Genomic DNA, 41,233 nt, shown 5'->3' on the forward strand with positions numbered 1-41,233 from the left:
GAGTGTGTGGGGGGGGTTCGTCTCACCCCGGGGGGGGGGTTGGCCGCTGCTGGGGGTGGGGTGTTGGGGCCCCCCCCCCCTCTCTCCCTGGACAGGGCGCAGGGGCCGTCCGGCGATCGAGGACGAACCGGCTATCGGACGGACCCGGGACACGTCTGCCGCCACAGCACCAAGGCCTCGCCGGTCATTGAGGTTCGGCATGGCGGCCACCATGGCCGAGCGATATGAGGATTCTGTCAGGCTGCCATCAAAAACCTGTCTGAATCACAGCGCCCCGCCCTATGGTCGGCAGCATGTGCGCACATGTCCTGGTGGCCGAGGACGACGTCAGACAGGCCACGGTGATCCGGCGCTATCTGGAACGCGAGGGCCACACCGCCCTGGTGGTGCACGACGGACGTGCCGCGATCGACGAGGCCCGCCGCCGACCGCCCGATCTGCTCGTCCTCGACGTGATGATGCCGGTGGTCGACGGCCTGGACGTCTGCCGCATTCTGCGGGGGGAGTCGTCCGGCCTCCCGGTGCTGATGCTGACCGCCCGCGCCACCGAGGAGGACCTGCTGCTCGGCCTCGACCTCGGCGCCGACGACTACATGACCAAGCCCTACAGCCCCCGTGAGCTGATGGCCCGTATCCGCACCCTGCTGAGGCGCAGCCGGCGTACCGGCGGTGGCGCCACCGGCCCGGACGACCGCCGGCCGCCCGACCCGGTCCTGCGGGCCGGTGCTCTCTCGGTGGATCCGGTCCGGCACACCGTGCACCTCGGCGGGCGGCAGGTGGAATGCACCCCCGGGGAGTTCGAGGTCCTGGCGGTCATGGCCGCCGAGCCCGAACGGGTCTTCACCCGGCGGCAGTTGCTGACCCGGACCCGCGGGTTCGATCGCTTCATCACCGAGCGCTCCATCGACGTGCACATCCTGAACCTGCGCAAGAAGCTCGAAGCCGACCCGAAGCAGCCGGTCCTCCTGCTGACCGTCTTCGGGGTCGGCTACAAGATGGCCGACGGCCCCGAGAGCCACCGTGCGCACTGAGCCCGCGGTGCACGCCGAGACCCCCGAGACCAGGGTGCCGCTGCACAGGAGTCTGCTGGTCAGGCTGCTGGCTTCCTCGCTTCTCGTCGCCCTCTGCGCGATCACCGCCACCGCCTGGCTCGCGGTACGGACCACCACCAGCGCGATCCGCCAGGAGCAGGGGCAGGTCCTCTCCGACGACACGGACATCTACAAGCTGCTCACCGACTACGCCGCCGTCCACCCGAGCTGGGACGGAGTCGCCGGGACGATCCGTCACCTCGCCGACCGGACCAACCGGCGTATCACCCTCACCGCCCAGGACCACGGCCGCCGGACGATCGCGGACTCCGCGCCCGGCACGTCGCCGCTGCCCGACCACGCGTTCGCGGTCATCGACCCGCTCCAGGTCGACCCCGCGCTGTTCCCCGACGCCGGAGCCGACCGTATCGACCCGCGTGCTCTCGGCCCGTTCCGGCTTTCGGCCGCACAGCGCCAGGATCTCCTCAGGAGCGCGAACACGCTCAGGGACTGTATCCACAAGATCGGCTTCCCCGCCAAGGTCTCCGTCTCGCGCAGCGGTCACCCCAGCATCGAGACCTACGACGGCACCAAGGAGGCCAGCGTCCTGGTCAAGTGCGAATCCATGCTCCAGCTCGCACTCACGACACCGGGCGAGCTGAAGGCTCTCGACAGCCTCAACAAGCTGATCAAGAACTGCCTGGCACATCAGGGCCGGCCCGCCGTGGTACTCGACCTCACGCTCTCCTACAAGCCGGGCGACGCCGACACCCCGGCCGCGCAGAACTGTGTCAACTCCAGCCGCCGCGAACAGCTCGCCGCCTACGTCGCCCCGGCGGCACAGCTGTTCGTCAGTGAACCGGCCGGATCGGCGGTCCCGGGCTTCGACCTGTCGCAGGCCAACACCATCCGCATCATCGGGGTCGTCGCCCTCGTCCTCGCGCTCACCATGACCGTGACCGTGGTGATAGGTGTCCGCCTGGTCAGACCGCTGCGCGCGCTCACCAGCGCCGTACGGAACCCGGGCCACCCGCAGCTCCGCGTCCCGGTGACCACCGGCGACGAGATCGGCCGCCTCACCGCCGCCTTCAACGACCTCTCCGAGCACCGGGAACGCACCGAAGCGCAGCGCAAGGCCATGGTCAGCGACATCGCCCACGAACTGCGGACACCGCTCAGCACCATCCGCAGCTGGCTGGAAGCCACCCAGGACGGTGTGCTCACCTCGGACGACGACGTGACCTCGGTGCTGCTGGAGGAGACCCTGCTGCTCCAGCACATCATCGACGACCTCCGGGACCTGGCGGCGGCCGAGGCGGGCACGCTCCAGCTGCACCGTGAGCTCCTGGACGCGGGCGACCTCCTGCACCACGTCGCCACCGCCCACGGCGGTCAGGCCCAGAGCGCGCGCATCACCCTGGACGTCCGCACCGACGGTGACACCGAGCTGTACGCGGACCCCATGCGGCTGCGTCAGGCCGTCGGCAACCTGGTCTCCAACGCCGTACGCCACACTCCCCCCGGCGGCAGTGTCACCGTGCGGTCCCGCCGGACCGGAAACACCGTCCTGATCCAGGTCAGCGACACCGGTTCCGGCATCGGCCCGGAGGACCTCCCGCATGTCTTCGACCGGTTCTGGCGCGCCGAGAAGTCCCGCAACCGGCACACCGGCGGCAGCGGCCTCGGCCTCTCCATCGCCCGCCGGTTCACCGAGGCCCACGGCGGCAGCCTCAGCGTCACCAGCTCCCCCGGAACCGAGACGGTCTTCACTCTCCAACTGCCCGGCTGACCACGGCGGTTCAGGGCATCAGTACGGTGCGTACGCCCGGTATCTCGGGCCCGGTCCACGCGGTCCCGACGTCGGCCAGGGGCATCGTCCTGGCGGTGACCGCGATGCCTCCGCCGTCGATCTCCTCGATGAGGGACGGCAGTTCGGCCAGATACGCCCTGGTGGACACGGCGCCCTGGCCGTTGCCCCGCAACCGGAAGGTCGCCGAACGCAGTGCCACGGAGGGCAGTTCGATGGTCGGGCCGGCCATGGAGCCGATCTGGATCCAGCTCAGCGCGCTGCTCCGGTCGGCGCGGGCCCGCAGCAGCGCCATGATCGCGTCACCGGCGGGCCTGCCCCAGAGCCGGTCCACGACCAGGTCGACCTCGGCGGCCGTCTCGGCCTGCGCCGCCGCGGTGGCCTCGGCGTAGTCGGTAAGGGCGACGGTCGCGTCGGCGCCGATCCCCGGCAGGGTCGCCAGCCGGGCCTGGTCACGGCCCGCGCCGACAATCCGCCCCGCGCCGAGCTGCTTGGGGACCTGGACGGCCATCTGCCCCAGCACCGCTCACAGCATGCTCAACGACCACTCCCGCAACGGGGTACGGCAGATCTCAAACACGGTCTGAGACCGGCAGGTTCACCGTCGTCGTACTTATGGTTCCCCTGCGCTGAAATAATTTCCCATGCAAGAGCCGGAGAGGTTTCGGGACTCCGGCTTGAATTCGAGGTGTGCGTACCCGGATGGCGGGCACCCGCACCTCTGGCGGTCGAAGAGGCCGCTGTGTACGTCGTACGGAAAAAGGAGGATCGGCGGGAGTCTCCGTCGTCCTCTGTTTACCGGAGGAGTTGTTTTCGCGTGACTGAGAATGTGTGGAGTTACAAGTCGACCGCGGGCCGTCTTGCGGACGCCGACCTCACTGGATACAAGGTCGAGGCGACGGACGGCAGTATCGGAAGTCGACAAGCACTCCGACGAGGTCGGTGACGCCTACCTGGTGGTCGACACCGGTGTGTGGATCTTCGGCAAGGAGGTCATGCTGCCGGCGAGTACGGTCGTGAGCATCGACCCGAACGAGAAGAAGGTCTTCCTCGGCCTCACCAAGCAACAGATCAAGGACTCCCCGGAGTTCGACCGCGAGAAGCACCTCGGCGACCCGGGCTACCGCGACGAGCTGGGCACCTATTACGGTACTGGGGGCGCCCCGTTCGGTGGCCCGCAGGCCTGACCGAAAGCAATCCGAGCGGCATGGCCCCGGGACTCGTCACAGAGTCCCGGGGCCATGCCGCTCTTGGGGCTCTTGCGCGGCGCCGAGAGCGCGCCGGTGTGTTCCCGGCTGGGCCGAGAGGAAGCGGAGGGCAGAACTCGAAACGTCGACGGCGGACGGGTGGACAGGCAGCGAAGCCTCTGGTGGAGACGGTTCTCTTGGCCGAGAACTCATCCACCAGGGGCTTCATCCTTCTGTCAGACCAACAGCCCAGCCCGCGAAAGAAGTCGGAAAAGGTTCATCCCTTCAGCCGTTGTCAGAGGAATGCTGCTCGGTGTTTTCCGATGCGGAATTCTTGTTTTCCTCGTCTTCCTGCGTCGGGGGACGTACCGCTTCCTCCGCCTCGTCCCGGGCCTCCTGATCTCCGCCTTCTCCGGGAGCCTGGGACGGAGGGGTGGGCTTCGGGTGCTTCCGCTCGCTCATAGGTGCTCCTGGTGTTGTGTGAGGGTTTTCCGAGCCGAATCCGGCTTGTGTCGGGGCTGACTGCTTTACCACCGATACCAACGTCCGCGATTTCCGCTCGCGCTCGTGCCACGCACCAGGAATCCCAGGATCCAGAGAACGAGTACGACCAGAGCGATCCACCAGAGAATCTGGACCGCGAAACCGGCGCCGAAGAGGATCAGCACCAGGAGCAATACCAACAGGATGGGAACCATGACGTGTACCTCCTGACCGGCGAGTGCCCTGAATCGATCCGGTCAGACGTCGTGACGGCAGTTGATCCCGGCAGGCTCCGGCGACAGGTAGGTCGCGGATATGTGGGCACTCGGCCATCAGCCGTTGCCCATCCCCCGGGGGAATGTGATGGTCAGGCTCTTCCGGTCCGGACCGTGTGCCGGGAGAGCCGCCCCGACGATCGCGAGGTCAGTCCTCGATGCCGCCGCTTTCGCACACCTGCTGGGCGATCGTCCGGAGCTTGACGTTGCGCTTCTGGGAGAGATCCCGGAGTACGGCGAACGCCCTGTCCTCGTCGAGGTGATAGCGCCCCATGAGGATGCCCATGGCCTCCCCGATGACGTGGCGGGTGGTGAGCGCGCTGTGCAGCTGTGTGGCTGTGCGCGCGCCGGAGAGCGCGACAGCGGCGTGGGAGGCCAGCACCAGTCCGGAGGTCTCACTGTCCTCGGTGAAGGCTCCGGGCCGGCGCGCGTACATGTTCAGCGCGCCGAACTCCTCGGCGTCGGCGAACAGCAGGAAGGTCATCATGCTTCCGACCCCCAACTCGCGTGCCGCGGGAGCGTAGCGCGGCCACCGTCGCTGGAGTTCGGTGAGGTTCCCGATGCGGAACACGTGCGCACAGCCCTCTTCGCGGGCGACGGCGATGTCGAAGCAGGGGCCCTCGCCGAGTCGTTCCTGAAGGCGGTCGGACTCCGCCGCGAGACTGTCCGTCGAGGCAAGCGTCTCCACCTTGTCCCCGTCCCGGACCAGGATGCCCGCCGAGTCGCAGCCTTCGACGATCTCCACCGTCGACGACACGATCCGCTGGAGCATCGCGTCGTGCGACTTCTCCCGCAGCAGATCGCGGGCCATCGAGGCCATCCGGTGCGCAAAGTCCTGCCAGTCCATCGCCAAGTGCTCTCCAGCCGGGGCGCCGCCCGGAGGGTCCGGGGTCGCGTGCTTTCAGTTACCTCATAAGGCGCAAAATACACGGCCCCAGGAGGTACGGCCGCAGCTCGGCACCGGGGTCGCCAGTGCGCGGAGCGCGAGGCCCCGCCGTACGGCCGGGCGAGGCATCGAGCAGGCCGGGTGGGCGAGATTCTCCTGGTCGCCCCGGGGTACCCGGCGGTGATGAACACATTGAGCATGGATGTGGCCGCGTCGAGTGGAGCGGCCCTCGGGGTCTTTCCGGTGGTGGTCGGCTTGGTCCTCGTCGTCGGGCTGGTCTGGGCCGTGCGGCTGGGGATGAAGGCCCGTCGGCGGGAGTCGGCGCCGCCGCGTCCGGAGGAGCAGCCCCGGCTGCCGGAGTCCGGGCCGGCCGGCGAGATTCAGGAGATGCGCGAGCCGGAGGAGGTGCCGCGCGCGAAGGACGGGAGTGACCGGCTCACCCCGCATCAGCTGTCCGGTGGCGGGATGTCGGGCAGCAGGCGCAGTGAGGACCAGAAGCGCAGGCGTTGGGGCTCGGGTTCCGCCTGATCACGGGTTCCGTCCGCGACGGCGAGGGCGTCATGCGCGCACTGGGCCACCGCCACCGTCATGAGCGGTGTCACTCCGCCCGGCGGTGGTCCTCCTTGCTCCAGGTGCGGGTGTCCCGGGGCGGGAGATACGGCTCTTCGCCCGTCGGGAGCCCTCCGGCGATGGCCCGCTGGCGGGACAGTTCCGCGTCGAATTCGAGGCCGAGCAGGACCGCGATGTTGCTGATCCACAGCCAGATCAGGAAGACGATCACGCCGGCGAGCGTGCCGTAGGTCTTGTTGTACGAGGCGAAGCGGGCCACGTAGAACGCGAAGCCCGCGGAGGCGATCATCCAGACCAGCAGGGCCAGCACGCTGCCCGGGGTGACCCAGCGGAAGCCGCGGCCCTTCACGTTGGGCGCCGCCCAGTACAGGATCGCGATCATCGCCATGACCAGGACGACCAGCCCCGGCCACTTGGCGATCGACCACACCATCAGAGTGGCGTGCCCGATGCCCAGTGCCGAACCGGCCGCGCGGGCCAGACCGCCGGTGAACACCACGATCAGCGCGCTGATCACCGCCAGGACCAGCAGCACCACCGTGACGCCGACCCGGATCGGCAGCACCTTCCACATGGGCCGTCCCTCGGGCATGTCGTAGACGACGTTGGCGCTGCGGATGAACGCCGCGATGTAGCCGGAGGCCGACCAGACAGCGACGACGATGCCGACCACGGCCACGACGGAGCCGAGTCCGCCGGTGGTCTGGAGTTGTCGTACGGCGTCGCCGATGATGTTCCGGGCCGAACTCGGCGCGAGTTTCTCGATGTTGTCCAGGACCTGCTGGGTCACCGACTTGCCGGCGATGCCGAGCAGTGAGACCAGGACCAGCAGCGCGGGGAAGAGCGAGAGAACTCCGTAGTACGTCAACGCGGCGGCCCGGTCGGCGAGTTCGTCGTTCTGGAACTCCTTGACGGTGCCTTTGAGCACCGCCCACCAGGACCGTTTCGGCAGTTTGCCGGGCCGGTCCGGCACCTGGCGCTCGACCTGCTCTGCTGGTCCCGGTGTCTGTGCCATACCCCTTGGGGTTACCCGGCTCGGCCGGACCATGCGTCGAAGACGCCCTCGCCCCGTGAAGGGTGGCAGAGGCGCCCGGGGCGGGGCTCAGGCCGCGTCGTGCATCACCTGGTCGCGCAGTCGGTCGCAGCAGAGGGCGATCAGACGGGAGACGTGCATCTGTGAGATGCCGAGCCGTTCGGCGATGGCGGCCTGGGTCATGCCGCGGAAGAAGCGCAGGTAGAGGATGGCCTGATCACGCTCCGGAAGTGCGTGGATACCGGGCTTGACGGCCTCGCGGTCCACGACGGTGTCGAGCGCCGGGTCGGGCGCCCCGAGGGTGTCGCTGAGGGAGTAGCCGCCCTCTCCGGTTGCCAGTTCCGCGTCCAGGGAGAGGGAGGTGAAGCTCTCCAGGGCGCCCAGCCCGACCAGGACGTCCTCCTCGCTGAGGCCGGCCTTCACGGCGATCTCGGCGTTGGTGGGGCGGCGGCCGTGGACGGTCTGGGACAGATCCTGGATCGCGAAGCGCACCCGGTTGCGGAGTTCCTGCACCCGGCGCGGCACGTGCACGGTCCACATGTAGTCGCGGAAGTGCCGCTTGATCTCGCCGGTGATGGTCGGCACGGCATAGCTCTCGAAGGCGTTGCCGCGCCCCGGGTCGTAGCGGTCGACGGCCTTGACCAGGCCGAGGGCCGCGACCTGACGCAGATCCTCGGAGCTCTCGCCCCGGTTGCGGAACTGTCTGGCGAGCCGGTCGGCCATGGGCAGCCACGCCACCACGATCTGGTCCCGCACGGTGTCGTGCTGCGGGCCGGGGGCGAGCAGGACGAGCTGCCGGAAGGACTCGGCGGTGTCGGGGGCGTCGTCGTGCGGATGGTGTTTCGTGCTCATTCGGGTCGGCATGGCGCCTCACCGCTTCCCCTGCTCTGGGGGACGGACGATCACCGTGGGGAGCGCGCTCGCCATAAGGACAGGCACGCCGGTGCGACGGTTCGTCGCTCCCACGGACGTGCCTGCTTGTCCGAAGCACTACTGGCCACATACCCCCCTCGCTCCACGGCAAACACCCCCGGTCGGACCTGCGGCAGGCCGGTGCCGAGGAGCCGCGGCGAGCCGTACGCGATCAACGGCCCTGATCCACGCCCTGATGATGACCGAGGTCGGCGTTCCCATCGCGCTGACGCTGCGGGACGAGCACGGTGATGCGGTGCGCCTTCTTGCAAGGTGTCCCAGGAGTCGCCGCGCCTGTTCCGCTGTTAGCGGGAGACGGGCGGCGAGCCCGCCTCGGTGCCCTCGTGTGCGGCGGGGACGGTACCCAACTCGTGGCCGACGGTGGCGCTCAGTTCGGCCCAGCTCTTTTCGAACTTGGCCAACCCCTCGCGTTCCAGGGCGTCGGTGACGTCGGCGAAGTCCACGCCGACGCGCTCCAGCGCCGCGAACTGGTCCAGTGCCGCCGCGCGCTTGTCGGCCGCCGGTGCGTCGTGGGGGAGTGCGCCGTGGTCGGCGTACGCGGCCAGCGTGCTGCCGGGCATGGTGTTCACGGTGCCGGGTATGGCCAGCTCGCTGACGTACATCGTGTCGGGGTAGGCCGGGTCCTTGACGCCGGTGGACGCCCACAGCGGGCGCTGCGGTCGGGCTCCGGCGTCGGCCAGGCGCTGCCGGAGCGGCTCCGTGGCCGCCGACTCGTAAGCCTCGTACGCCAGGCGGGCGTTGGCGACCGCGGTCCTGCCCTTGAGTGCGAGGGCCTCGGGTGTACCGATGGCGTCGAGGCGGCGGTCCACCTCGGTGTCCACGCGGGAGACGAAGAACGAGGCGACCGAGTGGATGCCGCTCAGATCACGGCCGGCCTGTCGGGCCCGCTCCAGGCCTGCCGCATGGGCGTCCATCACCGCGCGGTAGCGGTCCAGTGAGAAGATCAATGTGACGTTGACGCTGATCCCCAGCGCCACGACCTCGGTGATGGCCGTGAGTCCCTCGCGGGTGGCCGGGATCTTGACGAACAGATTCGGCTCCCGCACGGCGTCCCACAGTTTCACCGCCTGCTCGACGGTGGCATCGGAATCCTTGGCCAGCCGGGGGTCGACCTCGATCGACACCCGCCCGTCCAGGCCGTCGGTCTTCTCGTGTATCGGTGCGAAGACGCGGCAGGCGGCTCGTACGTCGTCGGTGGTGAGGGCGAAGACGGCGTCATCGACGCTCGTACCTTCGGCGGCCAGGCTGCGGAGCTGCTCGGTGTAGCGATCTCCACGGGACAGCGCGGAGGCGAAGATCGTGGGGTTCGTCGTGACCCCGACGACATGCCGGTCGGCGATCAGTTTCTCCAGCTCACCGCCGGCCAGCAGCTCGCGGGACAGGTCGTCGAGCCAGATCGACACCCCGGCGGCGGCCAGGTCGGCGAGCGGGTCGGACGCGGTGGAACTGGACATGCTGAATCTCCAAGCAGAGGGAGGGGTGGCCACTGTGCGGGGCCCGGGCCGGATTCCAGGTGGGCGGCGCCCGGCGCCTCGTGGCGCCGGTACCACCGGACGGACGGGGCGGGAGGTGGGCTCGGGTCCGTGTCGCGGTCCCGCGCAGGTCATTCGTGCGCGCTGGGCACCCGGAGAGGATCGTGCGGCGCGTCGGTCTTGGCGGCGCTGAGCTGTTCGCCCAGTTCACCCAGCCGGTTGCGGCCGAGAGCGGACCGGACCTGGGGGAACCACTCCTTCTCCTCCTCCTCGACGTGGTGCCGGACGTTCTCCATGAGAACGGTCATCTTGGCGTCGAAGCGCTCGTCCTCGGGGTCCAGGCCGGCCAGCTCGGACAGCATCCACAGCACGACGTGGTGCTCCTCGACGCTCTCCAGCACGTGGTCGGTGGTGGCCGGCACGGCGGCACGCGCGGCGGGGTAGAAGATCTTCTCCTCGATCCAGGTGTGGACCGTCAGCTCCTCGATCACCTTGTCGGCGATCTTCCGCTTGGTCTTGTAGGCACGGTCTCCGGCCTGCTCGAACTCCTTGAACAGCTTCTCGACCGTCTGGTGGTCGTCCTTCAGCAGCACGATCGCATCCATGGGCACTCCTTCGTCCTGTCCCGTACGCCCTGCGCAGATCGGGGGGCGCTTCTGTTGGAGGAACACCGAACGAAGCTCGGCTCCCACGCTCCGGCTACCCCTGGCAGCGCGACCGACCCACCTGAAGCGCACCTTTCTCCTGGAAGGGATCCGAGGCGGCGCGGTATCCGGCGCGTCACCGTGGGACGCAGCGTCCGAAGTGGGAGCCCTCACGCCTGCGGCGGGCCCTTACTCGCGTCGGATACGGAATCCCGGGCGATCGGTGCCCGGCGCACACCGTCGTATACGCCGACGGCTCCCGTCCTGTGAACCAGGAGGGAGCCGTCCGGGCAGTGCGGGCGCATGCCCTCGCTCGGTCAGGCGTGCCGGTGCGAGTGACGGTTGCCGGTGACGACGCGGTAGAGCAGGAGCAGGACGAGGGAGCCCACGATCGCGGCGATCCACGTGGAGAGGTCGAAGAATCCGTCGATGGAGTCGACGCCGAAGATCACCTTGCCGAGCCAGCCGCCGAGCAGGCCGCCGGCGATGCCGATGAGCATGGTGACGACGATGCCGCCGGGGTCCTTGCCCGGCATCAGGATCTTGGCGATGGCGCCGGCGAGCAGGCCGATGACGATCCACGCGATGATTCCCATGATGTGTCTCCGCTTCCGTTTCCTCGGACAAAGGCTGTGTCAGCTCTTCGTGTGCGCCGAACGGGCCGGAACAAACGTCACAACCGGCAGTCAGAGCAAGCCACTTGAAGTCCCGGCACCGATCTCTGCAGCGCGTCCCGGGGGACCGACTCGTTCCGGTTGCGCGAGGCGACGCGTCGGCGTGGCGCCGGCTTGACCCACATCGGGAAGCGCACGCCCTCCGGTGGCCGCGGGTCGGCCGCGCCGAGATCCACCCGGCCGAACCCGCGAGACGATCAGGCACACGGCGAACGCCTCACGTGAGAGCTTCTGGATCACGGGTACCCGGAGTGCATGAACGTCACATCGCCGGAACCGGCCCTGCCCTCCGCTCGTGGTCCGATCTCGTCGGCGATCATCGAATACCTGCGGAGTACGGGACCACTGCCGAACAGCCGGGAGATTTCCGCCGCCGCCCCGCTCGGAGACGATCTCCAGCTCGCCCTGTACCTCTGCTACGAGCTGCACTACCGGGGATTCGCCGGCGTCGACGCCGACCGCGAGTGGGATCCCGACCTGCTCAGGGTCCGGGCAGACCTGGAACAGCCGTTTCTCCAGGTTCTCCGCGACGCGGCGACCGTGCACAAGCTCGCCGGCGAGGCACTGGACCAACTCCTCGTCGAACCCGCCGACGGCTCGGGCGTCAGCCACTTCCTGCGGGACGAGGGAGAGCTGTGGCAGATACGCGAGTACGCCGCCCAGCGCTCGCTCTACCACCTCAAAGAGGCCGACCCGCACGCCTGGGTGCTGCCCCGACTGTGGGGCCGGGCGAAGGCGGGCATGGCGGCCGTGGAGTTCGACGAGTTCGGCGGGGGCCGCGCGGATCGCGTGCACGCCCGTCTGTTCGCCGACCTCATGGCCGACCTCGAACTGGACACCGCCTACGGCCACTACCTCGACGCGGTCGGCCCCGAGGCCCTTGCCACCGTGAACCTGATGTCCCTCTTCGGCCTGCACCGCGCCCTGCGTGGCGCCTTGGTCGGTCATTTCGCCACGGTCGAGATCACCTCGTCCCCGGGTTCACGGCGTCTGGCCGCGGCCATGCGGCGCACCGGCGCCGGACCGGCCGCCGAGCACTTCTACGACGAGCACGTCGAGGCGGACGCGGTGCACGAGCAGGTCGTCCGACGGGAGGTCGTAGCGGGGCTGCTCGAAGAGGAGCCGTACCTCGACGGGGATGTCGCCTTCGGCGTGGACGCCACCGTGTATCTCGAAGACCGCCTCGCCGAGCACCTCCTCGGCACGTGGGAAGCGGGGGAGTCGTCGCTGCGGATGCCGGTCCGACGGCCGTTCCGACCACGAACAGGTTCTGCGGCATCCGCGAGAACGGGAGGGGACACCCCATGACCACGGTCACGCTGCCCGGTGTCTACACACCGCAGGACGACACCGGACTGCTCATCCGGTTCCTGCGCGACGAAAACCTTCCCCCGCACGCCGAAGTCCTCGACGTGGGCACGGGAACAGGCGCCGTCGCCATGGCCGCGGCACGCCTCGGCGCCCGCGTCACGGCGATCGACATCTCCTGGCGAGCCGCTCTCAACGCCAAGGTCAACGCGCTGCTGGCGCGTCTCGCGATCCGGGTCAGACGCGGCGACCTGCTGTCTCCCGTCACGGGGAGGTCCTTCGACCTCATCCTCTCCAACCCGCCGTACGTGCCGGCCCCGACTGCCGCGTGCCCTCGGCGGGGTGCGGCGCGGGCCTGGGACGCGGGACATGACGGCCGACTCGTACTGGACCGGATCTGCCAGGACGCCCCCGGACTCCTGAAGCCCGGCGGAGTGCTGCTCGTGGTCCAGTCGTCGCTGAGCGACCCGGAAGAGACGCTCCGCCGGTTGCGGGCGGCGGGCCTGGACGCCCGAGTCGTGGAACACCACCACGTTTCCTTCGGCCCCGTCCTGCGGTCCCGAAGCGGCTGGCTGCGGGACCGCAGCCTGATCGAGGACGATGCCGAGAAGGAAGAGCTGGTGATCATTCGTGCCGTACGACTCTGAGAAGCGACGTTGCCGCATAGTGGCCCGGCGCGCGGGGCCACTGCTGGTCGAAGGGCCGGTGGACGTCACGCTGGAGGACGGCACCACCGTGTCGTCCGACCGGTTCTGTGTCGCCCTGTGCACCTGCCGACGCAGCCGCACCTATCCGTGGTGCGACACCAGTCACCGCCGGTCCGAGCCGCCCGTTCCGCACAAATCCTGATCAGCCGGGTTTGTTCGCGGCTCAGACGTGTACGCGCAGTAGATGACCGAGTCGAAGCAGGAAACAGAACGGAAGTACGACGCCCCGTCGGCCGACGGGACGACATGGCTGCCCGACCTCGCCGGTGTGGGCGGGATCGTGTCGGTCCTGGACCAGGGCACCCAGGACCTTGACGCCGTGTACTACGACACCGACGACCTGCGTCTGGCAGGCACGTCCGCCACGCTCCGGCGAAGGACGGGCGGTACCGATGCGGGCTGGCATCTCAAACTGCCGCTGTCCGGGGACACCCGGGAGGAGATCCAGGCCCCGCTGTCCGACACCGTTCCGGACGCCCTGCGCGACCTGGCCCTCTCCCGCACCCGGGGTGCGGAGCTGCGGCCGGTCGTGCGCATCCGTTCCACCCGAGGTGTACGCCAACTCGTAGGTTCCGGCGGCACGGCTCTCGCCGAACTCAGTATCGACGCGGTCCGCGCCAAGCCATTGCGCGGCACCGGTACCCGGGCCACCTGGACCGAGCTGGAGGTCGAGCTCGCGACGGACACCGGCCCGGAACTCCTGGACGCGGTGGAGAAGACGCTCACGGAGAGCGGTGTCGAGCGCGCGCACTCCCCGTCCAAGCTGGCCAGGGCCCTGGCGGAGACGGAGGTGGGAGCACCCCGGCTGCCGGAAGAACGCGTCGCCGAGACCGTGGTGGCCGGCTCCGCCGGCGAGCAGGTCCTCCGGTATGTGGCGTATCAGGTGCAGGCCCTGGTGAAGTTGGACCCCGCGGTGCGGCGTGACCTGCCCGACTCGGTGCACAGGATGCGCGTCGCCTGTCGCCGACTGCGCAGTGTGCTGCGTTCCTACCGGTCGGTCGTGGACCGGGAGGCCGCCGATCCGGTCCGCGAGGACCTCAAGTGGCTGGGGAACGAACTTGCCGCAGAACGCGACCAGGAGGTTCTCCTGGAACGCCTGAACTCCAGGATCGAGGCCCTGCCTTCGGAACTGCTCTTCGGCCCCGTCTCCGCACGGCTCCAGGTGTGGGACGTCGGCAACAGCGCCGAGGCCCACCTGCGCACGCTCGACGCCCTGAACTCGGACCGCTACCTGGCCCTCCTCGACTCCCTCGCCACACTCACGGAACGGCCGCCGCTGCGCGCCAAGGCCGCCCGAAAGCCGTCGGGCCTCCTGGCCAAGGCCATCCTCAAGGAGTACGGCCGGCTCGCCGACCGTGTGGCGCACGCGTTGGGCCTCCCGCCGGGAACGGAACGCGACGCGGCCCTCCACGAGGCCCGCAAGGCGGCCAAGAGGGTGCGGTACGCCACGGAGCCCGCGGGCGACGCCCTCGGCAAACCCGCCGAACGCCTGGGCAAGCGCGTGAAAGCCGTCCAGAAGGTGCTGGGCGACCACCAGGACAGTGCCGTGGCACGGGACGCCCTGCGAGAACTGGCGCTCGCGGCGCTCGCGGCCGGTGAGAACGGTTTCGTCTGGGGCCTGCTGTACGGACAGGAGCAGGCGGCGGCCGACGCGCGCGAACGGGAACTCCCGGCGGTGTGGGCGCACGCGTCGCGGAGCGAGCTGCGCGAGGCGCTCTCCCGTTGAGAACCGGTGGCCCGGCGGGCGCGGCTCAGTCTGAGGCGATCAGGGCGACGTCCGGTGCCGTGCACGCCAGGCGAGTACCTGACGCCGGCTCAGCCGTTCACCCAGGAGCAGCAGGGCGAGGAGGACGGGGACTGCGGGGTAGAGGGACGACAACACGCTGGCCACGTAGGTGACGGCCATCACCTACGCCGCCTCGCAGTCGATGTCCAACTCCTCGACGATCTCGGCGGCGTGGCGGAGATGGTCGTGGACGAGCGGGTGCAGGACGGGCAGCTTGGCCGTCGTGTGGCCCCGTGGCGTGGGGATATCCGGGGCGCGTCAGGAGCCGTTGGCGGTTCGGTTGCTGGCGAACCTTCCAACACGGCGGCTTCGGGTGACTCCGGGCCTGAACTGCCGGGCGAGGGCGTCGAGTTCGCGGCTACGGCCCGGCGTGGTCCGCGTTGGCCGGACGGCGGGGCAGCCGGAAGGCCAGCAGGAGGGCGACGGGCCACAGCGCGGCGAAGCAGCACAGTACGGCGAGGTTGGTGGTGAGGATGCCCGTGACGAGGAGAAGCAGCGAGGTACACGTCAGGGCAGCCACCGACAGGGACAGCCACGGCCGGGCGTCCGGGTGGCGCATACGACGGGCGAGTTGTCGGTCCTGGCTGAGTTCCGCCTCGATGAGCAACAGGGCGAGGCGTTCGTACGACGACAGCGCGACGCCCTCGGGATCATTGCGGTCTTCCACGGTGGGCGCCTCATTCGACCTGGGTGCTGATGACCGGACGGGTTCCCCGCAAAAGCCGACCGACGCCTCCCCACGGCCGAGACGTGAGTGTTCGGGCCGCATTCCGGATATTCGCTGCTGAGTCGACGTGTCGGGGGTATCCGAAGCAGGTCCGGGCGGGGCGCCTCGATCCGCCCCGTCGTGTCAGACGCGACGGGGCGGATCGAACAGCGTGCCGGAGCCTCCGGGGCGGCTGGACAGGAGTGTCGAGCCGCTGCCGATCCGCGTCACGGGCCCAAGTCCGGCGTTCGGCGGAAGGCTTTGCGGCTGTCGCCGGCCGGACTCGTCTCCATGAGAAAGGACCGCCATGGAAGGTTCGTCGCTCCGGGCAGTGGGCTGGGCGCGTTCGTTGCCCCTGAACAGTGACGTGAGGATCGCCCGTGAGTGGGCGCGGGAGCACTTGGCGGCGCGGGGCTGGACCAGAGCCGCTCCGCAGACGGTGGACGCGGTACTGCTCACCGTCTCCGAGCTGGTGACCAACGCGTACCGGCATGCCCACAGCAGCGCCCAGTTGGTGATGCTGTGCGACGACCACTGCCTGCATGTCTCCGTGCACGACAAGTCCGGCGACCTGCCGGTCCCTCGCGCGGCCGGCACGGAGAGCCTCGGCGGGCGCGGCATGCTCCTCGTGGACGCCATGGCCGACACCTGGGAGGCGCACCCGTGTCCCCATGGGAAGTCGGTCAGCGCGTGTTTCCGCGCGCCCGACGCCAGGACACACGAAGGGGATGCCCCGGCACCACGCCACTGGATCTTCGGTGCTGCTCGGGACGCAGCGCTGACGAGCCGAGGTCCTGGGGGAGTCGGAGCACCTTCAGTGCAGGATGCTGACCGCGCGGGCGATCACGAGGAGCGAGGTGAGGAGAGCGGTGACGCTCTCCACGCTCATCAGGAACTTGGCGCGTGAGGAGAGCGGCATGGTGTCCGTGGGGCTGAAGGCGGTGGAGTTGGTCACCGACACGTAGAGGTAGTCCATCAGCGTGGGCACCCAGTCGGCGGCTTTGCTGGAGCCGTCGGAGACCTCCTGAACGGCGCCGGCGTTCTCGTCCTGCGAGAAGCGGAAGTCCGCCAACGGCAGTGATTCACGCGGCACTTGGGTCCGGCTGACCGGGCCGCCCCGGTCCAGCTCCCAGTAGGCCAGGCCGAAGACGATGATGTTGGTGAGCCAGATCTGCAACGAGGCCACCAACAGCTCCTGGCCGTCCTTCACCCCGGCGGACACCAGCTCATGGATCAGGATGCCCAGCGCGACGAGGTTGCTGGCCCCGATCAAGGCCACCAGCATCAGCGACAGTACGCGGAACGCCCGCGTCTGCCGGGTCAGCCGGCGGGGGTTGATCGCGACGAGGGGTACGAGCAGCACGCACTCCAGGGCGGGCAGGACATAGCGCGGGGCGATCAGGAGCCGCTGGGGCAGGAAGAGATAGAGCGCGATGGCGACGAGCGTCGCCGCCACGGCCGGTAGCCGGGGCTCTCCGCGGCGCTCGTGCCGGGGGTGTCTGAAACGGGCTTCCTCACGCGATCGCGGCATGACTCGTCCTCCACCTCGTGCTCACCCGGGGCATGAAAATCGGCGCACCGCTTTCCAACTCGGGCAGACGATGCGCATCGGTGTTCTCAGTGATGTCCGTGTGCGCTGTCTGAGGCGCCGCCGAAGAGCCGGGCGACGGCGCGGAAGGGCAGCGTGACGACGGTGGCGATCGCGCTGCCGATCGAGCGCAGCACGTCGGCGATGGCTTTGAGCATGGCGGAGTCCAATCGGTCGGATCGGTGGTTCAGGACCCGATGAGGGCCTTGCTGATCGCGTCGACGAAGGCGTCGAGGTCCTTGGGCGTGCGGGAGGTGACCAGGGTGTAGCCGCCCTCGGTGTCGCTGACCACGGGCTCGTCGACCCAGGACGCGGCGCCCGCGTTGCGGATGTCGGTGCGTAGTGAGGCGTAGGACGTCAGCGTCTTGCCCCGGACGACGTCCGCTTCGACCAGGGCCCAGGGGCCGTGGCAGATGGCGGCGATGGGGCGGCCCGAGGAGGCGAACGCCTTGACGATGGCGATCGCCTTGTCGTCGAGGCGGAGCTGGTCGGCGTTGAGCGTGCCGCCGGGGAGCAGCAGGAGCTGGTGGTCCCCGGGGTCCACCACGTCGAAGGTGGCGTCGGGCTCCACGGTTTCGCCGGGGTCCTCGTCGCCGACCAGGGTGCGGACGGGGTCGGCCGTCGCCGCGGCGACGGTGATGTCCGCGCCGTCCTCGCGCAGCCGCGCGAGCGGCACCAGCAGCTCGTCCTGTTCGACCCCGTAGTTGGTGACGAGCGCCAGTACGCGGTGGCCGTTCAGGGGCTTGTCAGGCATGGGAATGTGCCTTTCCTCGTGACGAGGTCGCGAGACCCACGGGTCCGCGACGTATGCGAAGGGTCAGTGGCCGAGTGCTTCGGCCAGCTGCTGCTTGTTCATGGAGGAGCGGCCGTGGATGTTGCGCTTCCTGGCCTCCTCGTACAACTGGTCCCTGGTGGGACTCACCGGGCCGCGGTGCGAGCGCTCGCCCCCGCGCTGCGAGGCGGACTTCCTGTCCTGGGTGGAGGTCCTGCTGGCCTGGCGCGCTTCGCCGGAGCGGGCCCGTTCCTTGTTGACGGTCCGCGCGGCGATCTCCTTCGCGCGCCCGGCGGATGCTCCCCGCTTCTCCGCACTGTCCTTGATGTGCTCGTACTGCCGTTCCCGCTTGGGGCTGGAACCTGCCGGCATGACCGCTCTCCTCACCTCGGGATCAACACGGGGGTGTGCCCCACCCTCCGGGTGCTCAGTACGGGACAAGTCACACTCACTCCCGCCTCTTCCAATGCACGCCGTCCCGCTGAGCCACCAGGTGCCGGCGATGAGGACGCCGAGGTTGGCCATGTGCAGCAGTACCAGGTCACGAAGGGTCGAAGTCCTCGCGCAGATGGCCCGTGGCCCTGGCGGTGGGGAAGGTCATGGTCAGGACGCCGGTCAAGCCGTTGTCGGCGGCCTTCATCGCGCAGGCGGCCTAGACGTAACCGGTGAAACCGTGCCAGGAGTCGGGGTCTTCGAGAGCGGTGACCACCGCGTCGGCGTAGGCGTCCATGCGGTCGGAGAAGACGATCGCGACCAGCGCTTCCCTTGTGGGGAAGTGACGGAAGACGATGGCGATCCCGACACCCGTCTCACGGGCCACGGAAGCCATGGAGGCGCCCAGGCCGTCGCGTCCGAACACGGCGCGCGCGGCGGCGAGGATCCGCCCCCGGTTGCGCTCGACGTCACTGCGCACGGGCTGGGCGGCGGGGGCGTCGGAGGGGAAAGGGTTGTCCGGATCTCGAAACGGGGTGTCACCCGCACCGTCGGCCTGGCGGCCGACACCGCCGGCCACCAGCACACCCTGGCGCCGCCGCGTCCGGCCCCTCCCACGGATTGCGACTGACCGCGCTAACCCTGGGTACCCACCGGCTCATGCGGATGAGCGTGGTGGACGTGGGGTCGAACACGGTTCGGCTCGTGGTGGCGGATGTGGGGGACGGTGTGCCGTTGCCGGTGCACACGGCCAAGTGGAAGCTGCGGCTCTCCGAGCGCGTCGGGCCGCAGGGGGAGATCCCCGAGGAAGCCGTACGCCATCTTGTGAAGGCGGTGTCGGCCGCCGAGGAGACCGCCCGGCGCTGGGGCGCGGCCGGGCCGCTCGCCTTCGCGACTTCGGTCGTGCGCGGCGCGCCCAACCGGCTCGACGTGCTGCGCTCGGTGCATGCGGAGACCGGGACGCGACTGTGCACGCTGCCGGGGGAACTGGAGGGCGAGCTCACGTTTCTCGGCGCGCGGCGCTGGATGGGCTGGCGGGCCGGGCCGCTCGCCCTGTTCGACATCGGGGGCGGGTCCTTCGAGGTCGCGTTCGGGCGCGGCCGGCTGCCGGACTTCGTGGCGTCCCTCCCGCTCGGCGCGGGCCGGCTGACCCGGGACTTCCTCCCCGGCCAGGACCGGCCGCCCGAGCAGACGGTGAAGGCGATGCGGCGCGAGGTACGGCACCAACTGCGGGACGTGGCCGCGCGGATCCGCTGGGAAGGGCCACGGACCACGGTGGTGACATCACGTACGTTCCAGCAGCTGGCCCGACTCTGCGGTGCCGCGCCCGGCCGCCAAGGTCCTTTCGTGGAGCGGAGGCTGGTGCGGTCGGAGCTGCGCGTGGGCCTCGACCGGCTGGCTGCCCTCGCGGCGTCCGAACGGGCCCTGCTTCCCGGTGTCTCGGCGCCCCGGGCCGCGCAGAGCCTGGCCGGAGCGGTCGTCGGGCACACGGTGATGAAGCTGACGGGCATCAAGACCGTCACCGTCTGCCCCTGGGGCATTCGCGAGGGAATCCTGCTGCGGTACGTCGAGGACGGCGGTTCGTGGTGGACGGAGCTGACCCGCCGCAGCGCCGGCGTGGAGCCTGTGGCACGGGCGGCCCTGCGCATCGCACCGGGACCGGAACCGGAACCGGAACCGGAACCGACGACCGTCGGCGGCTGACGGTCGGCGGCCCGAGCTCTGTTCGACCGACTGCGAAGTGGCGCCGATCTATGTACGGTACGGCGACGAACGAGGCGGTTCCGCGCAGACTCCCAGTGGCCCGTCGTACCCTCAACAACCCTGGGCGCGGGGCGCGTTGGACGGTCCAGGTCCCGGCCCCGCCGGCCGCGTACGGGACGTCCCGGCGTACGGGTATGCTCTCGACTGTTGTCAGACGGCAACTAATCTCGCGGAGCCGGCGCGGTGGGGAGGGAAGGACCATGGTGGTGCCACAGCCGCGGGCCGACGACCTGCTGTCGGTGGGTGGCGAAGGGGTCGGTCCGGAGACCTGGGTGACCTGGCAGCCCTCCGTCCTGCTGGTCGAGGACGACGCGGGTGACGCGCTGCTGGTGGAGGAGCTGGTCGCCGACAGCGCGCTGAAGATACGGCTGCAGTGGGTGCGGTCCATGGCCGAGGCCGCCGAGGTGCTCGCGGCCGACGTACCCGACTGCGTCCTGCTCGATCTGCATCTGCCGGACGCCCAGGGGCTGGAGGCGCTCTCCCGGGTACGGGCGGGCGCCGAACGGGCCGCTGTCGTGGTCCTCACCGGTCTCGCCGAAGAGGAGACGGGGCTCGCAGCCGTCGCCGCCGGGGCGCAGGACTACCTGGTCAAGGGTCGGGTCGAACCGGGCCTGTTCGGACGCGCGGTGCGCTACGCGATCCAGCGCAAGCAGGCCGAGCGGGCGGCCGTCGCCCTCCAGTCCAGCCGGATGCAGGCCCAGGAGAACGCCCGCCTGGAACGCGGACTGCTGCCCAGGCCCCTGCTGCGCGGCGAGGGCGTGGAAGCGGTGGCCCGCTACCGTCCCGGGCGCGCGCAGGCGCTGCTGGGCGGTGACTTCTACGACATCGTGCAGAGCGTCGACGGCACGGTCCACGCGGTGGTCGGTGACGTCTCCGGGCACGGACCCGACGAGGCCGCCCTCGGTGTCGCGCTGCGGATCGCCTGGCGCACGCTGGTGCTCAGCGGTGTCACGGGCGCCGAACAGGTGGCCCGGCTGGAGGAACTCCTCGTCGCCGAGCGCATCCGCAGCGAGGTCTTCGCCACCCTCGTCTGTCTCACCGCCGCACCCGGCGAGCGCACGGCCCGCGTGGTGCGGGCCGGGCACCACGGACTGCTGATGCGGGACGGCGGCGGTGTGGAGTGGGTGGAGGTGCCCGGCGGTCCGGCACTGGGCGTGGTTCCCGGCCTCGCGGACTGGCCGGTCGTGGAGCTCTCCGTCCCGGCGGGCGCGGCCGTGGTCCTCTTCACCGACGGGCTCTTCGAGGGGCACGTCGGCCGGGGTTCGGAGCGCCTCGGGGAGGACGGGCTGCTACGGCTCGCCCGGGAGCGGGCCGCACTGGCCCCGGAGCCGTTCGTCGACGAAATGATCGCCCGCGCCGAGGCCCTGGCCGAGACCCGGGGCGGCCTGGCGGACGACGTGGCCGTGCTGCATCTGCACTGGACATGAGACAACTGCCCGGGACGTGATTCACCGCGCCGGAAACGAGCAGGTGGGACGACAGGATGCCGCAACGAGACGAACGGTGAGGGACATGGCGGGCGGAACAGGGATCGGACGCCGGCTGACGGTGCAGGGATGGTTCTTCCTCGCGCTGTCGCTCATGGTGCTGCTGGTGGTGATCGGCACCGCGGTCGGCGCGAACCTGCTGAGCCGCACGGCCGACGTCACCGACGACCTGCTCCAGCGGGTGCAGCCCGCCCAGACCGAGGCGTACCGGCTGCAGGCCGCACTGGTCAACCAGGAGACCGGCATCCGCGGCTACGCGATCGCCGCCGACAAGCAGTTCCTCGCCCCGTACACCACCGGCAAGCAGGACGAGGCCCACTCGGCGGCGAGACTGCGCGAACGGCTTCGCGACCGGCCCGGGCTGCTCGCCGATCTGCGGGCGGTGGAGCGCGGGGCGGCCGACTGGCGGCGGACCTACGCCGAACCCCTGGCCGCCGCCGTCACCCCCGGCCGGCCGCGCACCGTCGACCAGACCACCGCCGACAGCGGCAAGCACGACTTCGACCGGCTGCGCACCCTCTGGGCGACCCAGAACGCCGATCTCGCGCAGGCCGTGAAGGAGGGCCGCGCCCACCTCGCCCACCAGCGGACGGTGCGCGACACGGTGCTGAGCGGCATGGTCGCCGCCTTCCTGCTCACCGGCGTCGCCCTCGCCGTCCTCGTACGACTCCTGGTGACCCGGCCGCTGGAGGCGCTGAACAAGGCGTCCGAACAGGTCGCGGCGGGCGACTTCGCGCACCGCATCACCGGGGACGGACCCGCCGACCTCACCGCGGTGGCCGGAGCCGTCGAGGGCATGCGCAGACGGATCGTCGCCGAACTCGACGCCTCCCGCGAGAAGGAGGAGGTACTCGTCCGCCAGGCCGAGGAGTTGGACGCCCAGGCCGTCGAACTGCGCCGGTCGAACGCCGAGTTGGAGCAGTTCGCCTATGTCGCCTCGCACGATCTGCAGGAGCCGCTGCGCAAGGTCGCCTCGTTCTGCCAGCTGCTGGAGAAGCGGTACGGGGACAAGCTGGACGAACGCGGGCTGCAGTACATCGACTTCGCCGTCGACGGCGCCAAACGCATGCAGGTGCTCATCAACGACCTGCTCACCTTCTCCCGTGTCGGACGCCTCGACGACACCCGGGAGAAGGTCGGTCTCCACCCGGCGCTGGACAAGGCGCTGCGGAACCTCGAGGCGGCCGTCGAGGAGTCGGAGGCCCGGATCGAGCGGCCCGAGACCCTGCCCGAGACCGTAGGCGACCCGACACTGCTGACCATGCTCTGGCAGAACCTCGTGGGCAACGCCCTCAAGTTCCGCCACCCCGACCGCGCCCCGCACGTGACCGTCACCTGCGAAGCCGATCCGGAGACCCCCGGCATGTGGCGCCTGTGCGTCACCGACAACGGCATCGGCATCCCTGACGAGTTCACCGACAAGGTCTTCGTCATCTTCCAGCGGCTGCACAGCCGCGACGCCTACGGCGGCACCGGCATCGGACTCGCCCTGTGCAAGAAGATCGTCGAACACCACGGCGGCCGGATCTGGATCGACAGCACGGTCGGTGAGGGCACCCGCTTCTGCTTCACACTCCCGTCCGCCGAGGAAGCCACCTCCGCGGACACCTCCACCGACACCTCCACCGACGACGAGAAGGCCCTGACATGACCCTCCCCGACGCGACCCCGATCGACGTCCTCCTCGTCGAGGACGATCCGGGCGACGAGCTGATGACCCGGGAAGCCTTCGCGGACAACAAGATCGGCAACACCCTCCACGTCGTCCGGGACGGCGAGGAGGCCCTCGACTTCCTCTACAAGCGCGGCGCGCACACGGGCGCCCCGCAGCCCGACCTCATCCTGCTCGACCTCAACCTGCCGAAGTACGACGGCCGTCAGGTCCTGGAGAAGATCAAGTCCGATCCGGAACTGGCGCACATCCCCGTCGTCGTCCTGACCACCTCCTCCGCCGAGGAGGACATCATCCGCAGCTACAAACTGCACGCCAACGCCTATGTCACCAAGCCGGTCGACCTGGACCAGTTCATCGCCGCGGTCCGGCAGATCGACGACTTCTTCGTGCAGGTGGTCCGCCTGCCCCACCGCCCCGGCTGAGATGCCGGGATCCGCGTCACCACACCCGACTTCCTTGAGGTGTCGAACTCGTGGCAACGCACCAGAAGACGGACGGCACGGCCCCCGTCGCCGAGGCCGTGGACGGCCTGACCGAGCTGTGGACCACGGCGGCAGCGGACGCGTCGGTACGTCTGTCGCCGTATCAACTGCGCGCTCTGCACGCCTTGGAGGCCGCACCGGGCGCGAACCTGACCATGCTGGCGGACCGGCTCGACGCCGGGCTGCCCACGGTGAGCAGACTCTGCGACCGGCTCGAGGCGGCCGGACTGCTGCTCAGGGACGCGGCGCCCCACAACCGCCGGGAAGTACGGCTGAGTCTCACCGCGCACGGGCGGGACGTCCTCGAGGAGGTCGCCGCACTGAGGTCCCGGGCGCTGGCAGCGGTCGTGGACGCCATGGAGCCGGACGACCGCGCGGAGCTGGAGCGCGGCCTGCGGGCGTTCGCCGCCACACAACGGAATCGGCCGGCCGGAGACGGCGGCTGATCACGGCGCCGCGGGCTCGCGTCCGTGCCAGTCGAGGCAGACCACGGCCGCGTCGGCGGTCAGGTCAGTGCTGCCGAAGTGGTCGACCAGACTCGCCGCCACCGAGCGCGCGGCCTCCTGCGGAGCCTGCGCCGGCACTGTGTCGAGTGCCCGGCGCAGCGCCTGCTCGCCGAACGGGATGCCCTGCGGTGAACGGGTCCCATGGACGCCGGTGCTCACCACCACGAGCCGGTCTCCCGGTCGTACGGAGAAGATCTGCTCCTCGTAGGCCGTCTCCTCGAACATGCCGAGGGGGAGCTGTGCCTCCATCTCGATCTGCCGCACGGAGTGGCCGCGTCGGCGGTACAGGCGGGGCGAGCCGGCGTCGACCGCCTGGACCGTGCCGGTCGCGAGGTCGAAGCGGAGCAGCAGGGTGGAGGCGTAGACCTTGCCGCCGAACTGGGCGTAGACAGCCTGGTCGGCCAGCCGGGCCTGGTCGGCGAGGCCGAGGCCGGCACGGCGGGCGTTGCGCAGGGCGCCGACCGCGACGCAGGTCAGCAGGGAGGCGTCGATGCCGCGGCCCATGCCGTCGGTCACCGTCAGGGTGAGGTGACTGCCGTCGCTGCTCCAGTCGAAGTTGTCGCCGCCGACGGTGTACGCGGGCTCGAGATGGGCGCCGATATCGAACTCCGGGCGTCCGCAGCCCCGTCCCGGCAGGAGCTGCCACTGCATCTCGGCGGCCAGCGTGAGGCGGCGGGTGCGGCGGGCCAGGAGGTAGAGGTCGGTGTCGCGTTCCGCCGCGGCGATCTCGTGGCCCAGGGCGATGGCGAACTCGGCGAGTCCGCGCACCCCGTCCGGACCGGCGCCGGGGGAGGGGAGGCGGGCGGAGAGGACGCCGAGACGGTCGCCGCGCACGGAGACGGGCACATGTACGGCGGCGGTCCCGTCGGCGGCCGGTTCGACGACCGGCATCTGCTCCGTGAACGCCCGCCCGGCCGGGCCGTCGTAGGCAGACAGCGGTTCGCCGGAGCCGGGCAGCGGGTCGACCGGGCGCAGCATCCGCAGGCCGTAGTCGGCGAGGAGAAGGGTGACCTCGCGGGCTCCGGCGCGGTCGCCGAGCAGACGGCGGGCCGCCCCCACCAGAGCGTCGGACGGAGCCGACCGCAATTCGCTCTCGTAGGAGGGGAGCGGCTCAGAGGTGCTCACGATGTTCACCCTTCCGGCTCAGTGTCTTCACACTAGTGCCGCGCCGGTGAGAGCGGGACACGGCGGAGACACCTCACCGCCCCCGCCAGTCCAGGCACACGACCAGGGCGTCGTCGTCGGGGGTCGGCGTGCCGCGGTGGCCGGTCAGTTCGCTCAGTACGGCCCTGGGCACGTCGGCCGCGGGCAGCAGCCTCGTGCGCTGGATCGCCCGCGCCAGCGCCGCGTCCCCGTACACCTCACCCTTGGGCGAGGCGACGGCGTACACCCCGTCGCTGACGAAGAGGATCCGGTCGCCGGGCTCGATCCCGAAGTCCTGCTCGACGTAGTCGGTCTCCTCGAACATGCCCAGCGGCAACTGCGCGTCGAAGGCGATCCGTTCCACCACCCCGTCGCGCAGCCGCAACGTCTGCGGCGATCCGGCGTCCACCACCCGGGCCCGCCCGGTGGTGAGTTCGAAGTCGAACATCAACACGGACATATGGCTACGGCCCCGGTAGTGGGCGTACACCGCCTGGTCCGCGAGGGCCGCCTGGTCGGCGAGGGGGACGCCCGCCCGGCGCGCGTTGCGCAGGGCGTTGACCGCCAGGTTCGTGAGCAGCGAGGCCTCTATGCCCTCGCCCATGCCGTTCGAGACGTAGAGCGTGAGGCGGTCGGCGGTGGCGGACCAGTCGAAGTTGTCGCCGTGGATCGCGTAGGCGGGCTCCAGTTGAGCGCCGCGTTCGAACTCGGCGCGGGAGCACGAGCGGCCGGGCAGCAACTGCCACTGCATCTCCGCCGCCAGCGTGAGCCGGTCCTTGCGCCGGGCCCGCAGATACAGGTCCGTGTCGCGCTCGGCCACCAGCACCTCGTGCCCCAACACCTCGGCCAGGTCGGCCAGTTCGGGCAGACACTCGCGTACGTGGTCGCCGCCCGGCAGCGTCACCGAGAGCACGCCGAGGCGGTCCCCGCGCACACTGACCGGAAGGTGGACGCACACGCTGCCGTCCCCGAAGTTCCCCTCCACGAAGGGCTCTTGGGCTCCGAAGGCGCGGCCCGCGGGGGTGTTGTGCACGGAGACCGGCGGCAGGGTGTTCGGTAGATCGGTGACGCGCTGCAGCACGGTCAGGCCGTAGTCGGCCACCAGCAGGTCCACGGAGTCCGCCGCGTACCGCCGGACCAGTTCCCGGCCGACCACGTCGGGGAGCTCATGGGGAGCCGCCGTACGCAGCGCCCGCTCGACAGCCATGAATCTGTTCACGATCGCAGATATACCAATCTCTCCCTCGGAGAAGCCGTTGTGCGTGCCTAGTACGCTGGAGTCCGTCCCTGTGCCTGCGAGAGTGTGACCGTGACGTCCATCCACCCCCGCCCCGAACCCGCCGAGGTCGCACGCGTCACCTCTACGGCCGCGGAACTGCTGGAAGTCCTGTGGGGGCGCGCCTCGACCGCGCCCGCGTCCGCCTCGCAGCTACGAGTCCTGTTCATCCTGGAACACCACGAGGGCATCAACCTGCGCACCCTCGCCGACCACCTCGCCTCGACCCCGCCGTCGACCAGCCGCCTCTGCGACCGGTTGCAGGCCGCAGGGTTCGTCGAGCGCGAGGTGAGCCCCACGGACCGGCGCGAGGTGCGCCTGTACCTCAGCGGTCCGGGGCGGACCTTCCTGTCGGACCTGCGGGCCCGCCGGGAGCAGGCGCTGGGCGCGGTCCTGGCACAGATGCCGGCCGCCGGGCGCAACGCGCTGCTCACCGGTCTGGAGGCGTTCTGCGCGGTGGCGTCGACGCAGATCCACGACGACGAGGAGTCCACGGACAGCCGCACCGCGTGAGCGGGCCGCCCGGCGGCGGAGCGGCCCCGATCCCCCTTCGCGGTCAGCTCAGTTCGGCGCCCTTGGCGGCGGCCTCCGTCTCGGAGCGCGCCTCGCCGGTGGCGAGCGTGCCGCCCGAGCTCTCCAGATGCGCCCGCACGAACCACTGGAACTGCTCCAGGTCGCGCAACTGCCCGATCAGCAAATCCTCGGTGGCCGGGTCGATCTCGCCCGCCTCCTTGATCGCGGCGCGGACGTCCTCGATCAACCCCGTGTAGACGAGGTCGAGTGCGCCCAGGTGGGCGATGGCGTCGGCGCGGCCGATGGAGTAGTCGTCCCAGGTGCGCTCGGTCACCAGTGCGCCGGGCGTGCCCGGCGCCACCCCGCCGAGTGCGGCGATGCGCTCGGCCACGTCGTCCGCCATGTCCCGTACCCGGTCGACCTGCGGGTCGATCATTTCGTGCACGGCGATGAAGTGCGGCCCGACGACGTTCCAGTGGACGTGCTTGAGAGTCAGGTGGAGATCGTTCAGCGAGTGGAGCCGCAGTCGAAGCACGCCGATCAGCCGGCCCGCGGCCTCGCGCCGGATGCCGGGAACGGTGTACTTCGGGGTCAGATCGTTGATCTCCTCGGTCATGGTTCACCTCAGGTCATTGGGTGGAGCGTGCGGTTCCTTACCTGCTCACGGGTGCCCGCGTCCGGCCCGGTCAGACATTCCGTCCCTGGGTGATAGGTCACGTTCCGCGACGGCGACGCGATCAGCCGCAGGCGAAGGAGAGGAGATCCGGGACCTGTCACAGCAGCGAGTTGTGCCGGTCCCCTCCACTCCCCTCCGCTCGGGAATTCGTTGGACAACCCGGCCGCCGGAGGCGAGCGTTGGCCGCATGCAGCAGGAGAAGATCTGGGACGCCGACACCGCACAGCGGTACGACACCCCCGGCACCGGCATGTTCGCCCCCGAGACGTTGGGGCCGGCCGTGGACCGGCTCGCGCGACTCGCGGGGGACGGTGCGGCACTCGAGTTCGCCATCGGGACCGGCCGGGTCGCCGTGCCGCTCGCCGAGCGCGGAGTCCCCGTCACCGGCATCGAGTTGTCACGGCCGATGGTGGAGCGGCTGCGGACCAAGGCGGACGAGGCGACGATCCCCGTGACCATCGGCGACATGGCGACCACGGTCGTCCCCGGGACGTACAGCCTGGTCTACCTCGTCTACAACACCATCTCGAACCTGCTCACCCAGGCCGAGCAGGTCGAGTGTTTCCGCAACGCCGCCCGCCACCTCGCACCGGGCGGCCGGTTCGTGATCGAGCTCTGGGTGCCCGAGCTGCGCAAGCTGCCGCCGGGCCAGCGCGCCACCGTCTGGCGGACCGACCCCGACTACATCGCCCTGGACACCTACGACGTCCTCAACCAGCGCGCCGTGTCGCACCACTTCCGGATCGACGGGGCCGGGCAGGCGCGGCTCGCACTCAGCCCGCACCGCTACATCTGGCCTGCCGAACTCGACCTCATGGCGCAGCTGGCCGGCTTCGAACTGGAGTCGAGACACGCGGACTGGGACGGATCCGAGTTCACCGCCGAGTCGACGTCCCATGTCTCCGTCTACCGGGTTCCGGCCACCCAGTGACCACCCCGACTCACGTACGGAGCGGGCCGCCGCCGGTGACGTCCGGGCCGGGGTCCTCCGTCAGCGCGATGCGCGCGGTGATGCGCTTTCCCACCGGTTCGCGCTGTGCCTCGAAGCCGTCCGCGACGGCCCGTACGATTTCCAGACCGTGCCGGCCCACCCGTTGGGCGTCGGCGGCACTCGCGACCGGCAGCACAGGGTCGGAGTCCCACACCTCCACCTCGACCAGGGCACCGACGATCCGCAGGTCCATCAGCACCGGGCCGGGCGCGTACTTGCCGGCGTTGGTGACCAGTTCGCTGACCACCAACTGCGTGAGATCCATGGCACGGGCCGACACCGGGAGCCCGTATTCGGTCCGTGCCCGGACGAGGAACATCGCGGCCAGCCGCCGGGCCTCGGCGATGCAGGAGCTGTCGCCGTCCAGTGCCACGGTGGACCGTATGGGCCGAGTCCGGGCCCTGGCCTGCGGCGCTGTGTCGTCGTCCTCCGAAGAGTCTGGTTCCATCCGGATCGTTTCACCGCCTTCTGCGTGCCCCGCGCATACCCCGTGAGGCACCACCCACTCCGTGAATTTCCGTCGGCCCCACCGGAGGCGGGCATCAACCGTACGATGCGGGGCAGCACTTCGGATGAAATCCTGATCCGCAGCGCTCGCCGACTCGTGTATGAGGACAGATGGTGGACACCGAACAGCCTGGCCAGCCAGGGCAGTTGACGGTCAGGACCGACTTCGTCGACGGCACCGTCGTCGTGGCCCTGGCCGGAGAGATCGACCACCAGACGGCCGGTCCGCTGAGGGAGGCGCTGGATCTGCCGGCCGGGGGCGCATCGCACGTCGTCCTCGACCTGCGGGAGGTCTCCTTCATGGACTCCAGCGGCATCAACATCATTCTCGCCGTCCATCAGACGCTCGCCCAGGCGGACGGCTGGCTGCGCCTGGCCGGGACCACCCCCGCCGTGCAGCGCGTCATCCAACTCGTCGGCATCGACGGAGTCATCGACTGCTACCCGACGGTCCAACAGGCCATCGCGGACTGAGAGTCGGGGCAGCGCCGCAGGCTTTCCGCAGGTCGGGCCGGGAAAATCGCTGTCGTGTCGGCGCAGTGCGGTGATAGACATCCGGCGTGACGAAAACTCTTGAATTCCCGGACCTGCTGCGACTGATCGACGAACGGTCGACGGCGTTCCGGGCCGCGGTCGCCGCCGCGCCCAGCCTCGACGCGCAGGTGCCGACCTGCCCCGAGTGGACACTGCTCGACCTGGTGCACCACTTGGGCACCGTGCATCGCCGCTGGGCCGCGATCGTCGCCGTGGGACCCGCCGACAGCCGAGCGACCCCCGCCCCCTCGGAAGCCCCCCGGGAGCGGGAGGCCCTGCTCGCCTGGTCGGCCGAGTCCACGCAGCAACTGCTGGGCGCACTGCGGGAGTTCGGCCCGGATCGTGGCTGCTGGACATGGTGGGCCGACTCGCAGTCCCCGCAGACATCCGGCGCCGTCGCCCGGCACCAGGTCCAGGAGGCCATGGTGCACACCTACGACGCCCAGCTCACCGCCGGCGACCCGCAGCCGCTGCCCGAGGAAGCGGCGGTGGACGGTGTCGAGGAGTTCGTGTTCACCTGCAACGCGACGACGAGCGCCTGGCCGCACGACCCCGCCACCGTCGACTACCACGCCACCGAGGGCCGGTCCTGGCGCCTCGCGCTCTCCGCCGCCGGCGCGACGGCCACGCCCATTCCCGCGTCCGCGCCGATTCCCGCCGACACCGCCTACGCCTCCGCGCGGGCCACGGCCGGTGAACTGGTCCTCTTCATGTACGGCCGTACCTACGTCGAACCCCTGAAGATCGACGGCGAGCAACGACTCTTCGACCAGCTCATCGCCTGGGACCCGTCGGCGTAGGGGGACACCGGCTGCTCTCCCGATGACCGGACCCGCTCGGCTAGGGTGACCCCGGAGGTGGTCAAGTGGCCGACAGTGCACGGGAGTTGACCGAGTCGCCGGATGCCACGGCCGTGGTGGTGATCGGCGCGGGCCCGGCCGGTATGACCGTCGCGAACCTGTTGCAGCGCAGCGGCGTCGACTGCGTCGTCCTCGAACGCCGGACCCGCGAGTACGTGGCACAGCGCCAGCGGGCCGGCATCGTCGAGACCCGCGCCGTGCGCATGTTCGACTCCTGGGGGCTGGCCGACCGCGTCCTGGGCGGTGTCCCGCACGAAGGCATCCTGGAACTCCGCGTCGACGGCGAACCCCATCTCGTCTCGGACTACGACGGCTCCGAAGGCCCGACCGCCCGCCTCTGCCCCCAGCAGATGCTGGTCCAGAAACTCACCACCGAGTACCTCGCGAACGGCGGCGACCTGCGCTTCGAGGCAGCGGACGTCTCCCTGCACGACCTGACCGGCGACCACCCGACCGTCCGCTACCGCACCCCGGACGGTGAACTCCACACCCTCACCTGCGACTTCGTCGCGGGCTGCGACGGCGACCACGGCGTCAGCCGCACCTCCGTCCCCGACGGGGCCCTCACGCCGTACGCCTTCGACCACGGCATCGGCTGGCTGACGGTCCTGGCCGACGCCCCGCCGCCGGCCCACCCGCTGCTGGCCGTCAGCCCGCAGGGCTTCGCCGCGCACTTCCCGCGCGGCCCGTACACCAGCCGCTACTACCTCCAGTGCCCGCCCGACGACCATCCCGACGCCTGGCCCGACGACCGGGTCTGGGACGCCCTTCGCACCCGGCTCGGCGACCCGGCCCTCGTCTCCGGTCCGATCACCGACCGCGAGATCTTCCGCCTCCGCAGCCTGGTCCACGACCCGATGCAGTACGGCCGTCTCTTCCTCGTCGGCGACGCGGCACACATCGTCTCGCCGATGGGCGGCAAGGGCATGAACCTCGCGCTCTACGACGCCGACCTCTTCGCCCGGGCCGTACGGGACTCCGTCCACGACCACGACGACACGGCCCTGCGCACCTACTCGGAGCGCTGTCTGCGCCGCGTCTGGAACGACCAGGAGTTCTCCCACTGGATGACCGGCATGCTCCACGACGCCGGCGACGCCACCGACTCCGGCCCCTTCCGCCGCGGCCTGGCCCGCGCCCGGCTCGACCGGCTCTTCACGGCCCCCGGCGCGGCCCGCGCCTTCGCCGAACTCATGACGGGGCTGGAATTCGGAGAGAGCGCGGAGCCGCCGCGCTGAAGTACGGAGCCGCTCGCCCGCACCGCCGTATGCGCGTACATCTAATGTTCTTGACATCTTCCGGGACCGACGACGTAGGTTGAGACGATCGCTCCCGGACGGGTGGAGGCCCCATGCGCGCATGTGACGCCGCACCTCGCGGTGCCGTCCCGGGCGCGCGGCTGATCATCCGGCGGCACGTCGACTACTGCCGTACCGCCTCCGCCGTCTGTCCTTCCGTACGCCCCTGACCCACGTCGGCCCCACGGGCCGTCCGTCTCGACGCGTTCTCGGAAGGAACCCCCATGTCCGGCTCCGCTCTGCGGCTCGCCCTCGAAATCGACGGCGACGGCGCCCATCCCGTGGCCTGGCGCCGCGCCGCCCACTCGCCCGACCACCTGCTGAGCCCGCGCCGTGTGGCCCGTGTCGCCGCCGACGCGGAGAACGCCGGGTTCACCCTGCTCACCCTGGAGGACGGCGCGCTCCCGCCCGGCACCGGCCCGGACGTGGTCGGCCGGATCGGCGCGGTGGAGCGGGCCGCGTTCATCGCCGCGTCGACGAGTGTCGTCGGCATCGCGCCGGTCGTGCCGCTCACCTACGCCGAACCGTTCCATGTCTCCAGCCAGTTGGCGTCCCTGGACCACATCTCGGCCGGGCGCGCCGGGTGGGTGGTGAGCGAGGACACGCGGGCCGAGGCCGCCACGGTGTGGGGGCGCCCGCTCGTCGACGGGGCCGCGGCCCGCGCCCGCGAGTCCCGTGACGGCGTGGAGGTCGTCCGCGCGCTGTGGGACTCCTGGGAGGACGACGCGGTCATCCGCTCCGTCGCCACCAGCCGGTATCTCGACCGCGAGCGGCTGCACTACGTCGACTTCACCGGCGACACCTACACGGTCAAGGGCCCGGCGATCGTGCCGCGTCCACCGCAGGGCCAACTCGTCGTGCTCGGCCACCCCGACCGCGTGCCAGCCGGGCAACTCGACATCGCCCTCGTCGAGGGCCGTGATCTCGTAGGGGTCACCTCGGGCGCGGCCACCGCCGGAACCCCGCGGACCTTCGCCGAGATCGAGGTCGCCCTCGACACCGCCCACGCCACGGCCGAGGAACGCGTCGCCGACCTCGAACGCCACGCGCCCTGGCCCGACCGCGGACGGCTGCGCCACATCGGCTCGGCCGCCGGACTCGCCCTGCTGCTGGGGGAGTTGAGGGGCGTGGTGGACGGAGTACGGCTGCACCCGCTGGTGCTCGACGAGGACCTCCCGGAACTCTCCCGGCTCGTCCTGCCCCACCTCTTCGAACGACGGCACGCCCTACGGCCCCTGCCCGCCGCGACCCTGCGCACTCACCTGGGCCTCGACCGGCCCGCGAACCGGTACGCCGCCGCGGCCGTCCAGGAGGAAGCCCGATGACCCGCACCGACCCTCTCGACGTCCCCCGCCCGGACGCCCGACTCCACTTCGGCGTCTTCTTCCAGGGTGTCAACCACTGGACCATCTGGTCCGACCCGGCCAGCGGTTCCCAGATCGACCCCGCCAACTTCCGGCGCGTCGCGCAGACCGCCGAACGAGGCCTGTTCGACGCGTTCTTCCTGGGGGAGGGGCTGCGGCTGCGCGAGGTCGACGGACAGATCCACGACCTCGACGTCGCCGGGCGGCCCGACGCCATCACCCAACTCGCCGCGCTGGCCGCCGTGACCGACCGGATCGGCCTGGTCAGCACCTCCAACACCACCTTCAACGAACCCGCCGACCTCGCCCGCCGCCTCTCCGGCCTCGACCTGCTCTCCGAGGGCCGCGCCGGCTGGAACGTGGTGACCACCGACAACGCCTGGACCGGCGCCAACTTCCGCCGCGGCGGCTACCTCGACCACGCCGACCGCTACCGGCGCGCCGAGGAGTTCCTCACCGTCGCCCGCGCGCTCTGGGACGGCTGGGCGGACGCGGCCATCTCCGGCTCGGCCGACGCACCCGCCTGGTCGGCACCCGGCGCCGTACGCCAAGTCCGCCACCAGGGGCCGCAGTTCGACGTCGACCTCGCACCCACCCTGCCGCGCAGCGCCCAGGGACACCCGGTGATCTTCCAGGCCGGGGACTCCGGCGAGGGCCGCGACTTCGCCGCCCGCAACGCCGACGTCATCTTCTCCGCGCACGGCAACGACTTCGACGACGCGCTCGCCTTCGCCGACGACCTGCGGATCCGGCTGCGGGCCGTCGGCCGCCCCGAGGACGACCTGCGGATCCTCCCGGGCACCGAGATCATCATCGGTGCCACGGAGGAGGAGGCCCTGGAGAAGAAACGCTGGATCCGTCTCCAACAGGTCACCCCGGCAACGGCGTTGGGTATCGCCGGACTCATCTGGGGCATCGACCTCTCCGGCCGCGACGCCGACGGGCCGCTGCCCAAGGAGGACCCGGTCGTCGCCGAGAACGACGGCTCCTTCGGCGCACGGCGCATCGCCGATCCGCGCCAAGTCGTCGCCGAATGGCGGGAGAAGGCCGACGCGAACCGCTGGTCGCTGCGCGAGACCGTGATCGCGCTCGGCCCCCAGCGCGGCCATGTCGGCACTCCGGAGGGCCTGGCGGACAAGTTCGCCCACTACGTCCGCCACGGCGCCGTCGACGGCTTCAACGTCACGCCGTACCTGATCCCCGACGGTCTGGACGACATCGTCGACCTGCTCGTCCCCGCACTCCAGGAACGCGGCGTCTACCGCACCGAATACACCGGCACGACCCTGCGCGAACACCTCGGCCTGCGCGAACCGCTCACCCACCGCACCGCCACGGACCGTCGGCAGGCGGTCTGACCCACGGGCGCGGCGGCCACCGTTCCCCTGCGCACGGTGGCCACCGCGCCCGCTCCCGGCAGTCGCTGGTCAGCGGTCCAGCAGGCGCAGTCCCAGGGGCGTCGCCGAGTGCCGTACGAACTGGCCGTCCCGGTGGCTGGCGATCAGACCTCCGTCGCGCAGCACGCCGAGCTGGTAACTGGCGCTGGGTAACGCGATGTTGGCCGCCGAAGCCACCTCGGACGTGGTCCGTGCGCCATGGCCGGCCAGATGCGCCAGTACGGCCGCCCGGGTACGGCCGAGCAGTCGCTCCAGCCCGTCGTTGCCCGTCCGGACGATCTCCAGGGGCTGTTTGGCGACCGGGTAGACGAGCACAGGACCGAGCGTGGGGTCCGCGAGGGCGGTGGGTCTGCGCCAGCAGAAGTAGGACGGGACGAGCAGCAGGCCCCGCCCCTCCAGATGCAGTTCGCGGTCGACGGGATAGTCCACCTCCAGCACCGGGGCGTGCCAACGGGCGTGCGGGCGCAGGCTGTTGAGGAGGGCGGAGGTGCCGCCGTCGAGGAGGGCGCGGGAGCGCAGGTCGACATCGTCGCCGACGGCGGCCTGGACGCGGGGCCAGTACGGATCGAGCAGTGTCCCGCAGGACAGTTCCAGGGCCCGCGTCAACGCCCCCAGGGCCTTGGTCCCCGGCCGGTCGAGCGTGGAGACCCACGACGGCAGCGGACGCGACTCGGCGAGCCGGGACAGCTCACGGGTCAACCGGGCGCGGGAGGTGGCCCGTACCTCGTCGAGACCGCGGGCCAGACCGCCGCCCGTGACGGACGGCGTGAGGAAGTCGGGGATGTAGCCCACTGAAGGAATCAGCGTCCGCAACGGCGACAGGGCCCGCCCGGCCCGCGGGTCCTCGGCCAGGCGGTCGCGCACCGAGCGGCGCCAGTGCCCGAATTCGAGCGCCCCCTGTCGGCTGTCCAATCGGCAGACACCGCAGACGAGTTCCCACAGCGCATGAGGCCGACGGGCGACCCGGATGCTCTGCAGATCCCGTGAGGTGAAGTGAATTCGCAGCATGCGACCTCATTCCCGCGCGTGGTCAGTGCGCGTGATCGGTGGGGGGTCACGGGCGCACAAAAGCGGCGCGCCACTCATGGGGACGACTGAGAGGCGCGCTTGGTTGTGGAGCAGGGACTCAGATCCCACCCCGCTCACGCGGAATCTTCTGCCCCGCTTCGATGGCCACCGGCAGGCGGTTCTCCGCCGGCGGCAGCGGGCAGGTCGCCAGGTCCGTATAGGCGCAGGGGAGGTTGGCCGCGCGGTTGAAGTCCAGGACGACCGTGCCGTCGGCGGCGGGCGGGGCGAGCGAGAGGGCCCGGTTGGCAGCGTAGGTGGTCACCCCGGAGGTGGCGTCCGTGAAGAGGGCCAGCAGCCCGCCCGGCCCACGCCCGGGGAACACGGTCAGCGCCAGCGGGTGCCCGTCCAGCTCGAAATCGACCCGGCCCGGTGCGTCGTACACATGCTCCAGGCCCTCGACCGCCGCGCCCACGGTCGTCGGGCGCGGCGTCTCGAAGGCCGTGTACCGTCCCCGGACCACCCAGCGGGGATCCGGCGCGTAGGCGGGGGTACCGGCGAAGGCGGTGCGCAGCGGCGCGTCCGGGTGCCGGGGCCGTACGATGTCGTGCCCGCCGCGCCTGGCCACCTCGATCACCGCGTCACCCCAGACCGCGTCGACACCGCCCCGCTCGGGCAGCACACCGAAGCGGTACTCACCCCGCACGGGCGTTCCGCCCACGACGAGTTCCTCATCGTCGTCGAGGGTTACGGCGACCCCTTCCGCGTCGGTCCACCAGGCACCCGGCGCGTCCGGGAAGCGCTGCGGCCGCTCGTCGAGCCAGTGCAGTCCGGTGATCGCCAGGAACCCGTGCGGGGCGGCCAGCCGTTCCTCCTGACCGCGATACCACCCCAGCCATTCCTGGGTGAAGGCCTGCAGATCCGTCGCAGTGAGGTCAACGGTCACGATCACTCCTTCGTCGCACGAGACCCGGCCTCGAAACCGGGTCGTACCAGTGCCAACCCCGGCCGCCCGGCGGCGGATTCCGGCCGTGTGTGACAGCTTTGTGTCCAGATCGCCGCAGGCCTCGGCCGAAAGGAGAAACGGTCATGAGCACGTTCCCCACCGCGCGAGACGTCAGGACCACACCCGAAGGACTGCTGTGGGAACCGAGCAGGCGTTGGGTCCGCGGCCTCAAGGGAGACGTCACCGTCGTGGACAGCAGGCACCCCGTCCTCGTCTGGGAGCCGGGTGTCCCGGTACCGCTCTACGCCTTCCCGCACCACGAGGTCCGCGAGGACCTGCTCCGCCCCGCGAAGAACCCCCCGACCGGCCCGAGTGGCACACACACCGGATCACGCGTCTTCTACGACCTCGAAGTCGACGGCCGCTTGGTGGAGAACGCGGCCTGGACCTTCCCCGCCGAGGACCTGGCCGGGCACATCGCCTTCGAGTGGTTCCGGCGCGTCGGACGCGGCCTCGACCACTGGTACGAGGAGGAGGAAGAGATCTTCGTCCACCCCCGCGACCCGCACAAACGGGTGGACGCCCTCCCCAGCAGCCGTCATGTCCGGGTCGAGATCGACGGCACGGTCGTCGCCGACACCCACCGTCCGGTCCTTCTCTTCGAGACCGGCCTGCCGACCCGGTACTACATCCCACGCGAGGACGTCCGGCTGGACCTCTTCGAACCGACCGACCACAGCACCGGGTGCCCCTACAAGGGGACGGCCACGTACTGGTCGTGGCGCGGCGAGGCCGACGGCCCGGGCGTCCCGCCGAACATCGTCTGGAGCTATCCGGAACCGCTGCCCGCGGTCGGCGCCGTCAAAGACCTGCTCGCCTTCTACAACGAGGTGGTCGACATCACCGTGGACGGCGAAACCCTGGAACACCCGGTCACGCCGTTCACCGAGTCGCTTTCGGGGCGGCCGTCGGCCTGAACCCGGCCGCGGTCGAAGCCCTGTTGGCGCGAGGAGAAGTGAAACGCGGTCCACCGGGCAGTCGACCCGGATGGAGAGTCAGAAGGAAGAAGAGAAGAAGCGGGAAGAGAAGAAGCCGTCGCCGAAACGCAAGGTCCTCGATCTGACCGCGGTGCAGGTGGTCGCGAGCGCGCTTGCCACCGTGGTGGGAGCGGTGCTGGCGTCCTTGCTGGGGGTGACCGGGACGATCATCGGTGCCGCCGTGGTCAGCACCAGCGCGACCACCGGCGCGGCGGTCTTCCAGCACGCGTTCCGGCGGACGGGCGAGGGGATCCGCAGGCGGGTACCCGCGGTGGCGATGGTGCTGACGCCGACTGAGGAGCGCGCGATCCAACGCGCCGACGCCCGGGCGGCGTTCGCGTTACCCAACGAGACGCCGAACACCACCCGCACCGAGAGCGAGTCGGTGACCACGTATCGGACCGGCTCCTTCTGGAAGTCCGTCGGCTGGAAGAAGTACCTGCTGGCGACAGGCCTGGTGTTCGCGCTGGCGATGGTCACGGTCACCGCGGGCGAGCTCATCATGGGCAAGCCGATAGCCGCCGCGGTGCGGGGCGAATCGGGCAACGGCACGTCGATGGGCGGCGGTTCGGCCGGGACGCCCGCACCCGCACAGAGCCCCACACCCACCCCGCTCACGTCCAGCGGCACGGGGTCACGGACGGGCGGCACGGCCTCGCCGTCCGCGAGCGCGGAGCCGGACACGAGCTCAGGCACCGGCAGCGGCACCGGTGAAAGCGCCGGTTCCAGCCCTGGGACCTTGGCGTCGACCGTGCCGTCCGCGAGCGGCGGCGCCGGCAACAGCCCTGACGCCACCGCTCCTTGAGCCTCCGCTCCGGGTGAGCGGAGGCTGTCGTACGAAGGCGGCCGACCCTACCCGGATGTCCGGTTCGCCTCGGCCATCGCGTGGTCGTCGGGACGGTCGGGACGGTCGGGAAGGGCGAGTTGCCTGCTGACCCTCCGTGCGGTGAGGAGCGCGAGCAGGGCCGTGAGTGCCGCCAGCGCGGCGAGGGCGGCCATCAGCCCCGCCAGCCAGGGCGGCGCGGCAGTGATCCGCAGCGCCTGGGACAGCCGCGTGGAGTGGAACCGCCCGTCGAACAGCTGGATCGCCGCCAATGTGGCCGGCACCACCATGGACAGGGCGAGTACGGGCAGCCCGCCGTGGAGAACCAGCGCAGGTGCCAGCAGAACGCACAGGATCGAGACCCCGAGCGCGAAACCGTAGGCGGCACCGGAGGCTCCGTCCCGGTGCAACGGGAAGTGGGCCAGCCCGCACAGGACGAGCGCCGCCGCCGCGAACAGCCGCGGCCAGACCGGGAGTTCGGCGCGCCGCGGGGCCGTACGCGGAGGCCGTGGATGGCGTAGGCGGGCCGGGCGGTCGCCCGGCCGCTCCGGCTCGGGCGTGTCCGTCCGGACTGGTTCGGCCGTGGCCGGAGCGATGGACTGATCGGCCGCCGCTCCCGAGGCCCGGACGGGCGTGTCCTGTTCCTCGGCGAGACGGCCGATCAACTGGACCAGTTCCTCGACCGGCCGGGCCGCCGCGGCCCGTACCGCCTCCTCGCCGCAGTGCGGCTCCAGCGGAGCCCGGTGCAGCAGGGCCATCAGCCGGGTGACGTCCTCCACGGACCGGGACTCGGCCGCCGCGCGGATCGTCTCGTCGGCGGAGCCGGGATGGCGTGGCGGCTGTGTCAGCAGGGTCACCAGGCGCGTCACGTCCTCCACGGGCCGGTCCACACCGATCGCCCGCAGGGCGTCGACGGTGGCCTGCGCGTACTTCGGTGACTGCTCCAGCAACGTGATGAGCTGGAGGACCTCTTCCAACGGCCGGTCGGTGACGGCGGCATGCACCAGGCTGTGCAGCGCGCGCGGGTGGACCGCGCTGTCGTCAGATATCTCGGGTCGGTCCGGGCTGGGCGGGAAAGAGCGGGTGGTCATGCTCGGCTCCATGAAGAGGGTGATGCTGCTATCGCCCCCCGAAGCGCGATGAACCAGCTGATCCTGTCCAGTAGTAAGCGCCTGCCGTCCGGGCCGCCACGCGATTGCGCCACCCGTGTGACGCCCCGCAGCCGCTCGTCCCGGCACGGGCCTGATTGACGGTCCGGAGAGCCGCGCCGTACGCTCCCCCTGTAGTGATGGCATAAGGAAGCTGGTGGAATTCCAGCACGGTCGCGCCACTGTGAGCCCGCCGCCGGAGGTGGTGGGCGAGTCAGACACTGAACCGTCACTCGCCCGTACACGCAAGGGACGCACGATCCCGAAGGAGGGCTCACCTTGAGCAGCATTTCCACATCCCGTCCGGTGTCCACGCCGGTCGTCCTGCCGATCTCGAAGTCGATCGTCTGGCTGGTCGGCACCGCGCTGATCGCGCTGGCCGTCTACTACTTCATCGGCGTCGACCAGGGCGCCGTGTCGGTGTTCGGAAACGACATGCACGTCCACGAGTTCGTCCACGACGCCCGCCACTTCCTCGGCTTCCCCTGCCACTGACCTTCCGCCGGCACCCGGACGTACGGACAACTCGACATGGAAAAGAAGCTCATACTGCGCGGTGTGCTCGCCGGCGCAGTAGCGGGCCTGCTCGCGTTCGTGTTCGCGCGGATCTTCGCCGAACCGCAGATCGCGAAGGCCATCGACTACGAGAACGGCCGTGACGCCGTTCAGAACGCCCTGGACAAGGCGGCCGGCATGCCCGTCGAGGCCGCCGACCCCGACCTGTTCAGCCGCACCGTCCAGGCCAATGTGGGCATCGGCGTCGGCATGGTCTTCTTCGGCATGGCGATGGGCGCGCTGTTCGCCGTCGCCTACACCGTCTGCCTCGGCCGCACCGGCGGTCTGCGGGCCCGCAACCTGGCACTTCTCGTCGCCGGCGGCGGCTTCCTCGGCATGTACCTGGTGCCGTTCCTGAAGTACCCGGCCAACCCGCCCGCGATCGGCCACGAGGAGACCATCCAGCAGCGCAGCGCCCTGTATCTGATCATGATCGTGTGCTCCGTCGCCTTTCTCGCGGGTGCCGTCTACCTCGGCAAGCGGCTCCAGGCCCGCTTCGGCAACTGGAACGCCACATTGCTCGCCGGTGCCGCGTTCGTCGTCGCGATCGGCATCGTCATGCTGCTTCTGCCGCAGCTCGGCCATCTCTCGTACAACAAGGCCAACTTCGGCAACCAGGCCACCGAGACACCGCTGCCGCTGAAGGACTCGAAGGGCACCATCGTCTACCCGGGCTTCCCGGCGGACGTGCTGTTCAACTTCCGCTTCTACTCCGTCGCCGCGCAGCTCATCCTCTGGACGGCCCTCGGCCTGATCTTCGCCCCACTCGCCGAACGCCTCCTCCAGCCCGCGCGCCCGGACTCCACCACCCCGTCGAAGGAGCCGGACCCCGTCCCGGCCTGACCAACTCCCCACGACGAGGGGGGGGGGGGGGGGGGGGGGGGCGCCCGCGGGCGGTGTTTTTTTGTGAGTGATTGTTTGTGATAGAAAGTGGCGGGGCTGGCGAGAGGGG

The 41,233-nt window shown here is 70.5% G+C and carries 46 protein-coding genes, 2 pseudogenes and 1 riboswitch; of the genes and pseudogenes, 25 read left to right on the plus strand and 23 right to left on the minus strand.

The window, feature by feature from the left end; translation table 11 throughout:
- Nucleotides 1-293 precede the first annotated feature (293 nt).
- Together ACFXC1_RS05655 and ACFXC1_RS05660 are read left to right on the plus strand one after the other, a co-directional pair.
- Nucleotides 294-1,031 (plus strand): response regulator transcription factor, encoded by a 738-nt coding sequence (locus ACFXC1_RS05655; RefSeq protein WP_381239127.1) that lies wholly within the window; start codon nucleotides 294-296, stop codon nucleotides 1,029-1,031.
- On the plus strand, nucleotides 1,021-2,820 hold the full coding sequence (locus ACFXC1_RS05660) for a sensor histidine kinase (RefSeq protein ID WP_381239130.1): 1,800 nt from the start codon (nucleotides 1,021-1,023) through the stop codon (nucleotides 2,818-2,820). The genes ACFXC1_RS05655 and ACFXC1_RS05660 overlap by 11 nt, the downstream gene beginning before the upstream one ends.
- 10 nt (nucleotides 2,821-2,830) lie before the next feature.
- Here the strand turns inward: ACFXC1_RS05660 and ACFXC1_RS05665 are convergent, their stop codons facing one another.
- Nucleotides 2,831-3,361 (minus strand): hypothetical protein, encoded by a 531-nt coding sequence (locus ACFXC1_RS05665; RefSeq protein WP_381239133.1) that lies wholly within the window; start codon nucleotides 3,359-3,361, stop codon nucleotides 2,831-2,833.
- Nucleotides 3,362-3,655: 294 nt separating this feature from the next.
- On the opposite strand from ACFXC1_RS05665, the pseudogene ACFXC1_RS05670 reads away from it, so the two are divergent.
- Nucleotides 3,656-4,025, plus strand: a pseudogene (locus ACFXC1_RS05670) (PRC-barrel domain containing protein).
- A gap of 285 nt (nucleotides 4,026-4,310) precedes the next feature.
- Here ACFXC1_RS05670 and ACFXC1_RS05675 read toward each other — a convergent pair.
- From ACFXC1_RS05675 to ACFXC1_RS05685, 3 genes are all read right to left on the minus strand, one after another.
- Nucleotides 4,311-4,487 (minus strand): hypothetical protein, encoded by a 177-nt coding sequence (locus tag ACFXC1_RS05675; protein ID WP_381239136.1) that lies wholly within the window; start codon nucleotides 4,485-4,487, stop codon nucleotides 4,311-4,313.
- A gap of 65 nt (nucleotides 4,488-4,552) precedes the next feature.
- Nucleotides 4,553-4,723: a hydrophobic protein gene (locus ACFXC1_RS05680; protein WP_381239139.1), complete on the minus strand. Its 171-nt coding sequence runs from the start codon at nucleotides 4,721-4,723 to the stop codon at nucleotides 4,553-4,555.
- Between the two features lie 208 nt (nucleotides 4,724-4,931).
- Nucleotides 4,932-5,630 (minus strand): GAF and ANTAR domain-containing protein, encoded by a 699-nt coding sequence (locus tag ACFXC1_RS05685; protein ID WP_381239142.1) that lies wholly within the window; start codon nucleotides 5,628-5,630, stop codon nucleotides 4,932-4,934.
- Between the two features lie 222 nt (nucleotides 5,631-5,852).
- Here ACFXC1_RS05685 and ACFXC1_RS05690 point away from each other — a divergent pair, with 222 nt between their 5' ends.
- Nucleotides 5,853-6,197 carry a DUF6479 family protein gene (locus ACFXC1_RS05690; protein WP_381239145.1) on the plus strand — a complete coding sequence of 115 codons (345 nt, stop codon included), beginning with the start codon at nucleotides 5,853-5,855 and terminating at the stop codon, nucleotides 6,195-6,197.
- A gap of 70 nt (nucleotides 6,198-6,267) precedes the next feature.
- Here the strand turns inward: ACFXC1_RS05690 and ACFXC1_RS05695 are convergent, their stop codons facing one another.
- From ACFXC1_RS05695 to ACFXC1_RS05715, 5 genes are all read right to left on the minus strand, one after another.
- Nucleotides 6,268-7,254: a YihY/virulence factor BrkB family protein gene (locus tag ACFXC1_RS05695; RefSeq protein WP_381239148.1), complete on the minus strand. Its 987-nt coding sequence runs from the start codon at nucleotides 7,252-7,254 to the stop codon at nucleotides 6,268-6,270.
- Between the two features lie 87 nt (nucleotides 7,255-7,341).
- Complete coding sequence (locus ACFXC1_RS05700; RefSeq protein WP_381239151.1) at nucleotides 7,342-8,136, minus strand: RNA polymerase sigma factor SigF; 795 nt, start codon at nucleotides 8,134-8,136, stop codon at nucleotides 7,342-7,344.
- A gap of 353 nt (nucleotides 8,137-8,489) precedes the next feature.
- Entirely contained in the window at nucleotides 8,490-9,659 is a 1,170-nt protein-coding gene (gene tal, locus ACFXC1_RS05705) for a transaldolase (protein ID WP_381239154.1), read from the minus strand.
- A gap of 149 nt (nucleotides 9,660-9,808) precedes the next feature.
- Nucleotides 9,809-10,282: a hemerythrin domain-containing protein gene (locus ACFXC1_RS05710; RefSeq protein WP_381239157.1), complete on the minus strand. Its 474-nt coding sequence runs from the start codon at nucleotides 10,280-10,282 to the stop codon at nucleotides 9,809-9,811.
- Between the two features lie 356 nt (nucleotides 10,283-10,638).
- A complete protein-coding gene (locus ACFXC1_RS05715) occupies nucleotides 10,639-10,917 on the minus strand; it encodes a GlsB/YeaQ/YmgE family stress response membrane protein (RefSeq protein WP_381239159.1) in 279 nt (92 codons plus the stop codon).
- Between the two features lie 333 nt (nucleotides 10,918-11,250).
- On the opposite strand from ACFXC1_RS05715, the gene ACFXC1_RS05720 reads away from it, so the two are divergent.
- Genes ACFXC1_RS05720 through ACFXC1_RS05735 form a run of 4 tightly spaced genes read left to right on the plus strand, consistent with a single transcriptional unit; the run spans nucleotide 11,251 to nucleotide 14,736 of the window.
- Nucleotides 11,251-12,303: an iron-containing redox enzyme family protein gene (locus ACFXC1_RS05720; protein ID WP_381239161.1), complete on the plus strand. Its 1,053-nt coding sequence runs from the start codon at nucleotides 11,251-11,253 to the stop codon at nucleotides 12,301-12,303.
- The gene (locus tag ACFXC1_RS05725; protein WP_381239163.1) at nucleotides 12,300-12,950 is read left to right on the plus strand and encodes a HemK2/MTQ2 family protein methyltransferase; all 651 of its coding nucleotides are present in this window, start codon (nucleotides 12,300-12,302) and stop codon (nucleotides 12,948-12,950) included. The genes ACFXC1_RS05720 and ACFXC1_RS05725 overlap by 4 nt, the downstream gene beginning before the upstream one ends.
- Nucleotides 12,934-13,152 (plus strand): CDGSH iron-sulfur domain-containing protein, encoded by a 219-nt coding sequence (locus ACFXC1_RS05730; protein ID WP_381239166.1) that lies wholly within the window; start codon nucleotides 12,934-12,936, stop codon nucleotides 13,150-13,152. Before ACFXC1_RS05725 ends, ACFXC1_RS05730 begins: the two co-directional genes overlap by 17 nt.
- 42 nt (nucleotides 13,153-13,194) lie before the next feature.
- The gene (locus ACFXC1_RS05735; protein WP_381239169.1) at nucleotides 13,195-14,736 is read left to right on the plus strand and encodes a CYTH and CHAD domain-containing protein; all 1,542 of its coding nucleotides are present in this window, start codon (nucleotides 13,195-13,197) and stop codon (nucleotides 14,734-14,736) included.
- A 39-nt stretch (nucleotides 14,737-14,775) separates the two neighbouring features.
- Here ACFXC1_RS05735 and ACFXC1_RS05740 read toward each other — a convergent pair whose 3' ends face one another.
- A complete protein-coding gene (locus tag ACFXC1_RS05740; RefSeq protein ID WP_381239171.1) occupies nucleotides 14,776-14,916 on the minus strand; it encodes a hypothetical protein in 141 nt (46 codons plus the stop codon).
- Nucleotides 14,917-15,154: 238 nt separating this feature from the next.
- Nucleotides 15,155-15,463 (minus strand): DUF3040 domain-containing protein, encoded by a 309-nt coding sequence (locus ACFXC1_RS05745; RefSeq protein WP_381239174.1) that lies wholly within the window; start codon nucleotides 15,461-15,463, stop codon nucleotides 15,155-15,157.
- Nucleotides 15,464-15,809: 346 nt separating this feature from the next.
- On the opposite strand from ACFXC1_RS05745, the pseudogene ACFXC1_RS05750 reads away from it, so the two are divergent.
- A pseudogene (locus ACFXC1_RS05750) lies at nucleotides 15,810-16,214 on the plus strand (ATP-binding protein); the annotation flags it as partial.
- 102 nt (nucleotides 16,215-16,316) lie between these two features.
- Here the strand turns inward: ACFXC1_RS05750 and ACFXC1_RS05755 are convergent.
- From ACFXC1_RS05755 to ACFXC1_RS05775, 5 genes are all read right to left on the minus strand, one after another.
- Nucleotides 16,317-17,033: a hypothetical protein gene (locus ACFXC1_RS05755; protein ID WP_381239176.1), complete on the minus strand. Its 717-nt coding sequence runs from the start codon at nucleotides 17,031-17,033 to the stop codon at nucleotides 16,317-16,319.
- Between the two features lie 86 nt (nucleotides 17,034-17,119).
- Nucleotides 17,120-17,248, minus strand: coding sequence for an LPFR motif small protein (locus ACFXC1_RS05760; protein ID WP_266775348.1), 129 nt, complete (start codon nucleotides 17,246-17,248; stop codon nucleotides 17,120-17,122).
- A gap of 29 nt (nucleotides 17,249-17,277) precedes the next feature.
- Nucleotides 17,278-17,844, minus strand: coding sequence for a type 1 glutamine amidotransferase domain-containing protein (locus ACFXC1_RS05765; protein ID WP_381239180.1), 567 nt, complete (start codon nucleotides 17,842-17,844; stop codon nucleotides 17,278-17,280).
- A gap of 63 nt (nucleotides 17,845-17,907) precedes the next feature.
- A complete protein-coding gene (locus tag ACFXC1_RS05770; RefSeq protein ID WP_381239182.1) occupies nucleotides 17,908-18,234 on the minus strand; it encodes a plasmid stabilization protein in 327 nt (108 codons plus the stop codon).
- Between the two features lie 280 nt (nucleotides 18,235-18,514).
- The gene (locus ACFXC1_RS05775; protein ID WP_381239185.1) at nucleotides 18,515-18,874 is read right to left on the minus strand and encodes a TetR/AcrR family transcriptional regulator; all 360 of its coding nucleotides are present in this window, start codon (nucleotides 18,872-18,874) and stop codon (nucleotides 18,515-18,517) included.
- An 80-nt stretch (nucleotides 18,875-18,954) separates the two neighbouring features.
- Here ACFXC1_RS05775 and ACFXC1_RS05780 point away from each other — a divergent pair, with 80 nt between their 5' ends.
- The 5 genes from ACFXC1_RS05780 to ACFXC1_RS05800 all read left to right on the plus strand — a co-directional run bounded on the left by ACFXC1_RS05780 (nucleotide 18,955) and on the right by ACFXC1_RS05800 (nucleotide 24,148).
- Complete coding sequence (locus ACFXC1_RS05780; protein WP_381239187.1) at nucleotides 18,955-19,998, plus strand: Ppx/GppA family phosphatase; 1,044 nt, start codon at nucleotides 18,955-18,957, stop codon at nucleotides 19,996-19,998.
- Between the two features lie 260 nt (nucleotides 19,999-20,258).
- Nucleotides 20,259-21,485, plus strand: coding sequence for a PP2C family protein-serine/threonine phosphatase (locus ACFXC1_RS05785; protein ID WP_381239189.1), 1,227 nt, complete (start codon nucleotides 20,259-20,261; stop codon nucleotides 21,483-21,485).
- A gap of 85 nt (nucleotides 21,486-21,570) precedes the next feature.
- Entirely contained in the window at nucleotides 21,571-23,196 is a 1,626-nt protein-coding gene (locus ACFXC1_RS05790; protein ID WP_381239192.1) for a sensor histidine kinase, read from the plus strand.
- Complete coding sequence (locus ACFXC1_RS05795; RefSeq protein ID WP_381239195.1) at nucleotides 23,193-23,642, plus strand: response regulator; 450 nt, start codon at nucleotides 23,193-23,195, stop codon at nucleotides 23,640-23,642. The genes ACFXC1_RS05790 and ACFXC1_RS05795 overlap by 4 nt, the downstream gene beginning before the upstream one ends.
- A 50-nt stretch (nucleotides 23,643-23,692) precedes the next feature.
- Nucleotides 23,693-24,148 (plus strand): MarR family winged helix-turn-helix transcriptional regulator, encoded by a 456-nt coding sequence (locus ACFXC1_RS05800; protein ID WP_381239198.1) that lies wholly within the window; start codon nucleotides 23,693-23,695, stop codon nucleotides 24,146-24,148.
- Here the strand turns inward: ACFXC1_RS05800 and ACFXC1_RS05805 are convergent, their stop codons facing one another.
- Complete coding sequence (locus ACFXC1_RS05805) at nucleotides 24,149-25,342, minus strand: PP2C family protein-serine/threonine phosphatase (protein ID WP_381239201.1); 1,194 nt, start codon at nucleotides 25,340-25,342, stop codon at nucleotides 24,149-24,151. It abuts the gene before it with no gap.
- A gap of 64 nt (nucleotides 25,343-25,406) precedes the next feature.
- Nucleotides 25,407-26,558: a PP2C family protein-serine/threonine phosphatase gene (locus ACFXC1_RS05810; protein WP_381239486.1), complete on the minus strand. Its 1,152-nt coding sequence runs from the start codon at nucleotides 26,556-26,558 to the stop codon at nucleotides 25,407-25,409.
- 96 nt (nucleotides 26,559-26,654) lie between these two features.
- Here ACFXC1_RS05810 and ACFXC1_RS05815 point away from each other — a divergent pair, with 96 nt between their 5' ends.
- Nucleotides 26,655-27,140 (plus strand): MarR family winged helix-turn-helix transcriptional regulator, encoded by a 486-nt coding sequence (locus tag ACFXC1_RS05815; protein WP_381239204.1) that lies wholly within the window; start codon nucleotides 26,655-26,657, stop codon nucleotides 27,138-27,140.
- A 43-nt stretch (nucleotides 27,141-27,183) separates the two neighbouring features.
- On the opposite strand, the gene ACFXC1_RS05820 is transcribed toward ACFXC1_RS05815, so the two are convergent.
- Nucleotides 27,184-27,756, minus strand: coding sequence for a Dps family protein (locus ACFXC1_RS05820; protein ID WP_381239207.1), 573 nt, complete (start codon nucleotides 27,754-27,756; stop codon nucleotides 27,184-27,186).
- Between the two features lie 247 nt (nucleotides 27,757-28,003).
- Between ACFXC1_RS05820 and ACFXC1_RS05825 the strand changes: the two genes are divergently transcribed.
- Nucleotides 28,004-28,747 (plus strand): class I SAM-dependent methyltransferase, encoded by a 744-nt coding sequence (locus ACFXC1_RS05825; RefSeq protein WP_381239210.1) that lies wholly within the window; start codon nucleotides 28,004-28,006, stop codon nucleotides 28,745-28,747.
- A gap of 10 nt (nucleotides 28,748-28,757) precedes the next feature.
- Here ACFXC1_RS05825 and ACFXC1_RS05830 read toward each other — a convergent pair whose 3' ends face one another.
- Entirely contained in the window at nucleotides 28,758-29,255 is a 498-nt protein-coding gene (locus ACFXC1_RS05830) for an ATP-binding protein (RefSeq protein WP_381239212.1), read from the minus strand.
- 170 nt (nucleotides 29,256-29,425) lie between these two features.
- Here ACFXC1_RS05830 and ACFXC1_RS05835 point away from each other — a divergent pair, with 170 nt between their 5' ends.
- The 5 genes from ACFXC1_RS05835 to ACFXC1_RS05855 all read left to right on the plus strand — a co-directional run bounded on the left by ACFXC1_RS05835 (nucleotide 29,426) and on the right by ACFXC1_RS05855 (nucleotide 34,728).
- Nucleotides 29,426-29,788, plus strand: a complete 363-nt coding sequence (locus ACFXC1_RS05835; protein WP_381239215.1) for an STAS domain-containing protein — start codon at nucleotides 29,426-29,428, stop codon at nucleotides 29,786-29,788.
- Between the two features lie 86 nt (nucleotides 29,789-29,874).
- Nucleotides 29,875-30,648, plus strand: a complete 774-nt coding sequence (locus tag ACFXC1_RS05840; RefSeq protein WP_381239217.1) for a maleylpyruvate isomerase family mycothiol-dependent enzyme — start codon at nucleotides 29,875-29,877, stop codon at nucleotides 30,646-30,648.
- A 65-nt stretch (nucleotides 30,649-30,713) separates the two neighbouring features.
- Nucleotides 30,714-31,946 (plus strand): 4-hydroxybenzoate 3-monooxygenase, encoded by a 1,233-nt coding sequence (locus ACFXC1_RS05845; protein ID WP_381239219.1) that lies wholly within the window; start codon nucleotides 30,714-30,716, stop codon nucleotides 31,944-31,946.
- Between the two features lie 284 nt (nucleotides 31,947-32,230).
- Nucleotides 32,231-33,331, plus strand: coding sequence for an LLM class flavin-dependent oxidoreductase (locus tag ACFXC1_RS05850; protein ID WP_381239222.1), 1,101 nt, complete (start codon nucleotides 32,231-32,233; stop codon nucleotides 33,329-33,331).
- Entirely contained in the window at nucleotides 33,328-34,728 is a 1,401-nt protein-coding gene (locus tag ACFXC1_RS05855; protein ID WP_381239224.1) for an NtaA/DmoA family FMN-dependent monooxygenase, read from the plus strand. The genes ACFXC1_RS05850 and ACFXC1_RS05855 overlap by 4 nt, the downstream gene beginning before the upstream one ends.
- A 69-nt stretch (nucleotides 34,729-34,797) precedes the next feature.
- On the opposite strand, the gene ACFXC1_RS05860 is transcribed toward ACFXC1_RS05855, so the two are convergent.
- On the minus strand, nucleotides 34,798-35,775 hold the full coding sequence (locus ACFXC1_RS05860) for an ArsR/SmtB family transcription factor (RefSeq protein WP_381239227.1): 978 nt from the start codon (nucleotides 35,773-35,775) through the stop codon (nucleotides 34,798-34,800).
- A gap of 118 nt (nucleotides 35,776-35,893) precedes the next feature.
- Nucleotides 35,894-36,718 carry a DUF1684 domain-containing protein gene (locus tag ACFXC1_RS05865; RefSeq protein WP_381239230.1) on the minus strand — a complete coding sequence of 275 codons (825 nt, stop codon included), beginning with the start codon at nucleotides 36,716-36,718 and terminating at the stop codon, nucleotides 35,894-35,896.
- Nucleotides 36,719-36,861: 143 nt separating this feature from the next.
- Between ACFXC1_RS05865 and ACFXC1_RS05870 the strand changes: the two genes are divergently transcribed.
- Together ACFXC1_RS05870 and ACFXC1_RS05875 are read left to right on the plus strand one after the other, a co-directional pair.
- Complete coding sequence (locus ACFXC1_RS05870) at nucleotides 36,862-37,695, plus strand: DUF427 domain-containing protein (protein ID WP_381239233.1); 834 nt, start codon at nucleotides 36,862-36,864, stop codon at nucleotides 37,693-37,695.
- Nucleotides 37,696-37,765: 70 nt separating this feature from the next.
- Entirely contained in the window at nucleotides 37,766-38,560 is a 795-nt protein-coding gene (locus ACFXC1_RS05875) for a RodZ family helix-turn-helix domain-containing protein (RefSeq protein ID WP_381239236.1), read from the plus strand.
- A gap of 47 nt (nucleotides 38,561-38,607) precedes the next feature.
- On the opposite strand, the gene ACFXC1_RS05880 is transcribed toward ACFXC1_RS05875, so the two are convergent.
- Nucleotides 38,608-39,669: a hypothetical protein gene (locus ACFXC1_RS05880; RefSeq protein WP_381239238.1), complete on the minus strand. Its 1,062-nt coding sequence runs from the start codon at nucleotides 39,667-39,669 to the stop codon at nucleotides 38,608-38,610.
- 142 nt (nucleotides 39,670-39,811) lie between these two features.
- A riboswitch (cobalamin riboswitch) is annotated at nucleotides 39,812-39,971 on the plus strand.
- A 34-nt stretch (nucleotides 39,972-40,005) separates the two neighbouring features.
- Here ACFXC1_RS05880 and ACFXC1_RS05885 point away from each other — a divergent pair.
- Nucleotides 40,006-40,221, plus strand: coding sequence for a CbtB domain-containing protein (locus tag ACFXC1_RS05885; protein ID WP_381239240.1), 216 nt, complete (start codon nucleotides 40,006-40,008; stop codon nucleotides 40,219-40,221).
- A gap of 36 nt (nucleotides 40,222-40,257) precedes the next feature.
- On the plus strand, nucleotides 40,258-41,124 hold the full coding sequence (locus ACFXC1_RS05890; protein WP_381239243.1) for a CbtA family protein: 867 nt from the start codon (nucleotides 40,258-40,260) through the stop codon (nucleotides 41,122-41,124).
- Nucleotides 41,125-41,233: the final 109 nt, after the last annotated feature.

The sequence above is a fragment of the Streptomyces hokutonensis genome (assembly GCF_042751305.1).
In the GTDB taxonomy this organism is placed as follows: Bacteria; Actinomycetota; Actinomycetes; order Streptomycetales; family Streptomycetaceae; genus Streptomyces; species Streptomyces hokutonensis_A.

Excerpts from the sequence above, each read along its gene's own strand:
- ACFXC1_RS05655 (WP_381239127.1), top strand. The coding sequence starts at position 294 with ATGTGCGCACATGTCCTGGTGGCCGAGGACGACGTCAGACAGGCCACG.
- ACFXC1_RS05675 (WP_381239136.1), bottom strand. The coding sequence starts at position 4,487 with ATGAGCGAGCGGAAGCACCCGAAGCCCACCCCTCCGTCCCAGGCTCCC.
- ACFXC1_RS05680 (WP_381239139.1), bottom strand. The coding sequence starts at position 4,723 with ATGGTTCCCATCCTGTTGGTATTGCTCCTGGTGCTGATCCTCTTCGGC.
- ACFXC1_RS05685 (WP_381239142.1), bottom strand. The coding sequence starts at position 5,630 with ATGGACTGGCAGGACTTTGCGCACCGGATGGCCTCGATGGCCCGCGAT.
- ACFXC1_RS05690 (WP_381239145.1), top strand. The coding sequence starts at position 5,853 with ATGAACACATTGAGCATGGATGTGGCCGCGTCGAGTGGAGCGGCCCTC.
- ACFXC1_RS05695 (WP_381239148.1), bottom strand. The coding sequence starts at position 7,254 with ATGGCACAGACACCGGGACCAGCAGAGCAGGTCGAGCGCCAGGTGCCG.
- ACFXC1_RS05700 (WP_381239151.1), bottom strand. The coding sequence starts at position 8,136 with ATGCCGACCCGAATGAGCACGAAACACCATCCGCACGACGACGCCCCC.
- tal (WP_381239154.1), bottom strand. The coding sequence starts at position 9,659 with ATGTCCAGTTCCACCGCGTCCGACCCGCTCGCCGACCTGGCCGCCGCC.
- ACFXC1_RS05710 (WP_381239157.1), bottom strand. The coding sequence starts at position 10,282 with ATGGATGCGATCGTGCTGCTGAAGGACGACCACCAGACGGTCGAGAAG.
- ACFXC1_RS05715 (WP_381239159.1), bottom strand. The coding sequence starts at position 10,917 with ATGGGAATCATCGCGTGGATCGTCATCGGCCTGCTCGCCGGCGCCATC.
- ACFXC1_RS05720 (WP_381239161.1), top strand. The coding sequence starts at position 11,251 with ATGAACGTCACATCGCCGGAACCGGCCCTGCCCTCCGCTCGTGGTCCG.
- ACFXC1_RS05725 (WP_381239163.1), top strand. The coding sequence starts at position 12,300 with ATGACCACGGTCACGCTGCCCGGTGTCTACACACCGCAGGACGACACC.
- ACFXC1_RS05735 (WP_381239169.1), top strand. The coding sequence starts at position 13,195 with ATGACCGAGTCGAAGCAGGAAACAGAACGGAAGTACGACGCCCCGTCG.
- ACFXC1_RS05740 (WP_381239171.1), bottom strand. The coding sequence starts at position 14,916 with ATGGCCGTCACCTACGTGGCCAGCGTGTTGTCGTCCCTCTACCCCGCA.
- ACFXC1_RS05755 (WP_381239176.1), bottom strand. The coding sequence starts at position 17,033 with ATGCCGCGATCGCGTGAGGAAGCCCGTTTCAGACACCCCCGGCACGAG.
- ACFXC1_RS05760 (WP_266775348.1), bottom strand. The coding sequence starts at position 17,248 with ATGCTCAAAGCCATCGCCGACGTGCTGCGCTCGATCGGCAGCGCGATC.
- ACFXC1_RS05765 (WP_381239180.1), bottom strand. The coding sequence starts at position 17,844 with ATGCCTGACAAGCCCCTGAACGGCCACCGCGTACTGGCGCTCGTCACC.
- ACFXC1_RS05770 (WP_381239182.1), bottom strand. The coding sequence starts at position 18,234 with ATGCCGGCAGGTTCCAGCCCCAAGCGGGAACGGCAGTACGAGCACATC.
- ACFXC1_RS05780 (WP_381239187.1), top strand. The coding sequence starts at position 18,955 with ATGCGGATGAGCGTGGTGGACGTGGGGTCGAACACGGTTCGGCTCGTG.
- ACFXC1_RS05785 (WP_381239189.1), top strand. The coding sequence starts at position 20,259 with ATGGTGGTGCCACAGCCGCGGGCCGACGACCTGCTGTCGGTGGGTGGC.
- ACFXC1_RS05790 (WP_381239192.1), top strand. The coding sequence starts at position 21,571 with ATGGCGGGCGGAACAGGGATCGGACGCCGGCTGACGGTGCAGGGATGG.
- ACFXC1_RS05795 (WP_381239195.1), top strand. The coding sequence starts at position 23,193 with ATGACCCTCCCCGACGCGACCCCGATCGACGTCCTCCTCGTCGAGGAC.
- ACFXC1_RS05810 (WP_381239486.1), bottom strand. The coding sequence starts at position 26,558 with ATGGCTGTCGAGCGGGCGCTGCGTACGGCGGCTCCCCATGAGCTCCCC.
- ACFXC1_RS05820 (WP_381239207.1), bottom strand. The coding sequence starts at position 27,756 with ATGACCGAGGAGATCAACGATCTGACCCCGAAGTACACCGTTCCCGGC.
- ACFXC1_RS05825 (WP_381239210.1), top strand. The coding sequence starts at position 28,004 with ATGCAGCAGGAGAAGATCTGGGACGCCGACACCGCACAGCGGTACGAC.
- ACFXC1_RS05830 (WP_381239212.1), bottom strand. The coding sequence starts at position 29,255 with ATGGAACCAGACTCTTCGGAGGACGACGACACAGCGCCGCAGGCCAGG.
- ACFXC1_RS05835 (WP_381239215.1), top strand. The coding sequence starts at position 29,426 with ATGGTGGACACCGAACAGCCTGGCCAGCCAGGGCAGTTGACGGTCAGG.
- ACFXC1_RS05850 (WP_381239222.1), top strand. The coding sequence starts at position 32,231 with ATGTCCGGCTCCGCTCTGCGGCTCGCCCTCGAAATCGACGGCGACGGC.
- ACFXC1_RS05855 (WP_381239224.1), top strand. The coding sequence starts at position 33,328 with ATGACCCGCACCGACCCTCTCGACGTCCCCCGCCCGGACGCCCGACTC.
- ACFXC1_RS05860 (WP_381239227.1), bottom strand. The coding sequence starts at position 35,775 with ATGCTGCGAATTCACTTCACCTCACGGGATCTGCAGAGCATCCGGGTC.
- ACFXC1_RS05870 (WP_381239233.1), top strand. The coding sequence starts at position 36,862 with ATGAGCACGTTCCCCACCGCGCGAGACGTCAGGACCACACCCGAAGGA.
- ACFXC1_RS05875 (WP_381239236.1), top strand. The coding sequence starts at position 37,766 with ATGGAGAGTCAGAAGGAAGAAGAGAAGAAGCGGGAAGAGAAGAAGCCG.
- ACFXC1_RS05880 (WP_381239238.1), bottom strand. The coding sequence starts at position 39,669 with ATGACCACCCGCTCTTTCCCGCCCAGCCCGGACCGACCCGAGATATCT.
- ACFXC1_RS05890 (WP_381239243.1), top strand. The coding sequence starts at position 40,258 with ATGGAAAAGAAGCTCATACTGCGCGGTGTGCTCGCCGGCGCAGTAGCG.